Below are 51,038 nucleotides of genomic sequence, written 5' to 3' on the forward strand. Positions count from 1 at the left end.
TGTACTTTCGAAATTCAGGGTGAATCTAACTGGCAACGATCATGTTCAGCAAAGTAAAATCGACTTTGTCCTGAATAGGATCAATGTTGCAAAGAATGAGATCAAGGCTTCTAAAAATATCGCTACTGAAAGTTCAGCTCTTAATTATACTTATATGGATATTGCAGATGAAATTCAGTACTCATTTGAAGAAGTCCCTGGTCAGGATCCGACATTAACTATTTCTGTATTGGAAGCATCAAAAGCAGATGCAAATCAGATTCAAAACTCGACTGATGCGACATTGAACAGTATTCCTGACGGGATTGGAGGTCGTGCAACTATATCACAAGCGCTTTCAGGAAGTATGTTAACAACTGACATCTTGCTTGGAACAGACGCACAACTATCCGGTACCGCAGATCAAGCTGGTAAAACTTATGCTGGGTTCCTTGCAGCTTCTGGCCAAGCTGTAGATGCTGGACTCAGTTACACTACATCAACAACTGGTATTGGGCGCTGGAGGCCTAATATGCTAGTATATAGTGGTGGAACAAATTATCACGGTACATTCAAAGATGGATATAGTGGTGCAACGACACGTAATGGATACAAGCCCGGCACTACCATTTCCTATGTATTATGGAAAAACTATACTGACTCAACTATTTCAAAAGCCATCAGGCTTAAAGTAATGGGTTATGCTCATTGTGCGGACTCTTACTGTAACAACCCAACTCAAACCTATCTCACTTCCATAATCGAAGCAGGGGGAACTAACGTCGGGACTCTCTCCTATTGGAAATTAGTGGCTACAGTCGCTGGAACTGAAGGCAGTACTTACGGTAAAAACTACGCTAAATTTTCCAACATACAAGTTGATGGTACTGCGTATACACCAGTGAAAAGTGCCGAGGATTATGCAACTGTTACAATAAGCGGAAATACTGTGACAATCAATGTATCAAGATAGTACCTCAGTATATTAGCTATTCAGAATCACTCTAGTCCTAACAGAGTAGGGTAACATAAACAAAATTTTAAGAGCAGCGGTACGATGTCAAGCCCTTAAAATGAACGAATTTGAATGAACCGCACGCTTTCCAGGGGGTGACCCGAAAAGAGGCAAACCCAAACTAAACCTGCCCTACCTAGATTTTCAGATATTTCCTAATGATCTAGGAAATAGGTGGTTTCGTAGTATGACCTATGTCATCGGTGTTGTCGGATCACCTCTCTGGGTTCGTAAAGTCGGTTGGTTCGAAGCAGATAATCGACCAACCGCACTAGTTTACGAGCTGTAAGCGCAAGGGCACGTTTTTCGGCATATTTGGCCGGCTCGGCCGCTTTGAGGCTGAAGTACTGCGCAAACACAGTGTCGTGCACCTGGACACTCTTTGCGGCTTCGGTGAAGTAATACTTCAGATAGCGATTGCCGGATTTAATAAGCCGGGATTCAACGCCTTTGAAATCGCCGGATTGGCTTTCCGTCCAAGCGAGGCCTGCGTACTTGGCAAGCGCCTTTTGATTCGGAAAGCGCTGGATGTCTCCAATCTCTGAGATGAGGCCGGCAGCGAAGAGCGGGCCGATTCCGGGCACAGACGTCAGCGTCTGCGGAATCGTAGCCAGATGTTCTTCAATGGCCTTCTGCAAGGACTTGGCCTGTTCCTGAAGCGAGCGGATGACTCGGATGTTGGACGCCATCGCCAGGTTCACGGCATCGGCCATCGCCTGGGGCAAGCGGTAGGAAGAGCGGGCGGCTTTCTGCAGTGCCTGCGCAACTTCCTGCGGGTTCTCAAAGCGGTTTTTGCCGCACCGGGCAACGAACGCCACGAGGTCCTCCACCGGCATGTCGATGAGAGTCTCGACGCTGGCGAAGTGCTCCATCACCGCAAGGCTCGTCGCCGACGTTTTCTTGCCGAACGGCCCGACCGAATAGCTGCTGAACTTCAGGAACAAGTTGGTCAGCAGGAAATTGGTCTCCCGTGTCAAAGTCTGTATAACGTGGAAACGAGTCCGACAGAGGCGCTGCAGAGCAGATGGGTTCGCTCCACGTGAAGGCACGGGGTAGATGACCGGATCGGAGCTTCGCGGCGATGAACCAGGCGTCTACCCTGTCGTTTTTCGGGGCGTCAAGGAAGTGGGTCTTCTTGAACGCTTTGATGAGACTGGGGTTGAACACATAGACGCTGTGCTCATGCGGCGCGAAGCTCAGCACGCTCTCCAGGTATCGGGCGAGATGGCTGGAGTAACAGCCGGTCGCCTCAAGGCCGAAGCGGATGTGAGTGAGATGATGCTTCTGCATGAGTGCAAGAATCCGCTCTTGGAGAGCAAGCACGCCGGGCTCGTCATTGGGCACGGTGAATCGGCTTATCGATTTGGCGGTGTCACCTTCGGGAAGGCAACAGACGACGTTATTCTTGCTGCTAACATCGATCCCGACAAACAAGATGTGGGACATGGAAATCACCTCCTTTGCTGTGGACTGGGCGCTACGGTCCTGGGATGTCCTTGGGAAAGCTCTCCGCTTACAGCCTTGCGAGCTATTGGTATACACCGCGGCCCATCGGTGCACAAACCTTCCTCTGCAATGCGGAAGGGATGGTGACGCGCGGGATACAGTCAGCGTGTAGGAAAATACGGAAGAGGCCAAGGGAACACTCTTTAGCTGGAAGAACCCGAAATTCGAGTCTACAGGGGGGGAAAGGAACATTCCCGTCGGTAGCACCTACTGGCATTTTCCCAAAGACAGCCCAAGATCGTAAACACCTGTTTTCGTCCCTTTGGGCCGCTCCCGCTCTTCGCTTGGGCTGCGTCCCCCACCGGGACAACAACATTCAGTTTTCAAAGTACAAAAATTATAAGAGCAACCCCTATATCAGGAGCTGCTCTTAGCATACAAGGAGGGAACGTAATGAAATTCTGCCGAAACGCCGGCTTCTTATTACTGATCACTTTTTTGGTGATGCCTTTCTACGCTTCCGCTGCCTCTGCGGAGTCAGTTCGAGTCATTTTGAATGATAAGCAGATTTCATTATCAAAAGATGTCATCATCCGAAATAATCGCACGTACCTGCCACTTCGATCTTTGTCAGAAAATATGGGATTTCAAGTTAAGTATGAAGCTGCTTCGCGTACTGTTGCATTAACCCGACCGGAAACAGAAATCATCCTTTCATTGAACCGCTCTGATGTCGTGATAAACGGTGTCCGAAAGACGAATTCGGATATACCGTTCGTACGAAATGGAACGACCTATGTTCCGCTTCGCTTCATCGTGACGGCTACAGCGGCAGATATCAAATGGGACAAGAAATCGAATGTAATTACGGTGAACGATAAGACATTCGCCCATTACTCCGATGCAAGAGCTGATTATTGGGTATCATTCGATAGCGGGAAAGTGTACTTCTCGCAAAACGGAAAGATACGTGAACTGGCTGGAGCCAATGTAAAACCGCTGGAGCAGGGAAGCATAAAAACGCACTATTTCGAGGATCAATCATTGCTATTGACGGTCGATGATGAACATGGTTCACACATGACCATTTTCCATAACCGTTATCAGTTTTTAGTGAAGGATGGCCAGGTAATCAAAAAATCTTATTATACTTATTCGGGCAATTACGCTATCGCGGATTTCCAAAAAGTTGAGTCGGATCAGCAATATTTGTTCGACGGGAACGTATTGCAATTGATTGACCGTCAGGGCCGCCTTTCTGAAGAATACGATCTGAATACGATAACCGGAGAGACCGGCACTTTTATAGCTGAATATGTCGATCCTAAATTTGCACTCGTAAGACCAGCCCGTAATTTGCAGCTTGTCTATATTGATCTAAACGACAAATCAAGCGAAGTTCTCTACAGAAAGTTACTGACCAAAGAAGAACAAGAATATTGGGAAAGCATAAATGATGCAAGCGATCCTTATTTCGTTTCTACGCTCTTGAAGCTGGAGAAAAGAGAAGGAAATACTCTTCATCTGAGTTATCGCAGTCCCGTAACTGAGAAGAAGGTTAATGTTCAATACAATATTCAATAATGCAAATACCTCCCAGACACGCTGCCTTCAGGCGATCTGGGAGGTTTTTCATCACTACAATAACTACTGTGATATCGCCAGTCTAGCGAGAGAAGAAAGTATTACCAAGGAGACCTAAACAGCCGCCCGCTCCTATTTCCAGGAAGGCTGGTAGCCCGCCTTGCGGATTCCTTCGTTCACTTCTTTCCGCTACATCACGGCTCCGCTTGCGGCGCGGGCGCTGACCGCCGGGTATATTCTCGGTTTTGCGCGGGGATTGGGCGAATTCGGCGCTACGCTGATGATCGCCGGCAACATTCCCGGCAAAACCCAGACGATCCCGACCGCGATCTATATCGCAGTCGAAGGCGGCGACTTGCGGCTCGCCTGGGCCTGGGTCGGCGCCATGATTGCGCTGTCGTTTCTCAGGCTGCTGCTTGCCAACCGCTTTGCCAGGGAATGACGGGAAGCTTTCTCCCGCAGCCGATAGCGCACTTGCAGGGCCCTACATGCCCGCGCCTCTCCCTTTCCGCGGCCGGCATCAGAGTACAAAAAACCCCTTTCGGGTTTACCCGAAAGGGATTCGCGCTTTTCATATAAGCTACCAAGGAGAGGCGGATGTCAATTGCCGGTGTTGTCCTCTCCGGATTGCGCCGCACGCGAATGCACCAGATGAATGGCGGTGCGGATGACGTAAATATGGACGCTGCCGACCATAAAACCGATCCCGACCATCAATGCCGTATTGGTATCGCTGAAGTTGTTCAGGTTGAACAGACTGATTAGCAACCCGCCGATCAGCGCCACCCAGGCGGCCGCGGTCATCCAACGCACAAGCGGCAAGACGTTTCGCCCGTTGCTCTCCCCTGCCCGTTGAATTGTCGCTGTCTTTGTCGTCATCCCGATCACTCCTTGTGGAAATGCTTTCTTTCTATACTATACCACAAATTTGTCGGATTTGTTCATAAATCGTTCAATTTTTAGTCATAAAACGGACAATTTTTTTGAAAGAGGCTTCATCCGCCACCCGTATCCCGGCACAAAAAAGCCGGGACGCTCATCCGCGATGACACGTCCCGGCTTTCATCCAGAGCCAGCCGATCGGCCGGCCATTTCCGTTATTCGGCCGTCAAGCCTTCGGTCCATTGGTTGACCAGATCCTCATTGGCCGCAACCCATTCCTTGGCCGCTTCTTCCGGCGATTGGCCTTCCTGTATTTTTACCATGACCTCGGCCATATCATCGGGCGTCCATTCGAACCGGTCGAGCAGCTCGTAAGCGTCCGGATGATCGTCCTTCAGCCCCTGGCGTACGATCGTATGGATCTGCTCATCCCCGCCGTACACTTTCTTCGGGTCTTCCAGATATTTCAGATCCATTTTGGCGAATTTCCAGTGCGGCGTCCACCCGGTTACGACGATCGGGCGCTGCTCCTCGTACGCTTTCGTCAGCTCTTGCGCCATGGCGGCCGAAGAACTTTCGAGCAGCGAAAGGTGATCCCGCAGCCCGTACTCGTCCAGCGCTTTGTCGGTAGACATCATAATGCCGGCTCCCGGCTCGATGCCGATAATTTTGCCGCCCAGCGATTTGGCCACTTCCGGGTCCTTCAAATCTTCGATCGAGGAAATATCCATATAGGACGGCACGACCAATCCCGTCTTCGTTCCGTTCAGATTCGGACCGAGATCGTCCACCCGGTCGCCATATTGCTCCAGGTACGACTGGTGCGTCGTCGGCAGCCAGCCGGCCACCATGGCGTCGGCGCTGCCGTCGGCGATACCCGTCCACATCGGCCCGGCATCGACCTGCATCATTTCGACCGTATAGCCGAGCTTCGATTCCAGCACTTCCTTGACGACGTTCGTGCTCGCGATTTCGGAATCCCAGGCGACATAGGCCAGCTTCAACGTTTTGCTCTGTGCGCCTCCGGATGATGAGCATCCCGCGATTGCGACGGCGCCGAATACCGCCAGCGCCAACGTCGCCAGCCACCGTTTCCGTCCGACCGATTTCCGCTGTTTCTTCATTATCATGATAACCTCCCGAAATTAAGGGTCCGGATCGGCCTATACGTTGACAGACCGATTACCCGGACTTTTTATTGTTGCGGACGATATTCTGCGTGAGCCGGTCGAGCAGGATAGCCATAATGACGATGGCGATTCCCGCCTCGAAGCCGACGCCGATCTTCGCCTGCGTCACTGCCCGGTAAACGTCCGCGCCGACGCCCTGCGCGCCGATCATCGAGGCGATGACGACCATCGAAAGCGACAGCATGATCGTTTGATTGATGCCGGCCATAATAGTCGGCAAGGCCAGCGGAAGCTGCAGCTTGAACAGCTTCTGCGTACTCGTCGAGCCGAAAGCGTCGGCCGCCTCCACCAGATCCTCCGGCACTTGCCGGATGCCGAGGCTTGTCAGCCGGATCGTCGGCGGTATGGCAAAAATGACCGACGCGATGACGCCGGGCACGACGCCCAGCGAGAAGAAGGATACGGCCGGCAGCAAGTAGACGAATGCCGGCATCGTCTGCATGAAATCGAGTACCGGCATGACGACGCCGCGGACGACGGAACTGCGCGCGCACAATATGCCGAGCGGAACGCCGAAGACGATCGACAGCAGCGCGGCCGTAATGACAAGCGCAAGCGTCTGCATCGAATGATCCCAATAGCCGAGATTGTCGATCAGCCATAGCCCGGCGAAGGCGAACAGCGCCAGCTTCCAGCGGCCGACCAGCCAGCTGAGCGCGGCGATGACGACGATGATGACAAGGGAAGGCACCGACGTCAGCACCGTCTCCAGCAGGCCGACCGACTCCCCGATCACCGTCTTGATCAGATCGAATACGGCCCCCAGATTCGCTTCCAGCCATCTCTCCAGCGATTCGATCCACGAGCCGAGCGGAATTTTCGGTATGTTCACCCTGCCTCACCCACCTTTGCGGCCGACTGTCCGGCCAAGGCGGCAAGCACCGACCCTTTGATGACGATGCCCTTCAGCCGTCCGTCTCCGTCGGTGACGGCTACGGGCAGCCTGGCTTCCGCCATCTTCTCGAACAAGTCGTTCAGCAGCGTATCGGGCGGCACCTTCGCAAGATCGGTCTGCATAATGTCTTCGAGAGCCAAGCCTTCCTGCACGGCCCGCGACGCATCCTCCGCCGCTATGGCGCCAAGCAGCCGCTGGCTCTTGTCGACGACGTAGAGGCTCGATACGCCTCTCTCCTGCATCATCCGCAGCGCGACGCGGGCGCCGCGCTCGATCGTAATCGTTTCGGGCTTGCGCATAACATGCGCGGCCGTCAGCACTTTGGAAAGATCCACATCTTCGACGAACCGTTCCACGTAAGGATTGGCCGGCTGCATCAAAATTTCTTCCGGCGTGCCGATCTGCACGATCTCTCCGTCCTTCATGAGCGCGATCCGGTCGCCGATGCGCAGCGCCTCGTCCAGATCGTGCGTAATGAAGACGATCGTCTTCTTCATCCCTTCCTGGAGCTGCAGCAATTCGTCCTGCATATCTTTGCGAATCAGCGGGTCAAGCGCGCTGAACGCTTCGTCCATCAGCAGGATGTCCGGATTGTTCGCCAGCCCCCGGGCCAAGCCGACCCGCTGCTGCATACCTCCGCTCAGTTGCGCGGGATAGCTGTCCGCCCAGTTTTCGAGCCCGACGAGTTTCAGCGATTCCAGCGCCATGCTGCGCCGCGTTGCCCGGTCGACGCCCTGCACCTCGAGGCCGTATTCGACGTTCTGCACGACCGTCCGGTGGGGAAACAACGCGAACTTCTGAAACACCATTCCAATGTTTTTGCGCCGGAAATTACGCAGCTCCGCCGGCGTCATCCGCGTCACATCCGTTCCCCGGAACAGCACCTCGCCGCCGGTCGGCTCGATCAGCCGGTTCAGCATCCGCACAAGCGTCGATTTGCCGCTCCCGGACAGCCCCATAATGACGAAAATTTCACCCTGCTCAATCGTGAAGCTCGCCCGGTTAACCCCGACTGTCAGTTTGGCTTCCTTCAAAATTCGGTCCTTGGACCATCCTTGCTCCAGCAGCGGCAGCCCCTTTTTCGGGTCGGGACCGAATATTTTCGTTAATTGACGGACTTCGAGTATAGGCACAATTCCCTCCCCCTTACTTTTTTTTCCCATTGTATCCATTGCGCTTCCGATGGGTCAAAGCGGGTATACCCCGAATAATTTTGTACAGTTTTTACTTTACGTACTTTACGTACCGAATCCTCTGATTTACGCAAAATTTCACACAGGTCTCCTCCTTTACATCTCTTGCCCGGTTTGATTACAATACAGAAAGGTTATGAAAGCTGTAATGAATTTTAATAGAAAGCATTAAATTGTCCGCTGAGCATCGGTCGGAATGGACAGGTAATCGGTTGTTCCAGCAGGAGGAGAGCAAGATGAAGGAGCTTGAAGGATTACCCGTTGAGCAAATGGCCAAAATACAAAAGGCGCGCCGCCGGGTGATCGACTCGGTGGGAAAAAATATGGATTTGTACGGAATCACGCTGTCCATCGGCCATCTATACGGGAACATGTATTTTAACAGCGCTCCCGTGACGCTCGATGAAATGAGCGAGACGATGGGATTGAGCAAAACGTCGATCAGTACGGGCATGCGAACGCTCATGGATTTGAAAATGATCGATAAAGTTTGGGGCAAGGGCTCCCGCAAAGATTTGTACGAGGCGTCGACGGACTGGTACCAGAACTTTGCCGATTACTTCTCTATCAAATGGCGCAAGGCGGTTGAAACGAACATGCATGCGCTGAACAAATCGCTCTGCGAGATGAAAGAGCTGGAGCAGGAAGGACTGGAGCAGGGGAACGACCAGCTCGTCACGATCGTAAGGCGCGACATCGCCAAAATCGGCGATGCGCTTCAATATTACCGCTGGCTGCTGCGGCTGATCGATGCGCTGGAATCCGGCGAAATTTTCAAGTTCATCCCGAAGGAAGAAAATCCGCAGCCATAAAACGGCAAACCTCCGGAAGCTCTCGCCATCAGGCGGCTTGCCGGAGGTTTTTTTCTCGAAATATCGCGAAACGTTGCTTTACGATTCACGCCAATACGGGGAAGCAGCGCGCGCTCGATTCCCGTCAACCGCGCTACCGGTCCGCCGCTGCCGTCTCCTCGCGTTCGTCCCGGAGCAGAAAGACAAGCGCATACTGCAGCAGCGCCGCGACCGTCAACACAGCCGGCAGCCAGGCGGATTGAAGATCGGGCGCCCCGACGAGCAGCGCCGCAATGGACAGCACCCGGCCGGTGTTCAGGAAAAGCTCCCTCATTACGACCGCTTCGACGCGCAGTTGTCCTTTGAGCGGCAGCCTGCCCGTCAGGCGATAGTAGTAGGAAGTGAGCGTATTGACGGCAAGCGGATTCATGATCGAGTACACGACCATGAACAGCAGCACCGACCATAGCGCGGTGTCGATCAGCAGGCAAAAGGCGCCGGCGGCGATGCCGGTCGAGGACAGCAGCACATAGCGCCGGACATGCTCCTTGCTTGCTTTGCGGGAAATGACATAACCGGTCGCGACCGTCAGCCCCGAAAACATCATGCCGAAATAGCCGACCCAGTCCTCCCGCCCGACGGCCTGAAACAACATAATATTGGGCAAAAACAGCATCATGCCCTGAAACGCCCCGAGCACGAAAAAGCCGGCCAGCCCCTGCAGCCAGAGCCGGTTTTTGCGCATCAGCAATCCCATCATATGCAAATAATACGCTTTGTGATGGGAGCGGATAACCGGTATGCGCAAGCTGATCAGCGCGGCGAGCAGAAACATGACGGAGGCGACGGCGAATATCAGAATGTAGCCCTGCAATCCGCTGCTGCGCTGAATGATGGAACCGGCCAGCGCCGGTCCGATCAGGCCCGCTGAATTGAACACGACCATATTGATCGCCAAAAAACGGATCCGGTTCGTCTCTGTCGACACATCGTACGAAAGCACCAGAAATCCGGTCCAGTAAAAACCGGCGGCGACGCCGTTGAATACGGCGAACCCGATATACCACTCCGCGACTTTGCCTTGGGCGATGACGACGAGCAAATAGAACAAGGCGATGGCGAAAATGCCGAGCCGGTACGTAAACATCCGGTCCTTGCGCTTCGCAATCCAGCCTCCGGCGGCGAACGCCGCCGGGGTGACAAGATAAAGCACAATATTGTACATCCCGTTCACAACCAGATCTTGCGTCAAACGCCATAAGTACAGGTTCAGAAACAAGCCTGACATCGAAGCGCCCAATTGAAAGCAGCCGTGCGCGATCAGCGCAATGACGGCCTCTCGCCCAAGCTGCCGTTCCGGCGGCACCGCCGTACTTCTCCTGAAGATAAGCCTCGGACGCAAACCGGGCTGCATCCGCCCTCCGCCTCCCTTAACCGATGCATATTTATACAATCTCTTGTCGATTGTATCATGTTTTTTTGCGCCGCATCGGCGGTCCGTACCGGCCAAGAAGGCAAAAAAAGGCCGTAGTGACGACTGCGGGCGAATTATGGCCAACAATCCGTTGTTTTATCCGTTATCCAGACTGTCAGCGGCCGCAACGAAGCTTGAAAAGAAAATTAGGTCCGATCCGTCCGTGCCACACTGGAGACAGAGACCCGGAAACCATCCGAGGCATCCCCAGGAGATACAGATCCGGAAACCATCCGAGGCACCCCCAGGAGATAGAGATCCGGAAACCCGCTGCCGACCCGCCGCCGGAGGGCGGTTCCGGTTTGAGCGGGCTATAAGGGAACACCGCGGCGCAACACCGCGGCGCGTGATCTACGGGAGCACCGCAGCGCGGGCTCTCGAGAACAAAACTGCAAAAGTGCAGTATTTTCGGGCGTAAAATAACCAAAACGTGAAAATTCCTGCGATTATACAGTTTTTTTGACCCGTTCAAGCCGGAAAAGCGAAAATGGCAAAAAATTACTGTATTTTCGCATGATTCCGCGCCATAGTCCGGCAATTCAGGCCAAAATTCCTGCACTTTTGCAGGCTTTTCGCCAAAGCAATCTGCCGGGAGACGGGGGCGCTGAAGGCGGGGCACACCGGTGACGATTTCACGGAAGGCGAAGCGCACCGACGGACTGGTGACGATTATACGTAAGATGCTGCACACCCTTCTTCCGGGCGAAACATAGGATGGTGAAAAAAGGTGCGTGATTCTATGAACTGCAAGCCTTCAAAACCGTCGAGATCGCGCCCGATCCGGTATTATAATCTGAAATATGATTTCGGCATCGATTTCCCGCGCTGGTGGGGCAAATATATCGTCGTCGCCCGTCCCCGAACGATCGGAGGAGACGTGTATCTGCCGTTTTTGTTCCGGTACGGCGGCAAAATTTACGACCCGGTCTTCACGATCGTCATTTCCCCTTTCGGAGCGAGAAAGTGGCGCCGGCGATATGGCGACTCGCCGCTGGTGTTTATCGGGGAACGCCGCGGCCGTTCCTACAGCTACATGCTGCCCGAGGAGCTGCCGGACGCCTTCCTCAAGCCGGACCGATCCGATTACGATTACCGAAAGTATCGCAAGCCGATCCGGCTGCTGACCCGGATGGTCCGTACCGCCCCCGGCCTGCTGAAATCGTTCCGGTTGTCTAGCGTGCGATGCTGCGCCTCGCGGCGATTAACCAGACGAGAAAAATGCCGCACAGCAGCGCAATGAAGCCATAGCCGCCGAATACGTCATACCGTGCCGAGAAAAGGCCGAAGCCGAGCCCGGCCAGCATGCTTACCAGATTCGCTCCGAGCGATTGGAACGAATCGATCGTCGCCCGCGTCGCCGAGCCGGTCCGGTGATGCAGATAGCCGCTGACGACCGGCTCCATGACGCCGGAGAACAGGCAGACGACGAGCATGGCCGCCATTCCGGCAACGTCGCGGCTAACGGCGGCGTATGCGAAGCCGATGACGAAGACGGCCGTAATGCCGATGAGCAGCGTTCTGCGGCCGATCCGCTCGGCCAGCGCATGCGCAAGCAGGCTGCCGGGCAACTGCAACAGCATGATAGCGGTGGACAGCGCGCCGAAGAAGACGACCGGCACCTCCAGCCGGTTCGCGTACAACTGCCAAAATTCGTACAGGTAGACCATCGCCGTGCCTGTCACCATGCCGGAGAGAACGACGAGGCGGACGTCCGGATTTTGGCGGAAAAAGCGGAGGGACTCCGTTACATACCGCTTGAACGGTATCTTATCGCCGGCCGCCGCGCCCTCTCCGCCTTCTGCCGCTTTCGGTTCGACAAGCAGCATCGACAGCATCAGGGCGATCAGCGCGCTGCCGAACGACAGCCAATAGTTCAGCTCCAGGTCGAACCGGGCGGCGAGCCAGCTGCCGCTGAGCGCGGCGAGAATGGCAGCAACAAGGTCGCAGGCGTTCAGACGACCGAGCTGCTTCTCGAACGACGACGCCTTTCCTTGCAGCTGCAATGTATCGTAAAGCAGCGCATTCTCCGTTCCGCTGCTGGCCGAACGGCCGATCCCCGCCAAAAACACGACGACGGCAAAATGCCAAAACTCGGTTGCGAACAGCAGGATGACAAATTCACTGCACCCGAGCAAGGCGCTTGCCACCATCATCCGCTTGCGGCCCCACCTGTCGGCCATCATGCCGGTCGGCACTTCCAGCAGCACGATCGTCAGAGCGTAAATGATCTCCGCATACACCACCATCTGAATGGTCATGCCCCGCTCCTCCCAAAACAGCCTCTCGATCACATAAGCCGGGATAAGGCTGGAGAAGAACCGGAACGCGAACAGTATGCGGATGTTGGCCAAGTTGCTCATGATCGACATATCAACTCCTCTCCGGAATCCGATTGATCATGCGGGACAACCGGAACCGGGGGAGCCCGGGCAAAGCGGAACGTTACCGATTAACAGGGCGGTCTGGCGAATATCGTCATCGCTTGCTCTCCTTTTTTTGGATATATATTAAACTATAAAGGTGCAAGCCTCAATCCTGAAGGGGTATGGCGATCCTTTTTCCCTCTTTGAAATACACGATTTCTTCGTACCCCGCATCGGACAGCATCTGCACCGCTTCATCCAACTGGGTCCCGATATCGTCGGGAAAATGCGCGTCGGAGCTGAGGGTGATCGGAACGCCATGCTTATGCAAAATTTGTAAAAATGTCCGGCTCGGACAGGCCTCTTTTACCGGATAGCGATAAGCGAGACCTGTATTGATTTCGGTTGCCACATCCGCTTTTTTAAGCGTCGCCGCGACATCCTCATACATCGGCGCAAGCTTCCGCTCATCCGGTCTGAAATTAAACACTTTCAAATTGTCCAAATGAGCGATGATATGAAACAAACCGCTGGACGCCGCACCTTTGACATAATCGAACAACATGGCGTATAGCGCGGTTAAATCTTTTTCCTTGAACAAGTCCTGCGTTTCCGGGTTATCGAAGCCCCACCCTTCGAGAAAATGAACGGAGCCAATCACGTAGTCGAATTTGTAACTTGACAGCAGCTCCTTCAGCTCTTCTTCTCCACCCGGAAAGTAGTCGGCTTCAACCCCGATCGAAACCGGAAAGCCGTCGCGCTTCGCCTTTTCCACCAAGGAGATGAACGGTTCGATCGAACTTACGCAAACCCGGTCGAGCCAGTATTGCTGTATTCGTCCTAACGGGGAATCGTCCAAAATCATGTATTTATTATAATAGGAACGAAATTCCTCAAACCTGTAAAGATGATCCACGATACCAAAATATTCGATACCTTTTGCTTTCCCTTGATGAAAATATCGATGTAGCCAATCGTCACTAAAACATCCGGTTTCCAACCTTTCCGCAAGCCGTTTCGACAATTCCTTCGCCCAGTCAATCGAATGAGATGGGCTGTTCAAGAGCTCGCTATCCGGCGTTGTGCGCTCCAACGCCAGCACGGTCCTGTGAAGCCAGGAAGCGGAATACGGTCCTTCCTCCAGATGAAAATGAAAATCAACCTTCACTCGCTTCCCTCCTGATCCGCTATCAACAGATCTATACCCTTCTGCCTGAGCTGATTCGCCCATGTTTCGGGGCATTTGTTGTCGGTGATGATAATCGAAGCTTCATGAATTTCGGCGATTTTGGCAAATGTCGTCTTGCCGAGCTTGGAATGATCCGCCAATATGATCGCTTCCTCCGCGCGTTCGATCATCGTTCGGGAAATGCTCGCTTCGTTCAGATCATAATCGGTAATCCCGTCAACTAATGAGATGCCGCCTGCAGAAATAAACGCTTTATTGACTTTAAATTGCTTGAGCGCAGCCTCCGCCAAAACGCCGGTCGCAGATTGCCGGGTCATGTTGACCTCGCCACCCGCAAAAATAATTTTTCCTTTAAATATTTCCATGGCAAGCAGCATAGCCGGAATGAAATGGGTGACAATCATGACGTCGTCCCGGCCGCTCAAATGGCGGATGACCTCCAAACCTGTCGTTCCGTTGCCGATCATGATCGTCTCGCCCGATTTTACGAGAGAAGCCGCCAGCTTGCCGATGGCCGACTTTTCCTTGCGGTTTGTGCCGGTTCTTTGAATAAACGGAGGCTCCCAAGCTTCCAATCGCGTTTTAATCGCACCGCCATAAACCTTTTTTAGTTTCCCTTCATTTTCCAGACGGTCCAAATCGCGGCGAATCGTTTCTGTCGAAACGTTTAATTGCTCGGCAAGCGAAATCACTTGAACTTTTTCGTCTCGTTCCAGCTGTTCCAAAATCGTCTTTTTTCGCTCTTCAAAGGACAATGACATTCGGTTTCAACCCTCGATTTTCTTGTTTTTTTACTTTTCTTGTTGATTCTTGAATTTTGTTGTGGTTTAAACGCTATCTTATCTTTAGTGCGGGCAAATGTCAATGAAGCGATAGCATAAAAGTAAAAACGTCCCGACTATAAGGGACGTTTTGTTCCCCATTCAATTCAAATTTACCGGAACGAGAACCTCTATTCCTTTTTCAGTGAGCTTCTTCATCCACTCTTCGGGACATTGCTCGTCAGTAATAATCATGCTGACATCCTTGAGCGGCGCAATATTGGCAAACGTAATTTTGCCGAACTTGGTATGATCCGCCAGGACGACGACTTCCTCGGCCCGTTCGATCATTAACCGGGAAATACTGACTTCATTCAAATCATAATCGGTAATACCTTCGTTGAGCGATATTCCGCCAACGGATATAAACGCCTTGTTAACCTTGAGCTGCTTCAGCATCGCCTCAGCAATCGGGCCTGCAACGGATTGCTGCCTGGGGCTAACCTCTCCTCCGATAAAAATGATGCGTCCGGCGAACATTTCCATGGCAAGCAAGAGCAGAGGAACGGAATGCGTGACTACCGTTACATGTTTTCGATCGCCAAGGTAGCGCAACACCTCCAAAGTCGTCGTACCATGATCGATCATGACCGTTTCCCCGTCCTTAACAAGAGAGGCAGCTAACCGGCCGATCGTTTCTTTCTCTTTCGCAAGCATTTCCGCCCGGGACACGAACGGCGGCTCCCAACCTTCCGCCCGCGACTTAACCGCGCCGCCGTACACTTTTTTAAGTATCCCGTCCTTTTCGAGCCGATCGAGATCCCGTCTGACCGTTTCCGTGGAAACTCTGAATTTTTCCGCCAATTCCGCAACTTTTACCCGTTCATCGCGAGTTAACTGCTCCAGAATGTATTTCCTGCGCTCTTCAAACGATAATGACATCCCGCTTCCACCTCTCATGAAGAGCGTTGAAGCACCTTGCATTCCTTTTTAGGCACGTAAATGCGAACAAACATGCCAGGTTGAATGTGCTGTACGATGCCGTCGTGCAAAGTATCAATGCAAATATTCACGCCGCCTGCGGTCACCTCGAAGCGCACGATATTTCCCAAAACGGATGATTGCATGACCGTCCCGGTCGTTGTCATCCAATCATCATCCGGCTTCTGCGTCTGCTCGTTATTCGCATTGAATTCCATGCGGATAATTTCAGGACGCACCGCGAACAATTCGCCCTCCTGCGGGACTCCCTGAAACTTTCCCCGCACCAAATCTTCACGGCTCCAGATGTTGTAGCTTCCGATAAATCTGGCAACGAATTCCGTTTTCGGAGAAGTATAAATTTCGTGCGGACGGCCCTCCTGCTCAATCATCCCTTGATTCATCACAAAAATGCGGTCCGAAACGGTCAGCGCCTCTTCCTGGTCATGCGTGACGAAGATCGTCGTCATTTTCAAACGCCGTTGAATCTGTCTGATTTCATTTCTTAACGTTCTGCGGATTTTGGCGTCAAGGGCGCTTAAAGGCTCGTCAAGCAGCATAACCGCCGGTTGTTTGACAAGCGATCTGGCCAGCGCGACACGCTGTTGCTGTCCTCCCGATAGTTGATTGGGATAGTTCTTCTCTTTGCCTTTCAGATCGATCAGGCCGATCATCTCTTCCACACGCCGCCGAATCTCCTGTTTTGTCATCCCTTCCATCTTCAAACCGAATGCGATGTTTTCATAAACGGTCATGTTCGGAAACAGCGCATAAGATTGAAACACCATGCCAACATTGCGTTTTTTCGGAGGCAAATGCGTTATGTCGCGTCCGCCCACCGTTATCGTCCCGCTGTCTATATCGTTCAGGCCGGCGATCGCCCTGAGCAGCGTGCTTTTTCCGCACCCGCTCGGACCAAGCAGCGTAATGAACTCCCCTTCCTCGATAGACAGGGATACATTTTTCAGCACCTGCAGCTTGTTGAATGTCTTCGAGATGTTTTCTATCTTTATAAAACTCATGCGGCTTCCTCCTCTTCGCCTGCCGTCGGCACATGGACCCGCGGTTTCATGCTGCCGATCTTAAGCACGAAGGCGTACAAGACGAAAATCAAGGCAAAAAAGGTAATGATGGTTGCGCTGGAGGCGTGCCCGTCGGTTGACTGCATGCGGAACAAATACACCTGAATCGTTTCATAGCTGCCGCCGACAAGCATGTTCGCCAGAACAAATTCTCCGAAAATAATGGAGAACGAAAGCAGGCCGGCTACGAGCACGCCGGGAATGATATTCGGTACCACAACGCGAAGAAAGGCCTTCATCTTGCCTGCTCCGAGCACCTCCGCCGCTTCCATAAGCTCAATCGCGTTGATGGCGCGTAAAGAGTTCCGGATACTTTGATACACATATGGCAAAATGACGATAAAGTAAATGCCGAGCAATATCCAAATGGTGCCCGAAATCGCGAACGGCCCGGACGAATACAACTTGATCAGTCCTACCGCCGCAACGACCCCAGGCAAAGCGAACGGAAGCAGCACGATCGTCTGCAGCACTTTTTCCAATCGGGGAAAATATACGGCCGTTACAAAAATCGTCGGAACCATGATGACCAGAGACGAAACGACCGTCAGAATCGCCACCAGAAATGACCTTCCAAGCGCAAGCAAAAACCGTTCGTCAGTAAACAGCTTTGCGTACCATTGCAAGGTCAGGCCTTCCGGAAGAATGGTGTTTTGCCACTCGGTGCTGATTGAAAACAGAAACGTCGCCATGACGGGCAAAAAGAGGTACGCAAACAAAATGAAGACGACAAAAGTATGCCACACCTTGCCGTTTGCCCGCTTGTTAGCCGAGCTTGATTGCATCAGCTTCCCCTCCTGGTCAAACGGATCATTCTTTCATTGATCAAAGTTGCCGCGACCATAATCAAAAAGAGAATAATCGCCAAAGCGCTGGCGAGTTCCTGCCGCGGAAATACGTCGCCGGTCACGAGACTGCCGATCTGGATCGGAAGCAGGTTGAAATTGCGAAGCACAAGCGCATAGGCCGTCGCATAAGCTCCCATTGCATTGGCAAACAATATGCTGAACGTACCGACAACGCTCGGCAGCAGAACGGGAATGCCGATATGCCGCCAAAACTGGGCGTTGCCTGCTCCAAGCAGGGAAGCGGCTTCCTTCCACTCTTCCTTGATCGCATATAAAGCAGGATAGATCAACAGAATAGCAAGCGGAATTTGAAAGTAGATGTAGACAATACCGAGACCCGTCCATGAATACAAATCGAACGTCAAAAAGGACAAACCCGTTTCGCGCAGCAGCAGCGTCAGCATGCCGTTCGTGCCGTACAAAATCATGAATGCAAAAGCAAGCGGCACACCGGCAAAATTCGTCATAATATTGGAAAGGTTGAGCAGGCTGTCTCTTACTTTTGCGGAAAACCGCGTGAATGAATAAGCGCCGAACAAGGCCACCACCAACCCGACAAAGCTGGAAACGAACGATAGCAAGATGCTGTTGACGATCGCCCGGGTATAAAGCGGGTGACTGAGCGCTTTAATATATTGGTCAAGGGTAAACCCTTGACCGCCTTCTTTTTGAAAACTGGAAATCAGCATCCCGACACCGGGCAGCAGAAGAAATGCAATAATCCAAACGAGAAACGGAACGAGCACGAACAACAGCATTACTTTATTTTGGGCTGCACTTCTTCCTGCCATAGCGCGCTAAGCTCCTTCGCCGTGTTCTCCCATACACTGTAATCTTTGATCGTATGCGTATTCTTGTATTGTTCTTCCGGAATCAGTTTTTCTTTAACCTCCGCCGGCAGTTGAACGCTAGAGCGAATCGGACGGGCATATCCTTTGGCCAGATTGGTCTGACCTTCATCGCTCAAAATATAAGTCCGGGCAAGTTTCGCCGCATTCGGATGCGGAGCCCATTTGTTGATGATCGTCGCATAACCGCTGGTGACGCTGCCTTCTTCAGGAATGGCGACTTCGAACTTGTCCGCTCCGATCTGGTCACGGTATCCAAGCGCGTTAAAATCCCAGAGCAATGCGACTGTAACTTCACCTTTTTGGATTTGCGGCACAGTGACGTCAACCTTCGAAATGAGTCCTTTTTCGGCCAGACGCTTGAAATAGTCAAGTCCAGGCTGAATGTTTCCTTCATCCCCGCCGAAGGCAAACGCGGCCGCCAATACGGCATATTGTGCCTGCGCCGCTCCTGACACGTCACCTACGGAAACCTGATAAGCCCCGCCGTTGTTTTCAATGTCCGCCCAGCTTTTCGGGCATTGTTGTACGATCGTTTTGTTGCACAGGAACGCGATGGAACCGGTATAACCGACGATCCAGTGACCGTCTTTGTCTTTCGCCCAATCGGGAATTTCGTCCCAGTACTCCGTTTTGAACGGCTGGGTTACCCCTTTTTGAACGGCCATCGGACCGAACGCTATTCCCACGTCACCGATATCAGCCGTCGGGTTGTTCTTCTCAGCGTCAAATTTGTTGATTTGGTCAACGCTGCCCATATCCGTGTCCGAGTGATCCAGGCCGTACTTTTCTTTCAAATCGGCCCATGTTTCCACCCAGTTCGCCCACGAATCCGGCATCCCGACACTGACGACCTTGCCTTCTTCTTGAGCAAGCGGAATGAGTTCTTCAAGCGTCGGGATTTTTTCTTCCGACCCGGCATCTCCGGAGTCGCCGACAGTCTGGGAAGCGCCTCCGCCCGAATCCGGCCCTGAATCAGCGGATTTGTTGCCGCAGGCCGCCATAATTGCCGCCAAAACGATCACCAGACAGACAAGCAGCAATGGTTTCAGACTGAACAAGCGTTTCTTTTTTGCCATTTTGCAATACCCCCATTTTCATTTGAAGTTATGTTTTATTGGAACCGGTACCATTACATCCGAAGGCGGCACTCCCAGCATCTCGCACACAAGCGGCGCCATGCCGAGCTGCGCAATAACCACGTCATGGAATCCCGGTTCAAACCGATTTCCAATGCAAAACAGCGGCACGTCACGCTCATCGTCCCCGGACCCGCCATGGTTGCCGTCCCGGTTCATACCGTGGTCCGCAGTGACGATGATTTCGTACCCTTCAGTCATCCAATTAGGCACCAGAAGCGACAACATATTGTCTGCGGCCATGGCCCGATTCCGATATTGCGCAGAATCGCAAGTGAATTTGTGACCGGTATCGTCAATATTCATCGGATGAATGTACAGGAAGTGCGGATCATACGTGCGGCGCAAATATTCCGCGTCCGCGAACAAGTGAGAATCGGGATAGGTGTCATCGAAATAAAACTTGCCATGTTGAATCGGCTTCGATTCGTCGTGCTGCTCGCGATCCATCAAGTAATCGAAAGGAGCCCGCTGGTACAGCTCGCTCACCCAAAAATAAGCGGCAGCCGCGGTTCGCAAGCCATGTTCACGGCATATGTGAAATATGCTCTTTTGCCTGCTCAACCGAACCGTCTGGTTAGACGTAATGCCGTTCATCCAAGCGGGCGTTCCGGTAAGCAGCACCTCATAAAGCGGCCGCGAAAGGCTGGGCATTTCCGACTTTACTTTGTACAATGCCGCTTTTTCTTTCTCAATGAGGTGGTACATAAACCCCATGGAAGAAACGGCAACATCGTACTTCAACCCGTCTAATACAACCATGATGACCTTTGACATACACGCCCCCTCTTTATGATGGTTGTCCATTGATCGTGTTTTTTTGTTTGTTTTTATTGTGATGATGTTGTTTTTTATTAATATTAAGCGGTTACACAACAATAGTCAACAATAAATTCAAATAAAATTGACTTGTTTCAACAACTTTTGTAATGGCCAATCATTAAAAAATCCCGCTTGACCTCAACGACCAAGCGGGATTTATTGCTTAGAATCCAATTCGAAATGATTCGACACTTCGCAAATCTCTCGGTTCGGTATTCAATACATCCGCAGAGATCGAGATTTCAACCTAAATTCAGCGAAATATATTTCACTTCCAGAAACTCCTCGATCCCCCAGTGGCCGCCTTCACGGCCAATTCCGCTTTCCTTCATCCCGCCGAACGGCGCCTGTGCCGTCGCGGGCAGCCCGTCGTTCAAGCCGACGATCCCGTATTCCAGACCTTCCGAAATGACGAACGCTTCCTGGATATCTTGCGAGAAAACGTAGGCTGCAAGCCCGTAACGAGTCTTGTTCGCGCGTTCGATCACTTCTTCGGTCGTTCGGTACGTCACAACGGGTACGACCGGACCGAACGTTTCCTCGCGCATGCAGAGCATATCGTCGCTGACGTCCGTCAGCACCACCGGCGGCACAAAATAGCCTTTGGCGCTTATCGGTTCATAAGGGGTTGCAAGCTTCGCCCCTTTGTCCAGAGCGTCCTGCAGATGGTTTTGCACTTTTTCCACTGCGGCTTTGTTGATGAGCGGACCGATATTGACCCCTTCCTCCAGCCCGTTGCCCACCTTTAATTTCCGCACTTCATCCGTCAGCTGTTGCACAAAACGATCCCGAATCGATTCGTGCACGTAAACGCGGTTCGGACAAATACAGGTTTGCCCGGCGTTGCGGAATTTGGGAGCGATGAACTCCTTGACAGCCAGGTCAAGATTCGCGCTTTTCGTTATAATATACGGAGCATGTCCGCCAAGCTCGAGGGAGATGTTTTTAACCGTATCGGCGGCTTGCCGCATAAGCAATTTGCCGACACGGGTGGAGCCTGTGAAAGAGACTTTGCGCACGCGCTCATCGGCCATCCACGTTTCACCGATCTCTTTCTCATTCCCCGTAACCACATTCAGCACTCCCGCAGGAATTCCCGCTTCATGCGCCAGCTCGGCCAGTTTATAAGCCGTAAGCGGCGTATACTCCGATGGCTTGATCACCACGGTGCAGCCTGCAGCAATGGCCGGACCTACCTTGCGGGTGATCATCGCGGCAGGAAAGTTCCAGGGCGTAATCGCGGCAACGACCCCTACCGGTTGCTTCAACACGAGAATGCGTTTGTTTGGCGCGGATGCGGGTACGGTCTGGCCGTAAACTCGTTTGGCCTCTTCCGCATACCAGGTCAGGAAGCTGGCCGCATACATCACTTCGCCGAGCGCTTCCTGCAACGGCTTCCCTTGTTCGAGCGTCATGATGCGGGCGATCGTTTCCTTGTTCTCGATAATCAACTGATGCCATTTCAGAATCAGCGCCGCCCGTTCGTTCGCGGTTTTGCTTCTCCAGGCGGGCAACGCGGCCTCTGCGGCCGCAACCGCCAGCAGCGCTTCCTCTTTCCCCGCATAGGGGGCCGATCCAACCGCTTCCAAAGTCGCCGGATTTTCTACCGTAATCCGTTTCTCGGTAGGGACCCATTCGCCGTTAATGTATAAATTCGCATCCATCCCGCAGCCCTCCTTAAGTGGTTACTGAAATATCCAAAAAGTACGGCCCTTGCGCCTGCAAGCCTGTTTTCAACGCACCCGGCAACGATTCGATAGCGGTCACCCGTTCGGCGGGAACTCCGAACGCCTCCGCCATCCGGATCAAATCTGCGGGACCGTCAAGGTCCAGGCAATCCAGTTTGTCGCCGCCAAGCGGAGCGCCTAAAGCCTTCAAACCCGTTTTGAGTACATGGTAAGCGCGGTTGTTCACAATGATAAATAAAACGCGTGCGTTGGTCTTGACGGCGCTGTACAAGATTTGCGGATAATACAGAAACGTGCCGTCTCCGAGCAGACTGACTACGGTTCTTTCCGGATCGGCTATCGCCGTACCGACCGCTTGAGCCGCACCGTGCCCCAGACCGCCGCCTTTGCCCGCCGTATATTGTTTCGGTTCCCAGAGGTGAATATGATCGATGAAGGGCAGCGCATTCGAAACCGCTTCGTTGACAATCGTAAACTTGCCGTCTTTCGGCAGCAGTTTCGCCAATTCCGCCGCCACGATCTTGGCCGTAATGGCCCCGCTCTGACGGTCGGCGTCAAGCGCCTGCTCCAATTGTTCCCGTCTCGCCCGCGCTTTCGCTTCCACTTCCCGGAGTCTTTGACGAACCTGCTCCTGATCGAAATCCGCGCAATCGGTTACGAGGTCCGCTAACGCTGCCAGGCTCGCCTTCAGCGCTCCCCACGCGCCTATGCCGCCCGCCACATTTTTACCGATCTCCCAGGGATCGTCGTTCAGGTAGAGCATGGTCGTGCCGGGCTTCACGAAGCTTCCTCCGTTATCGTACAGCGCCACAGGCACTTGCGCCTTGACGCCGACATAAAAGAGAAGATCGTATTCACTTAATATTCGCCGAATTTGGCCCGCATTCATGGGCAGCGTTCCGAGGAAGCAGCGATGACGGTTGTCCGCATTTTGCCTTGTCGGCATTCCCTCGGACATGACGCCGGCGCCAATCCGTTCCGCGAGCCGCTGCAATTCGAGATGGGCGCCGGCATCGCCGACGCCATCCCCCGCCAAAATCAGCGGCCGTTTCGCGCGCAGCAGTTCCTTCGCGATCTCCTCGAGAGCTGCGCGCTCCGCGCAAAAGCCGGAGGCCACCCTCGTCGGCGGGGCAAGCCGATCGACAGCCGCCGGCGCAATCGAAATATCGTAAGGGATGGACAGAAACACCGGACCGCGCGGCGGGGTCATCGCCACCTTGAACGCGCGGTGCAGCGCCAACGGCAGCTCTTCGGCATACCGGACCTCGTGAGCCCACTTGGTCATACTGCGGACTTGCCCGACATGATCTCCCGCCAGAATCGGCTCCTCAAGCAAGAGGCGGGTGTGATGCTGTCCGGCGATGACCACCAGCGGGATGCCGGCACGGTACGCGTTGTATAAATTGCCCATGCCGTTCGCCAAGCCGGGCGCGACATGAAGAATGACAACCCCCGGCTTGTCCGCCTGCCTGGCATACCCCATAGCCATTCCCACCGCGTTCGCCTCATGGAGCGCGGTGACATATTCAACATCCGCGTATTTCGGGAAACCGTCGATAAACGGCAGTTCGGACGTTCCGGGATTGCCGAACACGTGGGATACGCCATACTCGCGAAGCAGCTGAAACAATAAATCCCGGCCCAATGTCACGGTCACTCAATTGGCTCCTTCCTGTTTCTATTCCAGTACGAATCCGTGTTCTTTCAAAAAGGGAGCCAGATCCCGCCGAAAATCGTTGCCTCGCGCCATCCGGCGTGCCGTATGCTCCGCCCAGCCGTAATGCCCCGTATCTTGTTCCGGTTCCGGCGTTACGCCGGGAATGCGAACGCGCCGTCCTTTGTAAATATCGGTTTGCGCCATTCGCTTGTCGTAAGCATCGATTCCTTGTTCCATGCCCGCAGGCGAATATTTCTCCTGGTGCACGACAACCGATTGTGGGAGTCGAGGCTTTACGCTGCTCGGACTTGCCGGGTATCCGACCGCAAGACCGATGGTCGCGAACACCGACGGCGGCAGCTCCAGAAACTCCGCAACTTCGCGCGCCCGATTGCGGATCGCGCCGACCATGCAGCAGCCAAGACCCAGGCTTTCCGCGGCAAGGGCCGCGTTCTGAGCCGCCAACGCGCTGTCGATGACGGAGACGAGCAGCAGTTCCAAATAATCGGAGCCAAAGCGGTATCCCTGTCTGGCTGTCACATATTTATGCCGGTACGAATCCGCGCAGAAAGCGAGAAACAGCGGCGCCTGCTCGATAAACGCCTGATTGTCGCACAATTCCCGCATCCGGCGCTTCCGCTCGGGGTCTCGAATGACGACGACGCTCCAGGATTGAAAATTCGAGGACGTAGGGGCGCTTTGCGCCGACGCCATCATCATCTCGACCAGCCCTTCGGGCAGCGGACGGTCGGGATCGAAATGGCGCACCGACGAGTGGCGCGTCATCTGATCGATCACCGGGTTTCGCAGCTCCTCAAATACCGGCAGGCCGTCAATTGAAAAACGATCCATCAGTGTCCTCCCGCTCCTTGTCCCGTCATGTCCGGTATGAGAATCTTTTTCATATATATCGTAATATGTCCGCGGCCGAGATCTTTCGAGCCTTCGATTACATAATTGCGCCGTTTGTACATTTCGATCAGCCACGGATGGCGATCTGCCGTGCCCAGGGAGACGGCCGGGGATTTCAGCGTATCGCGCACCATCGTTTCCTCGCACCAGGTGATCATCTCCCTGCCGAGCCCTTTGCGTCCGGCATCCGGGTCGCTGGCGAACCACCAAAGGTGAGGAACGCCGAAAGGTCCGGGCGACGGTCCCCACGGCATCCGGATCGATATCGTCGAGAGCACCTTCCCGTCCTCTTCCATCAATAAGCACATATTTTCGCGAATATTTTTCTCCACCAAGGCCAAATCTGCCGTAGCCGCAGCAAAGTTAATGCCCATCTTGCGAATCGGTTCATAGGCCCGAAGCGTCAAATCCAGCAGTGCGGGCGCATCCTCCAAGGTCGCCAAACGAAAATTAGCCATGTTGTTCTTCATCCTCCTGCCATTCCAAACCGACGAACGCCACACGGTCACCCGTATCGACCGGCGGGTTCTTCCGGCTTGCGATGATATACATATCTTGTTCGGCGCGAATCTCCTGGACGGTGCCAAACATATCCACAATACGGCAAACGAGCTCCCCGCGCTTCACCACCGACCCGCTGGGGGCGCTGTCGACAACGAGCCCGCCGTGATCGGCATAGAGGAACCGGCGCCGGGTAATCGTGATCGACCGCGCTTGCGGAGCGGCATCCGGCGCTTCCGGCCAAATCCCGAGCTCGTGCAGAATGCTCGCAATTCCCCGTTCCCCGAAGGAAACCATGTCCGGTTGAATGTGACCGCCCGAACCGAGCTCCGTCATGAAAGCCGGAATGCCGTGCTTCAGACATTGCACGTCCAGAAATCCGGCAACATTGCCCGGCAGCTCGTTCAGGCTGCCTCCCAGGTCGACCCGGCAATGCGCCGTGCCGCCGAATACCCGGGCCAGCCGTTCCGCCTGATCGCATACTTCGGCGGATGCCGACGGCAGCCGTTTAAAGACGGTATAGGGAAGCGCATCGTAATGCGTGCCCAACGTATGAAAATCGACAAGATGAGTCGCCAGCCGCCGGATCTGCTCGAACAGCTGATGCGCAAGCCGCTGGGAGAGCGTACCGTTCGGATCTCCCGGGAATTGCATATCCATATCCAATCCGTCCTGCGGCGTGTTTTTCTGCCTTGCCTGGAACGCCAGCGGATTGGAGATCGGCGTGGCGATTACCGCACCGGCCATTTTCTGCGGATCAAGCTTCGGAAGCAAATTGCGAATCGCCATCGGACCGTTCAATTCGTCGCCATGAACCGCTCCGTTGAGCCACAGGCACGGGCCGGGGCGGGCGCCGTTCACGATCATGACCGGCATCAGAATCGGTCCGCGATGGGAAAGCTCGGCCACCTTGACCATGCCGGCCGCAAATTCGCCCGGCGCGGCTTCGACCTCTCCCCATGCGATCGTTCTATCCGCGCTCATTGCGGTTCAGCCTCCTGCAGCCAGCCCGAGGCTTCGGCCGCTGCCAGCACCCGGTCCACGATTTGCGGCGCCGATCCCAGATAAGAGGACGGATCCATCAGATTTTCCAGTTCTTCTTTGCCGACCGCTTCCCGCACGCGTTCGTCAGCCATCAGCACATCACGGAAGGGGATTCCCTCTTCCACGCTCTTCATGCACAGCTCGTAGACGACCTCATGCGCCGTCTGTTTTCCCATCGGCTTCGCCAGAACGAACATGACGCGCTCGGAAAGCAGGAGTCCTCCGAGCATATTCAGGTTGCGCAGCATGTTCTCCGGCTTCACGACCAAACCGGCGAGAATGTTCTTCGCGGAAGCGAGCTGCGCGGCAAGGTAGATGCAGCTTTCCGGAATGGCGATCCACTCGCCGCGCCAGGACATGGCGTCGCGTTCGTGCTCGACAATCATCGATTCCTGCACGAGCGCGGCGTTGTAGCGAATCGGCTTGGTCAGGCTCGCCAGACCCTCCAGCGCGGCAGGATTCCGCTTGTGCGGCATGGTCGAGGAACCGATTTTACCGGAAGTGAACGGCTCTTCCACCTCGTCCAGCTCCGTACGCATCAAATTGTACAATTCATTGCCCATTTTGCCGAGCGTGCCGCTGATCATCCCCAGCAAGCCGGCATATTCCGCCGACCGGTCGCGGGACGAATGCCAGCATATGTTCGGCGCTTGCAGTCCAAGGCGCTTCATCGTCAGGCGCTCCACTTCCGGGCCGAGCGGACCGAAGGAAGCGTAAGTGCCCACCCCGCCTGCCAGCACGCCGGTAAATACCCGGGACTCGGCCTCGCGCAGACGGTCCAGATGGCGAATGACCTCGTCGAGAAGCACCGCGATTTTGAAGCCGAAAGTGGTCGGCAGCCCCTGCACCCCGTGCGAGCGCCCCGCGATCGGGGTATCCCGGTACTCGCGCGCAAGCCGGGCCATCTCGCGGGCCACCGCGCGCAAATCGCGGACGATGATGCGATGCGCTTCTTTGAGCTGCAGCATCATCCCGGTATCCACGATATCCTGGGTGGTCGCGCCGTAATGCACCCATTCCCCGTGTTCAGCCCCGCACAGCTTTTGCAGCGCCTTCAGGGTCGGCATCAAAGAATGCTTCACCTTTTGCACTTCCTGCGCAATCTCGTGAATATTCATCAGCTCTACCTTAGCTTTGGCGGCAATCGTCTCCGCCGCTTCGGCCGGGATGAGCCCCACCTCGGCTTCGGCAAGCGCAAGCGCCGCTTCGACGTCCAGATGCTTCTGCAGACGGTTTTCGTCCGACCACACTTGACGCATCTCCGCTGTGCCGAAATTATTTTGAAGCATGATCATATCGATTACATGAGACGGCATGACACATTTCCTCCTAGATGTCAGGTATGAATGAAGAGGGACGGCTTATCCGATCGACTTCAGCCCCAGGACGGCAGCTTCGGCGAAAAGCGCCGCACTGATGGCGATCGCATCTTCGTTCAAGGTGAACCGCGGGTGATGCCACTGTTCCGTCCCGCCCGTCCCCATCCAAATGAAACAACCCGGGATGCGTTCCTGATACAGAGCGAAATCTTCGCCGCCCATCGTCGGAACGGCCTCGACCACCTGGAGCCCCTGCGCTTCCGCCGCCCGGCGCATCATTTCCGCCATTGCCGGATCGTTATTGACCGCCGGCAGCATCGATGTCCAGTTCAACCGGGCTTCGGCTCCGTATCCGGCGGCAACGCCCTCGACCACCTGCTTCATGCGATCCGGAATGATCGCCCGCGCCTCCGGTTCGAACGTCCGCACCGTGCCTTCCAGAACGGCCGTATCCGGAATGACGTTCCAGGAGGAGCCGGCCTGCAGCTTGCACACGCTGACCACCGCCGAATAATGCGGACTGACATTGCGGCTTACGAGCGTCTGCAGCGACGTTACAATGGCGCTGCTCACCACGACCGGATCGACAACCGCCTCGGGAACCCCTGCATGGCCCCCTTTGCCGAAAATGTCAATCTCGAAACGGTCAACCGAAGCCATTAGCGGGCCCGTACGGATGCCGACCGTGCCGACAGGCAGCTCCGGCTTGTTGTGCATGCCGAATATGGCGGAAACGCCCTCGAGCGCGCCCGCTTCCAATACCGCCCGCGCGCCGACCGCCTGCTCTTCCGCCGGCTGGAACAAAATGCGGACGGTGCCGTGAAGCTCATCGGCATGATCGTGCAGCAGCTTGGCCGCGCCAATCATCGATGTCGTATGAAAGTCATGCCCGCAAGCATGCATTTTTCCCGGCACCTCGGAGGCGAACGGCAATCCCGTCTCCTCGTTTACGGGCAGCGCGTCGATATCGGCGCGAAGCATAATCGTCGGTCCGGGATGCGCCCCTTTCACCTCGGCCAGCACGCCGGTCGGCAGACCGAGGTCCAGCAGACGTACCCCCGCTTCCGTCAACCATGCCCGAATCCGCTTGGTCGTCTCAAACTCCTCGTTGGAAAGCTCAGGAAATCGATGCAGTTCCCTGCGCATGCTCACCAGCTTCGATTGAAGCGAAGCGGCCTGCTCCCGAAAAGTGGCGGATATCGTCGTCATCGCCCACATCTCCTTTGCTTTATTTTATTGCGAATCAGAATCAGCCGGCCAGAAGTCCTTGGCGGTCTCCATAGCCGGCTCAATGCACAGCGGACCTTCGGGGACAAGCATTCTGCAGGAAAGGACGTTCTTCCCGTTCACTTTCACCAGACAGCTGCCGCAAAATCCCCGTTTGCAGGCATGATCGTAAAACGCAAAAGTCCCATCCAGCTCATCGGCAATGTAGCGCATCAGATCGAGGACGGTCATCCCGTCCCCGTACGGCACCTCGTACGTGGCGAACGTCACCTCGCCCGCTGCGGAAGCCTTGCGCGCAACCCGGCAAGTGACGAGTGGTTGTCTGGTCATGGATGGTTCACCTCTCCGCGAAGCAGCCGGTTGAAGCGGGCGGTCCGTCCTTCAAGGCGAACGGCGAGACTGCATGTCCAGCCGTTGTCGCTTGCCGGTGCGTCAAGGCGAACATGCGCACCGCGGGTTTCCCGCCGTTCCTTGGCGGACGCGGCCACGCTCCAGCCGGTATCGACCATATTCCGCAGCTCCAGCATCTTGCCCACATCTCTATTATAAATTAAAGCGCGATCGCGCGCGCCCACACGCTCCGCAATTTCTTCGCGCAGCGCATTCAGCCGTTGAATCGCCTGCTCCAATCCTTCTGCCGTACGGGTAGCCCCGGCATGCCGCTGCATCAGCGACTGCACCTCTCTCCAGCCTTCCTGCGGCCGGCTGGCAGTGCTGCTGCCCGAGCGGCTCAAAATACGCCGCACCGGCTCCAGAACTTCGTCCACGGCGGACGAACCGGTACCTGCAGGCGGAAGCGGGTTTCGCAGGGCGTAAACGGCGGCGTTACGGCCGGCGATCGCGCCGAACACTTGATTTTCCGACAGCGCGTTGCCGGCCAGCCGGTTCGCGCCGTGAATCCCGCCCGCGCATTCGCCGGCCGCGTACACGCCGGGCAAGCTGGTCGAAGCATCCGGCTCGATCCTGAGCCCGCCCATAAAATAATGCGCCCCGGGAGCCACTTCCCGCTCCGCCGCGTCCGCAGCCAGCCCCACATCCTCGAGCAGCCGCTGCTGCATTTGCGGAAGCTCGCTCGGATCGATGCCCCGGGTGCTGATATACAGGCCGCCGGCGTCCGTTCCGTTGCCGGCGGCGATCTCCTGGGACATAACGCGGGACATCACATCGCGCGTAGCGTCCTTCAGCGGCCCGACGCCGTACCGGTCCCAGAAATCGTCCCCGTGGCGATTCAGAAGACGGGCGCCTTTCGGGATCAGGATGCCGGAATTGAACATCAGCCCTCTTGCTCCGGCCGGGGAAACGAGTACGGTCGGGTAATGCTGGACGAATTCCATATCCACCAATTCAATCCCCGCGCGCAGCGCAATGCCGTATCCGTCACCGGTCGCTTCGTACGGATTGGTGTTCAATTCGTAAATTTGACTGCCGCCTCCTGTCGCCACAATGACAGCCGGAGCCTCGTAGATCCGAAGCTCGCCGGCAGGCGAATGAAACGCGACCACGCCTTTCAGGACGCCGCGATCCACAATCAAATCCGTCGCATGCGTGAACGAATGCACCGGGATACCGGCCTTTTTCACCGCTCTTAACAGCACGCGCATCAGCTCTCGTCCCACGGTGTTGCCTACATGAAGCGCCCGCGCATAAGAATGGCCGGCGAGCCAGCCCAGATGCGGCCGCGAGCTGCCCTTCTCGACCGGATCGAACTTGACGCCGAGCCGCTCTGCGAACTTCACCGCCTCGGCAGCCTGCTCCGCGAGCACTTGCACCAGCCGCGGATCGGGTATCCCTTCGCCGGAGCGGATAATATCCGCAGCGAACAGCTCCGGACTGTCCCCCGGCTCCGCGCTCGGCACTACCGCGCAAAACGAATAATGGGCCGAGAGCGTTCCTCCCGAACGCTGCGGCTCCCCTTTCGTCAATACGACAGGGCGAGCTCCTTGCTCGGCCGCAGCCAGCGCCGCGCGGAGTCCGGCACCGCCGCTGCCGATAATGACCACATCATAACGTTCCCTAGCGATTTCCACCATAACTCTCCCCTTCTCCGTTCGATCAAGCGCCCGTCAAGCGCCCGTTCGGCGGGAACGGATCGCCTTGAACAGACGGCGCACGATCGGCCAGAATGTTACCGCAAGCCCGATCAGCAGCAGAGTTCCGGAAATCGGCCGCGTGAAAAATTTAAATAAATCCCCGTTGAAAATCAATGCCGACTGGTTCAGCGTATTTTCCAATACCGGGCCGAGAATGACGCCCAGAACAAGCGGCGACGGCTCCATCTTCGCTTTCCGCAGCAAATAGCCCAGCACGCCGAAAATGATCAGGACGACGACGTCAAACAAACTGTTCCTCACGGCATATGCGCCGATAAAACAGAAGATCATCACAATCGGCATAAGCACTTTCGGCGACAGATGGGAAACTTTCGCGAACAGCCCCACCATCGGAAGATTCAGTACAAGCAGCATCACATTTCCGATATACATGCTGGCAATCAGCGCCCAGAATGTCGTCGGATGCTCGCTCATCATGAGCGGCCCCGGCGTGATGCCCTGAATCATAAATGCGCTGAGAAGAATCGCCGGCAGCGGCGAGAACGGGACACCGAGCGAGAGCAGCGGAACGAGAGCGCCGGTGCTGGCTCCGTTGTTGGCCGATTCGGGACCCGCCACGCCCTCGATTGCCCCTTGTCCGAACTCCTCCGGTTTTTTGGAAAGTTTTTTCTCCAATCCGTAAGAAGCATACGTACTAATAATGTTGGCCGGTCCCGGAATGAGTCCCAGCACGAAGCCCAGCAGGCCGCCGCGGACGATCGGGCCGGTGCTGCGGCGCATTTCGGATTTGCTCGGCATCAGCCGCCGGAGCGACAAATCGGCTTTCACCGGCTTGTGGTCCGATTGCTCCATCGCGCCCAGAACTTCCGACAACCCGTAGAGTCCCATAATAATCGGAATGAAGTCGATGCCGTCCATCAGCCAGGGGGAATCGAACGTCAGTCTGAGCGTGCCGCTCATCGGGTCAATCCCGATCAGAGCGATGACCACCCCAAGCGCAATCAGCAGATAGCTTCTTAATAAAGAGGTATCCGTCATTCTCGACAGCACCAGCAACCCGACCAGCACGATCGCGAAATATTCCGGCGGACCGAACCGCAAAGCCATGTCAGCGATTGGCGGAGCCAGAAACGTCAGCAAAATCATGCCGATCGTTCCCGCCACGAAGGAGCCGATCGCGGCGATGGCGAGCGCAGCGCCCGCCCGTCCTTTCTGCGTCATCTTGTAGCCGTCAAGCGTCGTCACGACCGATGCCGCCTCTCCCGGCACGTTCACCAGAATCGATGTCGTAGAACCCCCGTACATTCCCCCGAAATAAATGCCCGAAATGAGAATCAATGCGGAAATGGGTTCCATCGAGAAGGTGAGCGGCAAGAGCATGGAAATCGCGCCGACGGGGCCAAGTCCGGGCAAAACGCCGACAAGCGTGCCCAACGCAACGCCCGCCAAACAAATCAACAGATTCGTTAATGAAAAAGCAGCCGAAATGCCGGCCAAAATATGTTCCATATCAACCACTGATGCTTCCCCCCAACATCACACAGCTGTTTTTATATCCAGACGCCGGGCGGCAAATAGATCCCAAGCCACCAATCGAAGATGAGCCAGATAGAAGCCGTGGTAAATAGCGCCAGCATCATCAGCCGCCAGCTTCTGAGTCCCAGCAAGTATCCGATAGCCCACAATGTAATGAAGGAGGACAACAAAAACCCGAACCCGTGCGTCAGTACGACAAACAGAATAAAAACGCCAAGGATCGCCAGCGATCCGCGGGAAAAGACGGGCTCATGTCCGTTCGTTTCGCGGTCTGCCGCGCGCCCTCGCCGAAGGGTCAGCAGCAGACCCGCCAACATCAGGATGCTCAAAACGGTCAGCAAGCCGCCGAATACAACCGGGAAAAAGCCCGCCTGAATATGGTTCAACGTCCCAAACCGGAGACCGCGGGATTGCCACAACGTTAGCAATCCCGCAAGCATGAAGAGAAGCGCGGCAATCATCCGCGCTCGAATAACCGTCCGATTCATCATTTAATCATCCCGAGTTTCTTGTAAAGTTCGCCCGTCGTTTCATACCACTCGTCCAATTCTTTCAGTGCGTCGGCACTGTTCTTGTAACCGAGCTGGTAACCCGCCTGTTCCATCAACTCTTTGAACTTGTCCGATTCATACACAGCCTTGGTCAGCTCGTCGATCTTCCGGACAACCTCTTCCGGCACGTTATTCGGAATGACGATGTAGTGGCCGGCGCCTCCCGCCAGGCCTTCAATACCCTGCTCTTCTGCCGTCGGAACATCCGGCAACTGATCGACCCGCTTCTCGCTGAGCACGGCCAATGCGCGCAGCTCGCCGGACTCGACTTGTCCGCGCACTTCCGGAACGTTCATGAAAGCGGACATGACATGGTTGCCCAAAACGGACGGAAGGAGCGGGCCGCTTCCTTGGTAAGGAACGTGCTGCAGCTGGATTCCCGCCTTATCTTCCAGCAAACGGGCAAGCAGCGCGACGACGGTGCCTTCGCCCGGATTGCCGACCGTAAGTTTTCCTGGATTTTCCTTCGCGTATTTGATATAATCGTCAAGAGTCTGGAACGGCGAATCTTTAGGCACGACAATCGCGACGACCATTTCGCCGACTTTGTTCACAACCGTGAAATCATCTCTTGTATATTGAGCCGGTGTGATATGCAGCGACGACGAAATATGGCCTGTAGATGCCCAAAGCCACGTATAGCCGTCAGGCTTCGCCTGGACGAGCTGGTAGTTGCCGACCGTACCCGAAGCGCCGTCGACGTTCTTCACGGTAATCGGTTGATTGATAATGCCGGTAGAAGCTTCGACAAAGGAACGGGCCAAGATGTCGGATACGCCGCCTGCATTGAACGGTACGATCAACTCGATATTTTTGGCCGGATAATCCGTTTCTTTCGCTTCCGCCCCGTTATTGGCCTCTTGCGCATTATTGGTCTCCGGCGCGTTATTGGCCTGCTGTCCCCCATTACCTTTGCTTGCGCATGCTGCAAGTATCGCCAAAATGGAAATCAAGACCGCGATTTTGAACACGAATGTCTGTCTTTTCATAGCTGCCTCCCGATAGTATGGATCATCATCATATTCCTGTAGATTATGTTGGGGCTATGCCTAAACCATGCTTCATCAGATGTTGGTACATTCCGCTCGGAACGTTGCAACAGCCAATGTTCTGCTCCAGAATTCTGTCATCTCCTTTACTCTGAACTTGTCCAACCCCCGGCAAACATAGCAAGAACATATCCCATCGGAATTGTGTGAATTAATTAGAATTGTATGCTAGACACCGTCCGCTGTCAATCCCGAATCTGAGACTTTGTAGCTGTTCGGAGAAATGTCATGATGAGACGGGAGAACCTTGACATGGACTTTCCAGGCGCAAAATGGCCAAAACGCGATAATCCCAGCGATCATGCAGTTTTTGGGATCGGTTCAAGGACAGACCAGGAAACGGACGTTGAACGGTTTGACGGATGATGCGGATGATTAGAAAGGCGAGCAGGAAGTGAATTTTATCCTTTCTTTAATCTGAACGAAATATGGGCCGATTCGTCTCAACGTTGTTTTACGTTCAAGGCCGACACGGACAGGCGCGCGAGCGACACCGGTTCGCCCGTCCGATCCGTAACGCGCACCGTTTTCGATTCGCCCGGCAGCAGGTCGAAGAAGTTGTCGCTGAACCGGACATTCCCTTGCGGCAGGTCCAGCTTCACGAAGCGCGCAAGATGTCCGCGCGCCGTAACGCGCACGGTCGATTCGGCTTCGTTGACGACAACATCGAGTGCGGCCGGCAGGCGCAAATCTTTCGGGTCGCGCAAATAAACCACGTTGGCCGGAGCTTCGAACCCTTGCGCCGTCAGCACGACGACGACGTCCTCCGCCGCCCGTCCGTTCAGAACGTCGCGCTCGGACAGCGTGCCGAGCCGGACCGCGCCGTTCGCCGGCACGTTCGCTTCAAACTCCGTTTCAAACACCGCGTTTCCGGCGAAATCCGTCACCGCGAGCTTTACGGCGCCGACGAGCGGCTCGAGCGTATCGTTGACCGCCCAGACGTGCAGCGGCTCGCCCGGATCGTGGTCGACCGACAGCAGGACGGGATGGAAAAACTTCTTCCCGTAGAAGTACGCCGCTTTCGGCAGCAGCTCGTAATCGATCATCGACCAGCTTGTCCCCGGCCAGCTGTCGTTCAGCTGCCACACGAGCGCGCCGGACGTGCGCGGCTTATTCCGGCGGTAATGCTCGATGCCGTACTTCAGTCCTTCGGCTTGCGTCAGCATCGAGAAGTTCATATATTCTTCGATGTCGCGCGGAATGCCGGTGAACCCTTCCATCAGCAGGATGCCTTTCTGATGATTCGTATCTTTGTTCCGGTACGCCATCTCGGCGCTGCCCTAGTAAAATTGCCCTTTCGGAATATGCTTTTCGAGCGTATAGCGGTTGGCGGAGCCGTGGATGCCGAACTCGCTGCTGAACAAAGCGAAATCTTTCTTATAGTTTTTGAACGTGACGCCCTGGATGCTGTAATCGAGAATCGGCGCCTCGCCGAATTTGCGCGGATATACCGAGCCGTGCCACACTTGCCAGTTGTGGCGGTCGCCGACGTCGGGATCGTTGTCGTCCATGCCGTTCGCCCGGCCGTACGGGGACGACGGCCAATACGCGCGGCTGTCGTCCAGCTCCGCGAGCACGTCGGGAATGAGTTCATGGTAAATCGATTCACCGTAAAACGGGCATGTAATGTCGCCGCCGGCCGTCTTCATGTCGTACAGCCAGTCGATTTCGTTGTTCCCGCACCAAAGCGCGAGCGACGCGCGGTTGCGCAGCCGCTTCACATTGCAGGCGACCTCCTCGCGCACGCTGTCCATGAAGTCGCGGTTGAAATCCGGGAACAGCGCGTTCGCGAAAGCGAAGTCCTGCCATACGAGGACGCCGCGGCGGTCGCATTCGTCGTAAAACGCGTCTTTTTCGTAGATGCCGCCGGCCCAGACGCGCAGCATGTTCATGCGGCCTTCGACCGCGAGGTCGATCAAATCGCGGTACCGTTCATTCGGAATGGCGCCGATGAAATGGTCCGCCGGAATCCAGTTCGCGCCCTTCGCGAACAGCTTGACGCCGTTCAGCACGAACGTAAACGAGTTGCGCCCCTGCTCGTCTTTCAGCTGCAGCTCAATCGTGCGGATGCCGAACGCGTGCGTTTGCCGGTCGACTTCCTTCCCCTCCGCGCGCAGCACGACGTCAAGCTCGTACAAGTACGGCTCGCCGAGGTCGTGCGTCCACCAGAGGCGGGGAGCAACGACGCGCAGATCGACGGACACCTTGCCGCCCGCGACGGTCGCGACGGCATTCGCGACGACCGCGCCGTCCCGGTCCTTCAGCGCGACGTCGACCGCGGCGGCGGCGCCCCGCTTATACGCCTTGACATCGACGTCCACACGGACGTCCGCCGATTCGGCGTCGGCCCGAAGCGTGCGCGCGAATACCCCGTCGAGCTTCGCCGTCTTGCGCCGCTCGATGCGCACCTTGCCCCAGATGCCGACCGTGACGAGGCGAGGGCCCCAGTCCCAGCCGAAGTTCATCGCCGCTTTGCGGATCCATGGACGCTCCTTCGTATATGAAGACCATTGGAACAGTTCTTTGTCCCGGTTGTGCAGCGAAAGCGGATCGAATTTGACCGCTATCGCGTTTTTTCCGCTGCGGACGATGCGCGTCACGTCGAACGTGTACGTCGTAAACATATTCGACGTTTTCCCGACTTCCAGGCCGTTCACGTACACGGTCGCGAAAGTATCCAACCCTTCGAAGACGAGTTCGTGGCGTTCGCCGCTGTCCGGGTCGACCTCGTAGTCGAACTGCGTCCGGTACCACCATTCTTTCGTTTCGATCCAGCGGCATTTCGCGTCGTTATGGCCGAAATACGGGTTTTCGATTATGTTGCGCTCGATCAGCGTCGAATGGACGTCTCCCGGCACTTTCGCCGTAATCCGCCGTTCTGCTCGGCCGCTTTCAGGAACCATTCGGAACCGGTGACGCGGTCGGCCAAAGAACTGAAGATTGTCGACTGCGCAACCCAGTTCGCCTTGTTGCCGAGCGCGATCGGAATGATGCCGTTTTCGTTGAACGTTTTGACCGCCGTTTTCAACTCTTCCCACGTTCCCGGCACTTTCACGCCGTACTGTTCGAACAACGCTTCATTGTAGTACACGAGCGACGTCGGCGCGAGGTTCATCGGCACCGTATAAATGTTGCCGTCCACCGTGAAGCCGTCGAATGCGTTCGGGATGAAGTTATCTCTCCATTCCGGCTTGCTGTCGAGGAATTCATTGATCGGCTGGATCAGGTCGCCGTTCACGAATTCTTTCGTCATGGCGTCCGGCCACATGACGAATAAGTCCGGCATTTCGTTCGCCGCCGCCGCCGTTCTGAGCCGCGTCTTCAAGCCGTCCGTCGGAAGCCCTTCGATTTCAAGTTTGATGTTCGGGTGGTCGGCGCTGAATTGATCGAGCAGTCCGCGCATCGCCACCGCTTTCGCGTCTTGACCCGCCCAGTTATGCCAAAGCGTCAGCGTCACTTTTTCGGATTTCGCCGCGCCTTCACCGCTGCCTTGTGTGGTTTGGCCCGCGCCTTGCCCGCATCCGGCCAGAACCGCCGCGCAAAGCGCCAAGCCTATGCCGAGTTTCTTCCACGTTTTCATCCGATTAGGACCTCCCTGTTGTTTTCTATATCGCCTATTGTAGACCGATTGTTTGCGCACCGTAAGGGGACATTCAAAGGGTCGAGGGTAGAAGCTTATCGGATCGTGTCGAGATCGGCCATGGCCGTCCGCTCGCAAATCGCCGCGCGGTTTTAGTGTTTCCCCCTTCCTAACGACAATTCTCGTGCCGGTCGGCGGCAAACGACGACGCTCATTGAACAAAACTGCAAAAAAAAGTGCAGGTTTTCCGGTCGCAAAATAGCCAAAACGCGGAAATTCCTGCGAAGCGCAGTTTTTTTGCCTGCTTGAATGACCAGCATCAGCGCCCCCGAGGTGCGCAACCGCCCGTCCGGGCAGTGTGCGGGCTACAGCGCCCCTGAGGCTGGAAAATGCCTGGTCCCCCGGGCGGCACCATGCGGACTGTAGCCCCTCGAGGGGCACGAACGCCCCGCCTCTACTCGCATGAGGTCCCTGATGCGTACGCCTAGTATAAGTGGAAGTTCCGAATGGAGCTGTTGCGTGTCATCGCGGCCGCGTACAAGCGACAAAGGGCGTGAATGAACCGCAAGGTTCGATTAAGGTTTCTATCAACGTTTGAACAACATTTGAAGCGCCCCATTCACGATCAAGATCTAGCGAATCTGACACACGTTATTTGGCGAAAAATCGATGTTTTGGAATTGTAACGAATCTGAGCAACGCTATTTGTTTAAAAGTCGTCGCATTCAGGCGTAAAATCGTAAATAAGGCGGCTCAGATTCGTTACATCCCCAAAAGCGGCTTGTTAACCCAAATAAGACGTCTGAAATTCGTTAGCAATGCAAACGTGAAACGGGCCACACATATGGCGGACATCTTCGGTGCATCCAACCGTCTTTTGCTCCAGAAGATCGTCGATGGCGAAGTCATCACGTTGCCTTTCCTCGAGCAACACATGAAGGGAGCACTCCAACACCAGTCTCCGAAGATTCTGCAATCCTGAATTTAAACAGTCGGTTGCGCAAGCATCACCGCGGCCTGATCCGCATGTCTTGGAATCGAGAAGAAAGCGCTCGGACCGGACTATTTGGATCGCCACCGGGCAAACCGGCAAAAGCAAAGGCAAGAGAATCTCATTAAGCCACATTCCCTCATTTCCCATGCCTAATTTCGGAGCTTTCCCACATGTTGATTTTCATAAAAAAAGACAAGCCCTTGAGCTTGTCTCCAGTCATCTGGTCGACCCGTCATCTACAATTCGGTACGGGAGTGAAGCCATTGTCGCATCATCCCGAACCTGCAAGCCGTTTCCATTGTCACAATTCGCCGAGCTGCTTGGCAAATGCTTGTACGTTTTCCATCTCGTCCAGTTTTAAAATCCGATCCAGCACGACCGATGCATGCTCGCTTTTCACGATGCCGGCAAACTTACTTATCAGTTCCTGCTCCGTGACCGGATTGCCGGGCGAGCCTTTCGGGCAATCCCCCGTTTCACTAATCGTATTCCCGTCGGTCAATTTCACCGTGATTTGCGTATATCTCCTTCCGGCGGGAACGTCGAACACGTTGATGCGCTTCATCTTCTCCATATACGCCCGGATTTCTTCGCCGATCGGAACGCGTTGAAAATCATCCGGGCGAAGCCCCCGCCCGCTCAGAATCAAGGCCGTAATGTACTCGATGCTGAACCTTCCTTCTTCTCCGTTGCTCGGGTTGCGGTGAACCAGCGCCGCATCGCTGCGGTGCGGAAAGATAATCTCAATGCCGGCGATACGCTCAAGCGGGATCGGGCCGATCTTTTCCGCCGCATGGACGCCATAGTAAGCGCCGGAGCAAAAGGGATACAGCTTGAACCATAACCCGGGCGTCTCAATGCGCCACGCCGGACCGCTTTCTTGCAGCAGCAGTTCCCGGGCCCGCTCGATCCCCTGGCCGAACACGGCAAAAAAACCGATCTCTCCGTCCAGGCTTGCCTTGTTCGCTTGAACATCCGCGTCGGCCAACAACAGCGCTCTCACCGCCGAAGACGCGGCCAGGCCCGCATGTAGCGGTTTGGTTTCGGTGCCGAAATGAACGCGCAGGCCGCTGGCTTGTGTCGTGGCAAAGCCGAGCGCCAAACACGCTTTCTCCACCGAATACGACTTCAAATATGCGCCCGCCAGCGTAGCCGCCAGTACGCCGGTTGTGCCCGTATTATGGAAGCCTCGCTCATAATGCTCGTTCGTCAATGCCTGGGCAATCCGGGCCATCGCCTCGACGCCGATGATGTACGCTTCCAAAAAACGCCGGCCCGTCGTGCCGGCATCGCATACCGCCAATAAGGCAGGCAAAATGACCGTGCTCGGATGGCCGCGGACCTGCGAATGAACGTCATCGTAGTCTAGAGCGTGCCCCATAAAACCGTTAATGAGCGCGGACTGGGAAGGCGAAACATCCATCGAATGGAACAGCACCGGAGCAAGCGGATGTCCCCCTTCCAATCTCGCCATTCGCACAAGCTTGGCAACACCCGTATCGTCCTTTCCGGCATAGGAAGATGCGATATAATCCATCAGTCCGTATTTCGCTTTTTCCATGCTTGCCCTGGAAAAGGGGGTGTTCCATAACTTTTCCACAAATGAGAGCGTCAACGTATCTCTGCCCATGATCATTCCTCGCTTTAAAAAACGGCGCTGCGGATGATACCGGATATCGGGTTCATCCGCAGCAGCCTTGACAGCATCCATTTTACGCCGGATTGGCGCTCAAATGTTTAAGAAATTGTTTCGTACGGTCTTTCTGGGGATTGCTGAAAAATTCCTTGGCGCTTCCTTGCTCCACAATGTTGCCGTCCGCCATAAAAATGACATGATCGGACACTTCGCGGGCAAAATCCATTTCGTGCGTGACGATAATCATGGTCGTATCCATCTCGGCTATCGACTTGATCACTTGCAGCACTTCCGATACAAGCTCCGGATCAAGCGAAGACGTCGGTTCATCGAACAGAATGGCGTGCGGCCTCAATGCGAGCGCGCGCGCGATGCTGACGCGCTGTTGCTGGCCGCCTGAGAGCGTCGCCGGGTAGTTGTCTTTCTTATGTTCAAGCCCTACTTGCCTCAGCAGCTCCATGCCGATTTCGTTCGCTTCTTTTTTCGGCATTTTCTTCACGACGATCAGGGATTCCGTAATATTTTCCAATGCCGTTTTATTTTTGTACAGATTGTAGTTTTGAAATACCATCGCGGTTTGCGAACGCAATTGCCGTATTTCTTTGCGCGTACAGTTTTCGGCATTCAATTTGGCGTTCCCGATCTCAATGATGCCGGCATCGGGCGTCTCCAAAAAGTTCAAGCAGCGAATCAACGTCGATTTCCCTGACCCGGAAGGACCGATAATCGTGAGCACTTCTCCGTCCTTCACTTCGAGATCGATCCCGTTCAAGACCACCAAATCATTGAAGCTTTTTCGCAAATTCGTGACTTTTATCATAATTACTCTACCTTTACGTCCGATATGGGCGATCCAAATATTTTTCCAGCAATTTTTGCAGATAGGAGTACACAATGATGAGTCCCCAATAAATTAAGGCGACCGCCAGGTAAGCTTCAAAGAAGCGGAACGATTCGGCTGCTTGCATTTTTGCTTCCGCGAAAATTTCCACAACGCCCAGAGTGAAAGCCAACGACGTTTCTTTAATGAGGCTGATGAAAATGTTGCCCGTAGCCGGCAGCGCATTGCGCGCTGCCTGAGGCAGAATGATGCGGCGGTACGCCTGCACCTTCGTCATCCCGCCCGTTATGCAAGCTTCCATCTGCCCCTTGTCCACCGATATAAAAGCGGCGCGAAAAATTTCGGCCAAAAAAGCAGCCTGCTTGAACCCGAACCCGATAATGGCCGCTGTCACGGCATCCATGGCCGTAAAAGCCGGAAACAGCTGCGGCAAGCCGTAATAGATCAAAAACAATTGCACAAGCATCGGAATGGCGCGGAAAAAGGAAATATAGACGCTGGCCAGCGATCGGAATACGATAAATCTGCTGTTGCGAAGGAACGTCAGCACCAAACCGATGATAATCGCAATGATCATGGCGACGACAGCCATAAACAGCGTGATCGGCACATAGCTTATGATTCGGGGCAAGAGCTCAAAAATATACGATGGATCCAGATTCATATCATATCGCTCACTCTCAATGGATCGAGACCATTACTCCGTTCTCGTTGTAATATCTTCTCCATAGTATTTGACCGAAATTTCTTTTAACGTGCCGTCTTCCCGCAATTTTTGAATCTCGGCGTTGATTTGCTTAATCAGCGCTTCGTTGTCTTCATTTTTGACGAACGGGAAGGCGATATCTTCGTACAGGAACGGATCGCCTACGAATTTCAAAGGCAAGTTTTTCTTCTTGATTTCCGCCAGCAGCGAGGATCTCGCATTGACGTAGCCGTCTACGCGCTTGTTCAGCACGTCGTTTTGCGCACCGTCACGGTTTTCGTAGGTCCGGATTTTAATTTCGCCATTCACATCGAATTTTTGCAAGTTTTTCACATTGTTGGAGCCCAGCACGCCGGAGACGGTTTTGCCTTTCAGGTCATCCAGCGTATTGATATCCGTATTGTCGACATGGGTCACGATCGTGACGCCGGCATACGAATACGGCTCCGTGAACAGAAACTTCTCTTTCCGCTCATCGGTTACGGCAACGGCGTTGGCAATCGTATCGATTTTGCCGGTCTCCAATTGGCCCATCAATCCGCTAAAGTCGGAGTTGGTCCATTCAATCGTATAGCCGAGACGGTCTGCAATCGTTTCAATAACTTCCACATCGAAGCCGACCAGCTTGTCCCCTTCTTTGTAGCTGTTGGGATAAGACTGTCCGGTGGCGCCTACGCGAAGCACTTTCTTGTCATCGCTTGCGCCTGATTCGGATTTCGAGCCCGAGCATGCGGTCACCATCAAGCTGATAGCCAATAAGGAAATAAAAAGAACAATATACTGCTTCTTCATGTGTCATAACCCCTGTTACATTTATTTTTTTCTGACCTGCTACATAAATATAGACGTTCTTAATTATAGACGTTTCGTATTACAGCATCAATTCATATTTTCCATCGTCTCTCTTATGCGCGTCAATTCACAGCTGCCTCCTTCGACGATAACTTTTTAATTCCTAGTAAATCTATATGTTTTCGATAACTGTGATTATAGTTGAAGATTGTTGCTAGTGTCAAGCCAAGGCGGGCGGCTCGTTCCGCCGCACTTGCAGTCGCCCGCGCGCCGATGAAACGAAAAAAACTGCGGTCCGATGAGCGCAGTTTTTCCGTGAGATATCCGGGGCCGGCACGCGGCGATGCCGTTGCGAGGTACAACCATGCTTACCACTCAAGGCGCAATGCCGAGCAGCTCCGGAACGGTAACGAGCTTGACGCCGTCCTCCCTCAGCTTCTTTATAATTTTCGGAAGTGCGTCAACCGTCCCCGATAAATCTTCGCCGACTCCTCCTGCAGCGTGCTGCAAGACGATTGAACCCGGTCGAACATGCGCGAGCACATTGGTTGCGACTTGTTCCGCACTTAAACCTTTCCAGTCCAACGAGTCGACATTCCAGTTTACTATTTTTTTATGTTGGCTGCTCAGCCAGCGGATTTGATCCTCATTAATATTTCCGTACGGAGGTCTTACGATATGGGGCATATAGCCGGTATATTCCCGGATCAATTGATCCGTCTTGATGATCTCTTCACGAAATTTATTATCCGTTAACTTCGGGAGATTGGCGTGGCTGTACGAATGGTTCCCGATCACATGCCCTTCCCGGACCATGCGCTTCATAATATCCGGATAAGCTTCAACCCGATTTCCAACGACGAAGAAGGTGGCCTTCACGCCTTCTTGTTTCAAGGCATCCAGCACCTTCGGGGTAAAGACCGCGTCGGGCGCGTCATCGAACGTCAAAGCCACTTGGCGCTTTGTGGCCGGGCCGTTAAGCAGAAAGGTGCTGCGGTATTTGCTGCGCAAGTCCGCAAGGGACATCGGAGCGGGACTCCGAACGCCATGCTCCGGTCCGTCCGCCAATTCCGGCGTCGCCGATTGCATGCGGGGTGCGAATTGTCCGGACCGGTTGAGCGTATCCGGCTGCCCGGACCGGGGCATGTTCGTTTGGGTACAGCCTGCGCTTACGCCCAAAGCCAGCAGACATGCAATCAGCCAACGTAGCTTCATATCCAATACCTCCTGCGCTCCACTATCCTTTAAATATGTAGAATTCCAAAAATGCGGATTTTTATGCCGCGATTGAAATTCCCATCGGCCCCCGGTCCAGCCAAACCCTCGTAATAAAAAGATAAGTTGTGGTTTAAAGGTTTACATGGACGCTAGGCTTTAGCCGTTTCCGGATGTACACGATTCGCCATAAACTATCCCATATTAACACGTTTAAAGAAAGGAGCCCTGCATGAAAATTCCCGTTACCGGATTCGTGATGGGTTCTGGAGGCGACGATGCCCATCATTCGCACAAACTTTATATCACTTCTTGGAACGGCATCCCTGTCCATGTTCATGCCTTTTCCGGTGAAACTACTGTAAATGACGGACATTCTCATAAATATTCTATCCAGCCATATATTGGCGGAAGTGGAGAAGCTTTGCGACCGGGTTGCCATTATTCGCGACGGCCGCATTGTGGAATCCGGCTCGCTTGATCAATTGCGCCATTTGACCCGGACGTTTATCGCTGTGGAAACCGCGCAAACCATTTCCGGTCTGGAGAGGCTGCCCGGCGTGCACAATCTTCAATTGAACGGAAATAAAGCGCAATTTCAGATCGACAGCTCGGAAATGGGAAATGTGCTCCAATTTTTAGCCGCCTTTCATATTCAATCGTTGACCAGCACACCGCCGACTTTGGAAGAACTGTTCATGCGCCATTACGGCGATGCCGGCCAAACGTCCGGCGCGAGAGGAGAACGTTGACATGAAACGGCAACAAACATTGGCAGGCACCGGCACGCTGCTTCTGTTCATGCTGCGGCGGGATCGGATAACGGTTCCCGTCTGGATGCTCAGCATCATCTTGCTCGTGCTGGCGACGCTGGCTAGTTTCGAAAGTTTATACCCGACAGAAGAAGCTCGGCAGGATATGGCGGCAACGATGCTCAATCCCGCCGCTATTGCCCTGACCGGTCCCGGATTTTATTTGGAAGATTACACGATCGGCGCGATGATCTCTCATCAAATGATCGGAATGACAGGAATTGCGACAGGACTGATGAGCATCATACTCGTCATACGCCATACGCGCAAGGAAGAGGAAACGGGACGGGTGGAATTGGTCCGCGCATCGGTTACGGACGACACGCCCACACGACCGCAGCCCTGCTGCTCGTATTGGGCGTCAACGTTGTATTGGCGCTTTTGCTTGCTCTTGGAATGGGCGGGATGGGAATCGATTCCGTGACATGGGAAGGTTCCTTTCTGTTCGCAGCCTCGCTGGCCTCCGTCGGCATCGTATTTGCGTCCATCGCCATTGTGCTGGCGCAATTGACGGAGTATGCCCGCGGAGCAACCGGCCTCGGAGTCGGCATATTGGTTGCCGCATATGGCCTGCGGGCAGCCGGCGATATCGGGAACGGCTCCCTTTCCTGGCTGTCGCCCATCGGATGGGCGCAGCAGACATCCGCTTACGTCGACAACATGTGGTCGCCTCTTCTGCTAAGCGCCGGCTTGAGCGTGCTGCTTGTGGCCATCGCTTATCCGCTTAGCTCGAGGCGCGATGTAGGCGCCGGCATGGTGCGCCCGCGCAGAGGACGCAGCGAGGCGTCCAAAGCCTTGACGTCCCCCATCGGCCTTGCTTTTCGTCTGCAGCGCACGAATCTGCTGGTCTGGAGCTTCGCCATGCTTCTGATCGGCATGTCCTACGGTTCTTTCATCGGAGAGGCCGAGAACATGATGGATGCTATGGGCGATGCGCTGCACAATATGCTGCCGGAGACGGGCAATGCGTTGTTTGCCGATAGCATCGCGGGCATGTTTATGACCGTCACGGCCATCATTGCAAGCATTCCGGGCAAGCATTCCGGCGCTGCAAACCGTTCTGAGGCTGCGCACGGAAGAGAAAGAAGGACGAATCGACATGCTCCTGTCAGGAGCGGTTTCCCGTACCCGGTTGCTGGGCAGCTATTTTATTCTTGCTTTCATCTATTGTGTTGCGTTGATGTTCATGGCGGGGCTCGGAATGGGGATAGCGGGAAGCCAAAGTATGAACGATTCCGGCTACTTGCCTGACCTGATTATTGCGGGGCTGAACTTTGTACCGGCATTGTGGGTCGGAATCGGCTTGGCCGCAGCGTTGATCGGATGGTTTCCCAGGGCGGCCGCCAGCAGTTGGCTGATTACAATCTACTCTTTTATTGCCGTTTATCTTGGCGGCATTCTTCAATTGCCGGAGTGGATGATGCGGCTTTCTCCGTTTCACTTTGTGCCGCGGCTGCCTGCCGACGCTTTCGAATGGCCGCCATTGCTTGGCTTAACGGCGGTTGCGCTGCTCCTTGCGATTGCAGGATGGTCGGGCTTCCGGCAACGCGACTTGAACGGGTAGGCAGATACGATAAACCGGTCCGGTCGCCATGCTATATGCACCGGAACGCATCGCGGTGGCTTCCGCAAGCGAAGAGGCCACCGCTCCCGCCTCGTGCTTCTTGATTCAACTAGCATCGGGCTCTTCTTTATAGTGGGTGATATCTCCATGCAAAACAATTTTCGGTTTATCCGTCTCGATCTCGACTTTGCACAAGCAGGCCGGATGAATATACGGCGGACTCCAAATCTCTTTCATTGGCCGCTCTTCGAAATAGGCCATAATGAGCTTGACTACCACGGTGTGCGTGACGATTAATACGGACTTTCCTTGGTTTTCGCTAATGATTTGGCGCAGCTTATTAATGGCTCGGTCGGAAACCTCCTGAAACGTTTCGCTGCCTTGCACCTTAAATTTATCCGGGTCATTCCAAAAACGGTCGAATTGCTCCGGGTCCAGCTCCTTTACTTCTGCCATAACTTTCCCTTCCCAGATGCCCAAATGAATTTCTTTCAACTCATGACTGTCGATAATATCGATATCCCTTATACCTCTTATGATTTCTGCTGTTCTGCGGGCTCTCAAACTCGAACTCGAATAAATCATATCGATCTGTTCGTTCTGAATGGACTCCCCCAACCATTCGGCTTGTTTGATTCCCAATTCCGTTAGCGGCGAATCCTGATGACCTTGCAGCCTGTGCTCAACATTCCATTCCGTCTGCCCGTGTCGCACCAGGTAAATAACCGTTTTATTATTGTCCATCATCTTAACCTCTTTCCGGACGAAAGTTATGTATAAAAGTTTCTATTTGAGCTATATGATGCCGGTTATGCCATACGAACCTTTAAAGCGCAATATCCAAAGTGATGCTCATAGAATTTGTGGTCGATCATCTCTTCGGGGGTGAAATCGGACAGATTGCGCAAGTCCTTCTCCGCTTTCATCGACAGCGTTTTTTCCGCTTATTTAAACTTATGTTACTATAATTTGTATCTTGAAGACACTGAAAAAATAAAAAGCCGCGGGCACCGCGACTTCGATTTATGCAACCTGTTTATGTTGTGCGATCCTTTATTCCGGACTTGTAACCTCGAGCCATTTCACCACCGCTTTTTTCAACTTCTCTCTCTTCTGTTCCACATCGTTCATGTCCTGAAACACAACCGTAGCCCTGTCGTTCGCGACCCAATCCAGCAAACCGGTGGCATCCTCGAACAAGCGCTCTTGTGCGGGTTGTTCCTTCACTTTCGCACCGCGATGAAAAACAAGCCTGACGGCGCCTTTCCCGTGCAAGTTAAACGTGATCCGGTCATCGCCATGCAGGCAAAAGCTCGGCGCATTCCATTTTATGAGCTCCGTAAGCCGACCGTCAGCGTTTAAAATGATGGTTCTGATTTCCTCCACCACATGCTTTAAGGGGGACTCGAGGTTATCCAAATATGCGACGACTTGTTCGTGACCCGTTAACTTTTTCGGCTTTTTAGGCGTCGAGGCCATAGGAAAACAAATATGTGACAGAAAAATCCTGACCGTCACATTTTAGGAAATAATCCCGCTCCAGCTGTCACAAAACCGGGTCTCAACCCGTAGCATTCCGTACGCCAAGAGACCCGACCTTCGCGACGCAAAGGATCGGGCCGGTCGAACCTCGCTCGCCGGTTCTAATTTTTGACCGCTCCGGCGGCGATATCGGAGATAAACTGGCGGCTGACGAACAGGAACAGCACGATCAGCGGAATGACCGCCATCAGCGTTCCGGCGATGACCATGGAATAATCGGTCTGGTAAATCCCGTTCAAGGAGGCCAGCGCCACCTGAAGGGTAAACTTGCTGCTGTCCGTGAGCACGATCAACGGCCACAAATAGTCGTTCCATACGCCGATAAAAGTGAAAGCGCCGAGAAACGACAACGCGGGACGCAAGATCGGCAGGCTCACGTTCCAGTAGAGGCGGAAGAAGCCGCAGCCGTCGATGCGCCCGGCATCGAGCAATTCATCCGGGATGGATTCCTGCGCATATTGGCGAATCCAGAAAATGCCGAAGGCGTTCACCATCCCCGGTATGATCAGCGCCTTGAACGAGCCGACCCATCCGAACTCCGCCATGATGACGAAGGAGGGCACAAGCGACAGCTGCGAAGGCGCCATCATGGTGGCGAGCAGTACGATAAACAGCCATCGGCTGCCGGGAAAACGGAATTTCGCGAACGTGACTCCGGCGAGCGAATCGAAAAACAGTACCAGCACCGTTACGGCCGACGCCACAAACAGCGTATTGAAAAAGGCTCCCCAGAAATCGATGCTGGCCATGACGCGCGAAATGTTCGCCCCCAATTCGCCGCCGAACCAGAGGCGGGGCGGAAAGCTGTAAATTTCAGACGTCGTGCGGGTCGCCATAACGGCCAGCCAATAGAATGGAAAGATGGAGAGAAGCAGCCCGGCGAGCAATCCGGCATGTACGACGACAGATTTCCAGCGGTTCATCACGGTTCATCCATCCCCCTTTCAGCTGTCACTTGTCCGCGCGATGCTGCACGATCCGCCAGTTCACGATCGAGAAGACCGCGATCAGGATGAACATCCCCCAGCCGACCGCCGCGCCGTAGCCGAAATAGTTGTTTATGAACGCTTCCCGGTACAGGTACAGCACAATCGTCAGCCCTCCGCCGCCGGCGCCTCCGTTGTTGCCGACAAGCACTTGCGGCTCCGTGAACAGCTGCATCCCGCCGATCGTCGAAGTGATGACGGTGAACAAAATAACAGGCCGCAGCATCGGCACGGTAATCCGAAAGAAGGTTTGGAGCGTCGAGGCTCCGTCGATGCGGGCCGCTTCATACAATACGGAAGGAATGCTTTGCAAACCGGCCAAATAGATAATCGAGTTGTAACCCGCCCACCGCCAGACGACCATTGCCGAAACCGCGGTCTGAATTCCCCATGTCCTGTTCAGCCATTCCACGGCATCAAGTCCGACAACGGAGAGCAAATAGTTCAGCAGACCGAAGTTGTTGGCGAACAGCGTGCTGAAGATGATGGACACGGCGACAAGCGACGTGACGTTCGGCAAAAAATAGCCGATTCGAAACAGCGTACGGAACCTGACGAATGCCGAATTCAGCAGAAAAGCGATCAACAGCGCCAGAAACAGCATCGGAATGGTCGAGTACACCCAGATGAGCAGCGTGTTCTTGACCGCTTTCCAAAATTCAGGATCCAGCAGCATAAAGCGGTAATTGTTTAAACCGTTGAAGGTCATCTCGCCGATGCCATCCCATCTCTGAAAGGAAAGATAGAACGAAAAGGCGATCGGAAAAAGACCGAATATCGCAAACAGCACATAGAAAGGCGATATAGCCAAATATTCCTTGCGATGTTTCCATATCTGTCTCATCATATCTTGCACACCTCCTGGGAAGGTTGCTTGATCGAACCGGAGAGAGTGCCCGGGATAAAGACGCGGAACACAAGGCGCGGCTTGCGCCGGATCAAGCCCGGGACGCCGGTGCGCTTCCGGGACGCCGAAGCGCGGGCCCGGCACAACCGTTAGCGGTCAGCGCAGCAGCTCCTTGCGGATTCGCTCCAGGGCGTCGTTCCACGCCCGTTCCGGATCTTTCCCCTGCAGCGCGACGTTGTCCAGCTCGCGCGTAAAAATGCCGTTGACGGACGGATGACGCTCCCCGAAGAAGGTCGGCTTGACCTGCCGCGCCGCTTCTCCGAACACCGCGCCTGTCGCCTGGCCGCCGAAGAACGGTTCTTCTTCCAGCATCTCCGGGCTTCCCAGCGTTTCGACGGTCGAAGGATACAAATTGATGTTTTTGAAGCTCCGCAGCTGATTCTCCGGGTTCAGCAGCCAGGAGATGAATTGAAACGCTTCCTCCGGGTGCTTGCTGTTCTTCATGATGGCCAGAAAGGAACCGCCGTTGTTGCCGGCTCCGGACGGGGCGTCCGTCACGCGCCACAAGCCTTCGGTATCGGGAGCCGCATCCATCAATATTTCCTTGTTCCACACCGCGCCGACGAAGCTGGCGATTCTCCCGTTGTTCATGGAGGCGTTCCATTCCGGCGTCGATCTGGCGGCATCGGCCAACAGCCCCATTTCATGCGCCTTGACGGCCAGATCCCACGCCTTCTTCACCGGAGACCGGGACGGATCGTCGCCGATGAAACGGCCTTCCGTATCGAAATAAATCCGCTCGTGCTGCGCCGTTACCTGCGTATAGAGCGCCGAAATACTGTCGGTCAAGTAGACGCCGCTGCCAAGCCGCTCCTGCAGCTGCCGGCCGGCTTCGAAGTAATCTTCCCAGGTTCCCATAAGCTCGGATACTTCCTCCGGTTCGCCCGGCAGCCCCGCCTTCTCGAACAGGTCGGCGCGGTAGAATAGAGCCGTCGGTCCGGTATCGATCGGCAAAGCCATCATATAGCCGTCGGGCGTGACGCCCAGCTTCCATTTCCAGTCGAGATAATCGGCCTCGATATCCGCTGCCCCGAGTTCGTACAAATTCCAAAAATGCGAGGCATTCGGAAACAGCTCGGCGACCCAGTCATTGATCGCGACGATATCCGGTCCGCCCGAGCCGGCCGCCAGCGTCGTTTTCAGCTTGGACTTGAAATCGCCTCCGATTTTTTGCGCCCGAATGCGAAGATTCGGGAATTGCTGTTCCGCCTCGGCAATGATGCTGTCGTCCAGGCTGCGGTTCCAATACCATAGCGTCAGCGTAATTTGATTGTCCGAGGACCCGCCTCCCCCTCCGATCGAGCATCCTCCGAGCGTCATGACGGCCGTAAGCAACAGCAGCAGCAGGCGTTTGGTCCGCATCGGCAAATCCCTCCTCATCATTGGAGATAGACACTTTAATAATTATAATATGAAAGCGGATACAGATCAAGTCCAAATTATTGT

General features: G+C 54.6%; 45 protein-coding genes and 5 pseudogenes. 10 read left to right on the forward strand and 40 right to left on the reverse strand.

Going from position 1 to position 51,038, the window contains the following annotated elements; translation table 11 throughout:
- The coding region (locus ABEV74_RS09210; RefSeq protein WP_430145357.1) for a YrpD family protein at positions 1 to 952 on the forward strand (952 nt) is incomplete at its 5' end.
- Positions 953 to 1,191: 239 nt separating this feature from the next.
- Here the strand turns inward: ABEV74_RS09210 and ABEV74_RS09215 are convergent.
- Positions 1,192 to 2,043 carry an IS110 family RNA-guided transposase gene (locus ABEV74_RS09215; RefSeq protein ID WP_430145360.1) on the reverse strand — a complete coding sequence of 284 codons (852 nt, stop codon included), beginning with the start codon at positions 2,041 to 2,043 and terminating at the stop codon, positions 1,192 to 1,194.
- Positions 2,044 to 2,092: 49 nt separating this feature from the next.
- A pseudogene (locus ABEV74_RS09220) lies at positions 2,093 to 2,692 on the reverse strand (IS110 family transposase); the annotation flags it as partial.
- 201 nt (positions 2,693 to 2,893) lie between these two features.
- Between ABEV74_RS09220 and ABEV74_RS09225 the strand changes: the two are divergent.
- Together ABEV74_RS09225 and ABEV74_RS09230 are read left to right on the forward strand one after the other, a co-directional pair.
- Positions 2,894 to 4,024, forward strand: coding sequence for a stalk domain-containing protein (locus ABEV74_RS09225; protein WP_430145363.1), 1,131 nt, complete (start codon positions 2,894 to 2,896; stop codon positions 4,022 to 4,024).
- A gap of 184 nt (positions 4,025 to 4,208) precedes the next feature.
- Positions 4,209 to 4,466, forward strand: a pseudogene (locus ABEV74_RS09230) (molybdate ABC transporter permease subunit); the annotation flags it as partial.
- Positions 4,467 to 4,624: 158 nt separating this feature from the next.
- Here ABEV74_RS09230 and ABEV74_RS09235 read toward each other — a convergent pair.
- From ABEV74_RS09235 to ABEV74_RS09250, 4 genes are all read right to left on the reverse strand, one after another.
- Positions 4,625 to 4,903: a hypothetical protein gene (locus tag ABEV74_RS09235; protein WP_430145364.1), complete on the reverse strand. Its 279-nt coding sequence runs from the start codon at positions 4,901 to 4,903 to the stop codon at positions 4,625 to 4,627.
- A 218-nt stretch (positions 4,904 to 5,121) separates the two neighbouring features.
- Positions 5,122 to 6,030, reverse strand: a complete 909-nt coding sequence (locus tag ABEV74_RS09240) for a glycine betaine ABC transporter substrate-binding protein (protein WP_430145366.1) — start codon at positions 6,028 to 6,030, stop codon at positions 5,122 to 5,124.
- 58 nt (positions 6,031 to 6,088) lie between these two features.
- Complete coding sequence (locus tag ABEV74_RS09245; protein ID WP_062490958.1) at positions 6,089 to 6,928, reverse strand: ABC transporter permease; 840 nt, start codon at positions 6,926 to 6,928, stop codon at positions 6,089 to 6,091.
- Positions 6,925 to 8,124: a quaternary amine ABC transporter ATP-binding protein gene (locus ABEV74_RS09250; protein ID WP_062490956.1), complete on the reverse strand. Its 1,200-nt coding sequence runs from the start codon at positions 8,122 to 8,124 to the stop codon at positions 6,925 to 6,927. Before ABEV74_RS09250 ends, ABEV74_RS09245 begins: the two co-directional genes overlap by 4 nt.
- A gap of 296 nt (positions 8,125 to 8,420) precedes the next feature.
- Between ABEV74_RS09250 and ABEV74_RS09255 the strand changes: the two genes are divergently transcribed.
- On the forward strand, positions 8,421 to 8,996 hold the full coding sequence (locus ABEV74_RS09255; protein ID WP_430145369.1) for a GbsR/MarR family transcriptional regulator: 576 nt from the start codon (positions 8,421 to 8,423) through the stop codon (positions 8,994 to 8,996).
- Positions 8,997 to 9,129: 133 nt separating this feature from the next.
- On the opposite strand, the gene ABEV74_RS09260 is transcribed toward ABEV74_RS09255, so the two are convergent.
- Positions 9,130 to 10,389, reverse strand: a complete 1,260-nt coding sequence (locus ABEV74_RS09260) for an MFS transporter (RefSeq protein ID WP_430145372.1) — start codon at positions 10,387 to 10,389, stop codon at positions 9,130 to 9,132.
- Between the two features lie 787 nt (positions 10,390 to 11,176).
- Here ABEV74_RS09260 and ABEV74_RS09265 point away from each other — a divergent pair.
- Positions 11,177 to 11,689 carry a hypothetical protein gene (locus tag ABEV74_RS09265; protein WP_430145375.1) on the forward strand — a complete coding sequence of 171 codons (513 nt, stop codon included), beginning with the start codon at positions 11,177 to 11,179 and terminating at the stop codon, positions 11,687 to 11,689.
- On the opposite strand, the gene ABEV74_RS09270 is transcribed toward ABEV74_RS09265, so the two are convergent.
- The 28 genes and pseudogenes from ABEV74_RS09270 to ABEV74_RS09405 form a co-directional block, all read right to left on the reverse strand.
- The gene (locus tag ABEV74_RS09270; protein WP_430145378.1) at positions 11,622 to 12,809 is read right to left on the reverse strand and encodes an MFS transporter; all 1,188 of its coding nucleotides are present in this window, start codon (positions 12,807 to 12,809) and stop codon (positions 11,622 to 11,624) included. The two genes, ABEV74_RS09265 and ABEV74_RS09270, sit on opposite strands and share 68 nt — an antisense overlap.
- Positions 12,810 to 12,978: 169 nt before the next feature.
- The gene (locus ABEV74_RS09275) at positions 12,979 to 13,980 is read right to left on the reverse strand and encodes a histidinol-phosphatase HisJ family protein (RefSeq protein ID WP_430145380.1); all 1,002 of its coding nucleotides are present in this window, start codon (positions 13,978 to 13,980) and stop codon (positions 12,979 to 12,981) included.
- The gene (locus ABEV74_RS09280) at positions 13,977 to 14,762 is read right to left on the reverse strand and encodes a DeoR/GlpR family DNA-binding transcription regulator (RefSeq protein WP_430145382.1); all 786 of its coding nucleotides are present in this window, start codon (positions 14,760 to 14,762) and stop codon (positions 13,977 to 13,979) included. Before ABEV74_RS09280 ends, ABEV74_RS09275 begins: the two co-directional genes overlap by 4 nt.
- A gap of 162 nt (positions 14,763 to 14,924) precedes the next feature.
- Entirely contained in the window at positions 14,925 to 15,704 is a 780-nt protein-coding gene (locus ABEV74_RS09285) for a DeoR/GlpR family DNA-binding transcription regulator (RefSeq protein WP_430145384.1), read from the reverse strand.
- A gap of 14 nt (positions 15,705 to 15,718) precedes the next feature.
- Positions 15,719 to 16,765 (reverse strand): ABC transporter ATP-binding protein, encoded by a 1,047-nt coding sequence (locus ABEV74_RS09290; RefSeq protein WP_430145387.1) that lies wholly within the window; start codon positions 16,763 to 16,765, stop codon positions 15,719 to 15,721.
- Positions 16,762 to 17,610, reverse strand: a complete 849-nt coding sequence (locus tag ABEV74_RS09295) for an ABC transporter permease (protein ID WP_430145389.1) — start codon at positions 17,608 to 17,610, stop codon at positions 16,762 to 16,764. The genes ABEV74_RS09290 and ABEV74_RS09295 overlap by 4 nt, the downstream gene beginning before the upstream one ends.
- Positions 17,610 to 18,464, reverse strand: a complete 855-nt coding sequence (locus tag ABEV74_RS09300; protein ID WP_430145391.1) for an ABC transporter permease — start codon at positions 18,462 to 18,464, stop codon at positions 17,610 to 17,612. The genes ABEV74_RS09295 and ABEV74_RS09300 overlap by 1 nt, the downstream gene beginning before the upstream one ends.
- The gene (locus tag ABEV74_RS09305; RefSeq protein ID WP_430145394.1) at positions 18,431 to 19,600 is read right to left on the reverse strand and encodes an extracellular solute-binding protein; all 1,170 of its coding nucleotides are present in this window, start codon (positions 19,598 to 19,600) and stop codon (positions 18,431 to 18,433) included. Before ABEV74_RS09305 ends, ABEV74_RS09300 begins: the two co-directional genes overlap by 34 nt.
- An 18-nt stretch (positions 19,601 to 19,618) precedes the next feature.
- Positions 19,619 to 20,437, reverse strand: coding sequence for an alkaline phosphatase family protein (locus tag ABEV74_RS09310; protein ID WP_430145396.1), 819 nt, complete (start codon positions 20,435 to 20,437; stop codon positions 19,619 to 19,621).
- 287 nt (positions 20,438 to 20,724) lie between these two features.
- Positions 20,725 to 22,146, reverse strand: a complete 1,422-nt coding sequence (locus tag ABEV74_RS09315; protein ID WP_430145400.1) for an NAD-dependent succinate-semialdehyde dehydrogenase — start codon at positions 22,144 to 22,146, stop codon at positions 20,725 to 20,727.
- Positions 22,147 to 22,159: 13 nt separating this feature from the next.
- On the reverse strand, positions 22,160 to 23,827 hold the full coding sequence (locus ABEV74_RS09320) for a thiamine pyrophosphate-binding protein (RefSeq protein ID WP_430145403.1): 1,668 nt from the start codon (positions 23,825 to 23,827) through the stop codon (positions 22,160 to 22,162).
- A gap of 21 nt (positions 23,828 to 23,848) precedes the next feature.
- Complete coding sequence (locus ABEV74_RS09325) at positions 23,849 to 24,679, reverse strand: nitroreductase family protein (protein ID WP_430145404.1); 831 nt, start codon at positions 24,677 to 24,679, stop codon at positions 23,849 to 23,851.
- A complete protein-coding gene (locus ABEV74_RS09330) occupies positions 24,679 to 25,197 on the reverse strand; it encodes a GNAT family N-acetyltransferase (RefSeq protein WP_430145406.1) in 519 nt (172 codons plus the stop codon). The genes ABEV74_RS09325 and ABEV74_RS09330 overlap by 1 nt, the downstream gene beginning before the upstream one ends.
- Positions 25,190 to 26,224 carry a M14 family metallopeptidase gene (locus ABEV74_RS09335; RefSeq protein ID WP_430145409.1) on the reverse strand — a complete coding sequence of 345 codons (1,035 nt, stop codon included), beginning with the start codon at positions 26,222 to 26,224 and terminating at the stop codon, positions 25,190 to 25,192. The genes ABEV74_RS09330 and ABEV74_RS09335 overlap by 8 nt, the downstream gene beginning before the upstream one ends.
- A complete protein-coding gene (gene purB / locus ABEV74_RS09340; RefSeq protein WP_430145412.1) occupies positions 26,221 to 27,600 on the reverse strand; it encodes an adenylosuccinate lyase in 1,380 nt (459 codons plus the stop codon). The genes ABEV74_RS09335 and purB overlap by 4 nt, the downstream gene beginning before the upstream one ends.
- 45 nt (positions 27,601 to 27,645) lie before the next feature.
- The gene (locus tag ABEV74_RS09345) at positions 27,646 to 28,812 is read right to left on the reverse strand and encodes an amidohydrolase (RefSeq protein WP_430145415.1); all 1,167 of its coding nucleotides are present in this window, start codon (positions 28,810 to 28,812) and stop codon (positions 27,646 to 27,648) included.
- 24 nt (positions 28,813 to 28,836) lie between these two features.
- Complete coding sequence (locus ABEV74_RS09350) at positions 28,837 to 29,160, reverse strand: 2Fe-2S iron-sulfur cluster-binding protein (protein WP_213529729.1); 324 nt, start codon at positions 29,158 to 29,160, stop codon at positions 28,837 to 28,839.
- Positions 29,157 to 30,860, reverse strand: coding sequence for an FAD-dependent oxidoreductase (locus ABEV74_RS09355; protein ID WP_430145419.1), 1,704 nt, complete (start codon positions 30,858 to 30,860; stop codon positions 29,157 to 29,159). Before ABEV74_RS09355 ends, ABEV74_RS09350 begins: the two co-directional genes overlap by 4 nt.
- 33 nt (positions 30,861 to 30,893) lie before the next feature.
- Entirely contained in the window at positions 30,894 to 32,390 is a 1,497-nt protein-coding gene (locus ABEV74_RS09360; RefSeq protein WP_430145450.1) for a tripartite tricarboxylate transporter permease, read from the reverse strand.
- Positions 32,391 to 32,431: 41 nt separating this feature from the next.
- The gene (locus ABEV74_RS09365; RefSeq protein WP_430145420.1) at positions 32,432 to 32,908 is read right to left on the reverse strand and encodes a tripartite tricarboxylate transporter TctB family protein; all 477 of its coding nucleotides are present in this window, start codon (positions 32,906 to 32,908) and stop codon (positions 32,432 to 32,434) included.
- Positions 32,905 to 33,957, reverse strand: a complete 1,053-nt coding sequence (locus tag ABEV74_RS09370) for a tripartite tricarboxylate transporter substrate binding protein (protein ID WP_430145423.1) — start codon at positions 33,955 to 33,957, stop codon at positions 32,905 to 32,907. Before ABEV74_RS09370 ends, ABEV74_RS09365 begins: the two co-directional genes overlap by 4 nt.
- Before the next feature lie 503 nt (positions 33,958 to 34,460).
- Positions 34,461 to 36,887 (reverse strand): annotated as a pseudogene (locus ABEV74_RS09375) (beta-mannosidase); the annotation flags it as partial.
- Between the two features lie 2 nt (positions 36,888 to 36,889).
- Positions 36,890 to 37,597 (reverse strand): annotated as a pseudogene (locus ABEV74_RS09380) (ABC transporter substrate-binding protein); the annotation flags it as partial.
- A 1,295-nt stretch (positions 37,598 to 38,892) separates the two neighbouring features.
- Positions 38,893 to 40,221: an MmgE/PrpD family protein gene (locus tag ABEV74_RS09385; RefSeq protein WP_430145425.1), complete on the reverse strand. Its 1,329-nt coding sequence runs from the start codon at positions 40,219 to 40,221 to the stop codon at positions 38,893 to 38,895.
- 82 nt (positions 40,222 to 40,303) lie between these two features.
- Positions 40,304 to 41,047 carry an amino acid ABC transporter ATP-binding protein gene (locus ABEV74_RS09390; RefSeq protein ID WP_062490910.1) on the reverse strand — a complete coding sequence of 248 codons (744 nt, stop codon included), beginning with the start codon at positions 41,045 to 41,047 and terminating at the stop codon, positions 40,304 to 40,306.
- A gap of 13 nt (positions 41,048 to 41,060) precedes the next feature.
- A complete protein-coding gene (locus ABEV74_RS09395) occupies positions 41,061 to 41,732 on the reverse strand; it encodes an amino acid ABC transporter permease (protein ID WP_062490908.1) in 672 nt (223 codons plus the stop codon).
- Between the two features lie 33 nt (positions 41,733 to 41,765).
- On the reverse strand, positions 41,766 to 42,566 hold the full coding sequence (locus ABEV74_RS09400) for an amino acid ABC transporter substrate-binding protein (protein WP_213529743.1): 801 nt from the start codon (positions 42,564 to 42,566) through the stop codon (positions 41,766 to 41,768).
- Between the two features lie 375 nt (positions 42,567 to 42,941).
- Positions 42,942 to 43,781: a polysaccharide deacetylase family protein gene (locus tag ABEV74_RS09405; protein ID WP_430145429.1), complete on the reverse strand. Its 840-nt coding sequence runs from the start codon at positions 43,779 to 43,781 to the stop codon at positions 42,942 to 42,944.
- Between the two features lie 232 nt (positions 43,782 to 44,013).
- Between ABEV74_RS09405 and ABEV74_RS09410 the strand changes: the two genes are divergently transcribed.
- The 5 genes and pseudogenes from ABEV74_RS09410 (at position 44,014) to ABEV74_RS23255 (ending at position 46,157) form a co-directional block, all read left to right on the forward strand.
- Positions 44,014 to 44,262: a YmaF family protein gene (locus tag ABEV74_RS09410; protein WP_430145431.1), complete on the forward strand. Its 249-nt coding sequence runs from the start codon at positions 44,014 to 44,016 to the stop codon at positions 44,260 to 44,262.
- A complete protein-coding gene (locus ABEV74_RS09415) occupies positions 44,147 to 44,533 on the forward strand; it encodes an ATP-binding protein DrrA1-3 family domain-containing protein (protein ID WP_430145433.1) in 387 nt (128 codons plus the stop codon). Before ABEV74_RS09410 ends, ABEV74_RS09415 begins: the two co-directional genes overlap by 116 nt.
- A gap of 1 nt (position 44,534) precedes the next feature.
- Positions 44,535 to 45,017: a hypothetical protein gene (locus ABEV74_RS09420; RefSeq protein WP_430145435.1), complete on the forward strand. Its 483-nt coding sequence runs from the start codon at positions 44,535 to 44,537 to the stop codon at positions 45,015 to 45,017.
- Positions 45,018 to 45,346: 329 nt separating this feature from the next.
- Positions 45,347 to 45,592, forward strand: a pseudogene (locus ABEV74_RS23250) (hypothetical protein); the annotation flags it as partial.
- A 19-nt stretch (positions 45,593 to 45,611) separates the two neighbouring features.
- Positions 45,612 to 46,157: a hypothetical protein gene (locus ABEV74_RS23255; RefSeq protein WP_488168582.1), complete on the forward strand. Its 546-nt coding sequence runs from the start codon at positions 45,612 to 45,614 to the stop codon at positions 46,155 to 46,157.
- Positions 46,158 to 46,262: 105 nt separating this feature from the next.
- On the opposite strand, the gene ABEV74_RS09435 is transcribed toward ABEV74_RS23255, so the two are convergent.
- The 5 genes from ABEV74_RS09435 to ABEV74_RS09455 form a co-directional block, all read right to left on the reverse strand.
- A complete protein-coding gene (locus ABEV74_RS09435) occupies positions 46,263 to 46,904 on the reverse strand; it encodes a histidine phosphatase family protein (protein ID WP_430145441.1) in 642 nt (213 codons plus the stop codon).
- A gap of 306 nt (positions 46,905 to 47,210) precedes the next feature.
- Positions 47,211 to 47,675 (reverse strand): DUF1801 domain-containing protein, encoded by a 465-nt coding sequence (locus tag ABEV74_RS09440; RefSeq protein ID WP_430145443.1) that lies wholly within the window; start codon positions 47,673 to 47,675, stop codon positions 47,211 to 47,213.
- Positions 47,676 to 47,800: 125 nt separating this feature from the next.
- Positions 47,801 to 48,622, reverse strand: coding sequence for a carbohydrate ABC transporter permease (locus ABEV74_RS09445; RefSeq protein ID WP_430145445.1), 822 nt, complete (start codon positions 48,620 to 48,622; stop codon positions 47,801 to 47,803).
- A 28-nt stretch (positions 48,623 to 48,650) separates the two neighbouring features.
- Complete coding sequence (locus ABEV74_RS09450; protein WP_430145446.1) at positions 48,651 to 49,532, reverse strand: carbohydrate ABC transporter permease; 882 nt, start codon at positions 49,530 to 49,532, stop codon at positions 48,651 to 48,653.
- Positions 49,533 to 49,688: 156 nt separating this feature from the next.
- A complete protein-coding gene (locus ABEV74_RS09455; protein WP_062490877.1) occupies positions 49,689 to 50,954 on the reverse strand; it encodes an ABC transporter substrate-binding protein in 1,266 nt (421 codons plus the stop codon).
- Positions 50,955 to 51,038: the final 84 nt, after the last annotated feature.

The organism is Paenibacillus cisolokensis (genome assembly GCF_050481165.1).
GTDB lineage: Bacteria > Bacillota > Bacilli > Paenibacillales > Paenibacillaceae > Paenibacillus_AH > Paenibacillus_AH cisolokensis.

Bases quoted from the DNA above. Each gene is read 5' to 3' on its own strand.
- purB (WP_430145412.1), bottom strand. From the start codon at position 27,600: ATGCCGTCTCATGTAATCGATATGATCATGCTTCAAAATAATTTCGGC.
- ABEV74_RS09405 (WP_430145429.1), bottom strand. From the start codon at position 43,781: ATGAAGCTACGTTGGCTGATTGCATGTCTGCTGGCTTTGGGCGTAAGC.
- ABEV74_RS09395 (WP_062490908.1), bottom strand. From the start codon at position 41,732: ATGAATCTGGATCCATCGTATATTTTTGAGCTCTTGCCCCGAATCATA.
- ABEV74_RS09415 (WP_430145433.1), top strand. From the start codon at position 44,147: ATGACGGACATTCTCATAAATATTCTATCCAGCCATATATTGGCGGAA.
- ABEV74_RS09360 (WP_430145450.1), bottom strand. From the start codon at position 32,390: ATGGAACATATTTTGGCCGGCATTTCGGCTGCTTTTTCATTAACGAAT.
- ABEV74_RS09350 (WP_213529729.1), bottom strand. From the start codon at position 29,160: ATGACCAGACAACCACTCGTCACTTGCCGGGTTGCGCGCAAGGCTTCC.
- ABEV74_RS09365 (WP_430145420.1), bottom strand. From the start codon at position 32,908: ATGATGAATCGGACGGTTATTCGAGCGCGGATGATTGCCGCGCTTCTC.
- ABEV74_RS09240 (WP_430145366.1), bottom strand. From the start codon at position 6,030: ATGAAGAAACAGCGGAAATCGGTCGGACGGAAACGGTGGCTGGCGACG.
- ABEV74_RS09260 (WP_430145372.1), bottom strand. From the start codon at position 10,389: ATGCAGCCCGGTTTGCGTCCGAGGCTTATCTTCAGGAGAAGTACGGCG.
- ABEV74_RS09410 (WP_430145431.1), top strand. From the start codon at position 44,014: ATGAAAATTCCCGTTACCGGATTCGTGATGGGTTCTGGAGGCGACGAT.
- ABEV74_RS09285 (WP_430145384.1), bottom strand. From the start codon at position 15,704: ATGTCATTATCGTTTGAAGAGCGCAGGAAATACATTCTGGAGCAGTTA.
- ABEV74_RS09335 (WP_430145409.1), bottom strand. From the start codon at position 26,224: ATGAGCGCGGATAGAACGATCGCATGGGGAGAGGTCGAAGCCGCGCCG.
- ABEV74_RS09315 (WP_430145400.1), bottom strand. From the start codon at position 22,146: ATGGATGCGAATTTATACATTAACGGCGAATGGGTCCCTACCGAGAAA.
- ABEV74_RS09400 (WP_213529743.1), bottom strand. From the start codon at position 42,566: ATGAAGAAGCAGTATATTGTTCTTTTTATTTCCTTATTGGCTATCAGC.
- ABEV74_RS09435 (WP_430145441.1), bottom strand. From the start codon at position 46,904: ATGATGGACAATAATAAAACGGTTATTTACCTGGTGCGACACGGGCAG.
- ABEV74_RS09290 (WP_430145387.1), bottom strand. From the start codon at position 16,765: ATGAGTTTTATAAAGATAGAAAACATCTCGAAGACATTCAACAAGCTG.
- ABEV74_RS09325 (WP_430145404.1), bottom strand. From the start codon at position 24,679: ATGGATCGTTTTTCAATTGACGGCCTGCCGGTATTTGAGGAGCTGCGA.
- ABEV74_RS09310 (WP_430145396.1), bottom strand. From the start codon at position 20,437: ATGTCAAAGGTCATCATGGTTGTATTAGACGGGTTGAAGTACGATGTT.
- ABEV74_RS09295 (WP_430145389.1), bottom strand. From the start codon at position 17,610: ATGCAATCAAGCTCGGCTAACAAGCGGGCAAACGGCAAGGTGTGGCAT.
- ABEV74_RS09355 (WP_430145419.1), bottom strand. From the start codon at position 30,860: ATGGTGGAAATCGCTAGGGAACGTTATGATGTGGTCATTATCGGCAGC.
- ABEV74_RS09330 (WP_430145406.1), bottom strand. From the start codon at position 25,197: ATGGCTAATTTTCGTTTGGCGACCTTGGAGGATGCGCCCGCACTGCTG.
- ABEV74_RS09270 (WP_430145378.1), bottom strand. From the start codon at position 12,809: ATGAGCAACTTGGCCAACATCCGCATACTGTTCGCGTTCCGGTTCTTC.
- ABEV74_RS09370 (WP_430145423.1), bottom strand. From the start codon at position 33,957: ATGAAAAGACAGACATTCGTGTTCAAAATCGCGGTCTTGATTTCCATT.
- ABEV74_RS09385 (WP_430145425.1), bottom strand. From the start codon at position 40,221: ATGGGCAGAGATACGTTGACGCTCTCATTTGTGGAAAAGTTATGGAAC.
- ABEV74_RS09455 (WP_062490877.1), bottom strand. From the start codon at position 50,954: ATGCGGACCAAACGCCTGCTGCTGCTGTTGCTTACGGCCGTCATGACG.
- ABEV74_RS09300 (WP_430145391.1), bottom strand. From the start codon at position 18,464: ATGGCAGGAAGAAGTGCAGCCCAAAATAAAGTAATGCTGTTGTTCGTG.
- ABEV74_RS09390 (WP_062490910.1), bottom strand. From the start codon at position 41,047: ATGATAAAAGTCACGAATTTGCGAAAAAGCTTCAATGATTTGGTGGTC.
- ABEV74_RS09235 (WP_430145364.1), bottom strand. From the start codon at position 4,903: ATGACGACAAAGACAGCGACAATTCAACGGGCAGGGGAGAGCAACGGG.
- ABEV74_RS09450 (WP_430145446.1), bottom strand. From the start codon at position 49,532: ATGATGAGACAGATATGGAAACATCGCAAGGAATATTTGGCTATATCG.
- ABEV74_RS09420 (WP_430145435.1), top strand. From the start codon at position 44,535: ATGAAACGGCAACAAACATTGGCAGGCACCGGCACGCTGCTTCTGTTC.
- ABEV74_RS09225 (WP_430145363.1), top strand. From the start codon at position 2,894: ATGAAATTCTGCCGAAACGCCGGCTTCTTATTACTGATCACTTTTTTG.
- ABEV74_RS09445 (WP_430145445.1), bottom strand. From the start codon at position 48,622: ATGAACCGCTGGAAATCTGTCGTCGTACATGCCGGATTGCTCGCCGGG.
- ABEV74_RS09345 (WP_430145415.1), bottom strand. From the start codon at position 28,812: ATGACGACGATATCCGCCACTTTTCGGGAGCAGGCCGCTTCGCTTCAA.
- ABEV74_RS09255 (WP_430145369.1), top strand. From the start codon at position 8,421: ATGAAGGAGCTTGAAGGATTACCCGTTGAGCAAATGGCCAAAATACAA.
- ABEV74_RS09280 (WP_430145382.1), bottom strand. From the start codon at position 14,762: ATGTCATTGTCCTTTGAAGAGCGAAAAAAGACGATTTTGGAACAGCTG.
- ABEV74_RS09305 (WP_430145394.1), bottom strand. From the start codon at position 19,600: ATGGCAAAAAAGAAACGCTTGTTCAGTCTGAAACCATTGCTGCTTGTC.